General features: G+C 71.0%; 53 protein-coding genes (2 of these 53 running past the window's edge). 19 read left to right on the top strand and 34 right to left on the bottom strand.

The window, feature by feature from the left end; all coding sequences use genetic code 11:
* Nucleotides 1-691, bottom strand: partial view of a DUF429 domain-containing protein gene (locus ACIBI9_RS38325; RefSeq protein ID WP_397229678.1) — the 5' portion only. 65 nt of this gene lie to the left of the window's left edge; the window shows 691 of its 756 coding nt (coding positions 1-691); it begins with the start codon at nt 689-691; its stop codon lies off the left edge, out of view.
* 8 nt (nt 692-699) lie between these two features.
* Nucleotides 700-1344, bottom strand: coding sequence for a TetR family transcriptional regulator (locus ACIBI9_RS38320; RefSeq protein ID WP_397229676.1), 645 nt, complete (start codon nt 1342-1344; stop codon nt 700-702).
* Between the two features lie 116 nt (nt 1345-1460).
* On the opposite strand from ACIBI9_RS38320, the gene ACIBI9_RS38315 reads away from it, so the two are divergent.
* The 4 genes from ACIBI9_RS38315 to ACIBI9_RS38300 all read left to right on the top strand — a co-directional run bounded on the left by ACIBI9_RS38315 (nt 1461) and on the right by ACIBI9_RS38300 (nt 5680).
* Nucleotides 1461-1958 (top strand): (2Fe-2S)-binding protein, encoded by a 498-nt coding sequence (locus ACIBI9_RS38315; RefSeq protein WP_397229895.1) that lies wholly within the window; start codon nt 1461-1463, stop codon nt 1956-1958.
* The gene (locus ACIBI9_RS38310; protein WP_397229674.1) at nt 1955-2926 is read left to right on the top strand and encodes an FAD binding domain-containing protein; all 972 of its coding nucleotides are present in this window, start codon (nt 1955-1957) and stop codon (nt 2924-2926) included. Before ACIBI9_RS38315 ends, ACIBI9_RS38310 begins: the two co-directional genes overlap by 4 nt.
* On the top strand, nt 2923-5151 hold the full coding sequence (locus ACIBI9_RS38305; protein WP_397229672.1) for a xanthine dehydrogenase family protein molybdopterin-binding subunit: 2229 nt from the start codon (nt 2923-2925) through the stop codon (nt 5149-5151). Before ACIBI9_RS38310 ends, ACIBI9_RS38305 begins: the two co-directional genes overlap by 4 nt.
* Before the next feature lie 70 nt (nt 5152-5221).
* A complete protein-coding gene (locus ACIBI9_RS38300) occupies nt 5222-5680 on the top strand; it encodes a DUF1348 family protein (protein ID WP_397229670.1) in 459 nt (152 codons plus the stop codon).
* Here ACIBI9_RS38300 and ACIBI9_RS38295 read toward each other — a convergent pair.
* The 12 genes from ACIBI9_RS38295 to ACIBI9_RS38240 form a co-directional block, all read right to left on the bottom strand.
* Nucleotides 5673-6965, bottom strand: coding sequence for an ArsB/NhaD family transporter (locus tag ACIBI9_RS38295; RefSeq protein ID WP_397229668.1), 1293 nt, complete (start codon nt 6963-6965; stop codon nt 5673-5675). The two genes, ACIBI9_RS38300 and ACIBI9_RS38295, sit on opposite strands and share 8 nt — an antisense overlap.
* A gap of 158 nt (nt 6966-7123) precedes the next feature.
* Complete coding sequence (locus ACIBI9_RS38290) at nt 7124-8680, bottom strand: polysaccharide lyase family 1 protein (RefSeq protein WP_397229666.1); 1557 nt, start codon at nt 8678-8680, stop codon at nt 7124-7126.
* A gap of 195 nt (nt 8681-8875) precedes the next feature.
* Nucleotides 8876-9436, bottom strand: a complete 561-nt coding sequence (locus ACIBI9_RS38285; protein WP_397229664.1) for a dihydrofolate reductase family protein — start codon at nt 9434-9436, stop codon at nt 8876-8878.
* Between the two features lie 49 nt (nt 9437-9485).
* Nucleotides 9486-10670 (bottom strand): site-2 protease family protein, encoded by a 1185-nt coding sequence (locus tag ACIBI9_RS38280; protein WP_397229662.1) that lies wholly within the window; start codon nt 10668-10670, stop codon nt 9486-9488.
* A 70-nt stretch (nt 10671-10740) separates the two neighbouring features.
* A complete protein-coding gene (locus tag ACIBI9_RS38275) occupies nt 10741-11616 on the bottom strand; it encodes a LysR substrate-binding domain-containing protein (protein WP_397229660.1) in 876 nt (291 codons plus the stop codon).
* Nucleotides 11613-12308 (bottom strand): hypothetical protein, encoded by a 696-nt coding sequence (locus ACIBI9_RS38270; RefSeq protein WP_397229658.1) that lies wholly within the window; start codon nt 12306-12308, stop codon nt 11613-11615. The genes ACIBI9_RS38275 and ACIBI9_RS38270 overlap by 4 nt, the downstream gene beginning before the upstream one ends.
* Nucleotides 12309-12362: 54 nt before the next feature.
* A complete protein-coding gene (locus tag ACIBI9_RS38265) occupies nt 12363-14414 on the bottom strand; it encodes a sensor histidine kinase (protein ID WP_397229656.1) in 2052 nt (683 codons plus the stop codon).
* Between the two features lie 156 nt (nt 14415-14570).
* Nucleotides 14571-18476: an Ig-like domain-containing protein gene (locus ACIBI9_RS38260; RefSeq protein ID WP_397229654.1), complete on the bottom strand. Its 3906-nt coding sequence runs from the start codon at nt 18474-18476 to the stop codon at nt 14571-14573.
* A gap of 105 nt (nt 18477-18581) precedes the next feature.
* On the bottom strand, nt 18582-20417 hold the full coding sequence (locus tag ACIBI9_RS38255; protein WP_397229652.1) for a glycoside hydrolase family 127 protein: 1836 nt from the start codon (nt 20415-20417) through the stop codon (nt 18582-18584).
* Nucleotides 20410-21174 carry a carbohydrate ABC transporter permease gene (locus ACIBI9_RS38250; protein ID WP_397229650.1) on the bottom strand — a complete coding sequence of 255 codons (765 nt, stop codon included), beginning with the start codon at nt 21172-21174 and terminating at the stop codon, nt 20410-20412. The genes ACIBI9_RS38255 and ACIBI9_RS38250 overlap by 8 nt, the downstream gene beginning before the upstream one ends.
* A complete protein-coding gene (locus ACIBI9_RS38245; RefSeq protein ID WP_350738316.1) occupies nt 21171-22073 on the bottom strand; it encodes a sugar ABC transporter permease in 903 nt (300 codons plus the stop codon). The genes ACIBI9_RS38250 and ACIBI9_RS38245 overlap by 4 nt, the downstream gene beginning before the upstream one ends.
* Before the next feature lie 8 nt (nt 22074-22081).
* Complete coding sequence (locus ACIBI9_RS38240; protein WP_397229647.1) at nt 22082-23359, bottom strand: ABC transporter substrate-binding protein; 1278 nt, start codon at nt 23357-23359, stop codon at nt 22082-22084.
* A 110-nt stretch (nt 23360-23469) separates the two neighbouring features.
* On the opposite strand from ACIBI9_RS38240, the gene ACIBI9_RS38235 reads away from it, so the two are divergent.
* A complete protein-coding gene (locus ACIBI9_RS38235; RefSeq protein ID WP_397229645.1) occupies nt 23470-24483 on the top strand; it encodes a LacI family DNA-binding transcriptional regulator in 1014 nt (337 codons plus the stop codon).
* Between the two features lie 9 nt (nt 24484-24492).
* Here ACIBI9_RS38235 and ACIBI9_RS38230 read toward each other — a convergent pair whose 3' ends face one another.
* Nucleotides 24493-25431 (bottom strand): beta-ketoacyl-ACP synthase III, encoded by a 939-nt coding sequence (locus tag ACIBI9_RS38230; RefSeq protein ID WP_397229643.1) that lies wholly within the window; start codon nt 25429-25431, stop codon nt 24493-24495.
* A gap of 46 nt (nt 25432-25477) precedes the next feature.
* On the opposite strand from ACIBI9_RS38230, the gene ACIBI9_RS38225 reads away from it, so the two are divergent.
* The gene (locus tag ACIBI9_RS38225; RefSeq protein WP_397229641.1) at nt 25478-26077 is read left to right on the top strand and encodes a TetR/AcrR family transcriptional regulator; all 600 of its coding nucleotides are present in this window, start codon (nt 25478-25480) and stop codon (nt 26075-26077) included.
* Between the two features lie 168 nt (nt 26078-26245).
* Here the strand turns inward: ACIBI9_RS38225 and ACIBI9_RS38220 are convergent, their stop codons facing one another.
* The 5 genes from ACIBI9_RS38220 to ACIBI9_RS38200 all read right to left on the bottom strand — a co-directional run bounded on the left by ACIBI9_RS38220 (nt 26246) and on the right by ACIBI9_RS38200 (nt 29110).
* Nucleotides 26246-26461: a hypothetical protein gene (locus tag ACIBI9_RS38220; RefSeq protein ID WP_397229639.1), complete on the bottom strand. Its 216-nt coding sequence runs from the start codon at nt 26459-26461 to the stop codon at nt 26246-26248.
* A 37-nt stretch (nt 26462-26498) separates the two neighbouring features.
* A complete protein-coding gene (locus ACIBI9_RS38215; RefSeq protein WP_397229637.1) occupies nt 26499-26849 on the bottom strand; it encodes a nuclear transport factor 2 family protein in 351 nt (116 codons plus the stop codon).
* 280 nt (nt 26850-27129) lie between these two features.
* Nucleotides 27130-28143 carry a LacI family DNA-binding transcriptional regulator gene (locus ACIBI9_RS38210; RefSeq protein ID WP_397229635.1) on the bottom strand — a complete coding sequence of 338 codons (1014 nt, stop codon included), beginning with the start codon at nt 28141-28143 and terminating at the stop codon, nt 27130-27132.
* Between the two features lie 68 nt (nt 28144-28211).
* Nucleotides 28212-28481 carry a sulfurtransferase TusA family protein gene (locus tag ACIBI9_RS38205; RefSeq protein ID WP_397229633.1) on the bottom strand — a complete coding sequence of 90 codons (270 nt, stop codon included), beginning with the start codon at nt 28479-28481 and terminating at the stop codon, nt 28212-28214.
* 35 nt (nt 28482-28516) lie between these two features.
* Nucleotides 28517-29110, bottom strand: coding sequence for a TetR/AcrR family transcriptional regulator (locus ACIBI9_RS38200; RefSeq protein ID WP_397229631.1), 594 nt, complete (start codon nt 29108-29110; stop codon nt 28517-28519).
* A 64-nt stretch (nt 29111-29174) separates the two neighbouring features.
* On the opposite strand from ACIBI9_RS38200, the gene ACIBI9_RS38195 reads away from it, so the two are divergent.
* The 3 genes from ACIBI9_RS38195 to ACIBI9_RS38185 all read left to right on the top strand — a co-directional run bounded on the left by ACIBI9_RS38195 (nt 29175) and on the right by ACIBI9_RS38185 (nt 34588).
* Nucleotides 29175-30425, top strand: a complete 1251-nt coding sequence (locus tag ACIBI9_RS38195) for an FAD-dependent oxidoreductase (protein ID WP_397229629.1) — start codon at nt 29175-29177, stop codon at nt 30423-30425.
* Between the two features lie 44 nt (nt 30426-30469).
* Nucleotides 30470-31207 carry a hypothetical protein gene (locus tag ACIBI9_RS38190; protein WP_397229627.1) on the top strand — a complete coding sequence of 246 codons (738 nt, stop codon included), beginning with the start codon at nt 30470-30472 and terminating at the stop codon, nt 31205-31207.
* Nucleotides 31208-31621: 414 nt separating this feature from the next.
* The gene (locus ACIBI9_RS38185; protein ID WP_397229625.1) at nt 31622-34588 is read left to right on the top strand and encodes an AfsR/SARP family transcriptional regulator; all 2967 of its coding nucleotides are present in this window, start codon (nt 31622-31624) and stop codon (nt 34586-34588) included.
* On the opposite strand, the gene ACIBI9_RS38180 is transcribed toward ACIBI9_RS38185, so the two are convergent.
* The gene (locus tag ACIBI9_RS38180; RefSeq protein WP_397229623.1) at nt 34510-35682 is read right to left on the bottom strand and encodes an FAD-dependent monooxygenase; all 1173 of its coding nucleotides are present in this window, start codon (nt 35680-35682) and stop codon (nt 34510-34512) included. The genes ACIBI9_RS38185 and ACIBI9_RS38180 overlap by 79 nt on opposite strands.
* An 18-nt stretch (nt 35683-35700) precedes the next feature.
* On the bottom strand, nt 35701-36540 hold the full coding sequence (locus tag ACIBI9_RS38175) for a phosphotransferase enzyme family protein (RefSeq protein ID WP_397229893.1): 840 nt from the start codon (nt 36538-36540) through the stop codon (nt 35701-35703).
* 235 nt (nt 36541-36775) lie between these two features.
* Between ACIBI9_RS38175 and ACIBI9_RS38170 the strand changes: the two genes are divergently transcribed.
* Nucleotides 36776-37702 carry a fatty acid desaturase family protein gene (locus ACIBI9_RS38170; protein ID WP_397229891.1) on the top strand — a complete coding sequence of 309 codons (927 nt, stop codon included), beginning with the start codon at nt 36776-36778 and terminating at the stop codon, nt 37700-37702.
* Here the strand turns inward: ACIBI9_RS38170 and ACIBI9_RS38165 are convergent.
* Nucleotides 37671-37892, bottom strand: coding sequence for a hypothetical protein (locus ACIBI9_RS38165; protein ID WP_397229621.1), 222 nt, complete (start codon nt 37890-37892; stop codon nt 37671-37673). The two genes, ACIBI9_RS38170 and ACIBI9_RS38165, sit on opposite strands and share 32 nt — an antisense overlap.
* Nucleotides 37893-37943: 51 nt before the next feature.
* On the opposite strand from ACIBI9_RS38165, the gene ACIBI9_RS38160 reads away from it, so the two are divergent.
* Genes ACIBI9_RS38160 through ACIBI9_RS38145 form a run of 4 tightly spaced genes read left to right on the top strand, consistent with a single transcriptional unit; the run spans nt 37944 to nt 41818 of the window.
* Nucleotides 37944-39071, top strand: a complete 1128-nt coding sequence (locus tag ACIBI9_RS38160; RefSeq protein WP_397229619.1) for a sensor histidine kinase — start codon at nt 37944-37946, stop codon at nt 39069-39071.
* A complete protein-coding gene (locus tag ACIBI9_RS38155; RefSeq protein WP_397229617.1) occupies nt 39068-39736 on the top strand; it encodes a response regulator in 669 nt (222 codons plus the stop codon). Before ACIBI9_RS38160 ends, ACIBI9_RS38155 begins: the two co-directional genes overlap by 4 nt.
* Nucleotides 39737-39793: 57 nt before the next feature.
* Nucleotides 39794-41071: a cytochrome ubiquinol oxidase subunit I gene (locus tag ACIBI9_RS38150; protein ID WP_397229616.1), complete on the top strand. Its 1278-nt coding sequence runs from the start codon at nt 39794-39796 to the stop codon at nt 41069-41071.
* A gap of 9 nt (nt 41072-41080) precedes the next feature.
* Complete coding sequence (locus tag ACIBI9_RS38145) at nt 41081-41818, top strand: cytochrome d ubiquinol oxidase subunit II (protein WP_397229614.1); 738 nt, start codon at nt 41081-41083, stop codon at nt 41816-41818.
* A 6-nt stretch (nt 41819-41824) separates the two neighbouring features.
* Here the strand turns inward: ACIBI9_RS38145 and ACIBI9_RS38140 are convergent, their stop codons facing one another.
* From ACIBI9_RS38140 to ACIBI9_RS38130, 3 genes are read right to left on the bottom strand one after another with little or no spacing between them, the layout of a single operon-like run.
* Nucleotides 41825-42088, bottom strand: coding sequence for a hypothetical protein (locus ACIBI9_RS38140; RefSeq protein ID WP_397229612.1), 264 nt, complete (start codon nt 42086-42088; stop codon nt 41825-41827).
* Nucleotides 42085-42852: an alpha/beta fold hydrolase gene (locus tag ACIBI9_RS38135; protein ID WP_397229610.1), complete on the bottom strand. Its 768-nt coding sequence runs from the start codon at nt 42850-42852 to the stop codon at nt 42085-42087. The genes ACIBI9_RS38140 and ACIBI9_RS38135 overlap by 4 nt, the downstream gene beginning before the upstream one ends.
* Nucleotides 42853-42861: 9 nt before the next feature.
* Nucleotides 42862-43590: an SDR family NAD(P)-dependent oxidoreductase gene (locus ACIBI9_RS38130; RefSeq protein ID WP_397229608.1), complete on the bottom strand. Its 729-nt coding sequence runs from the start codon at nt 43588-43590 to the stop codon at nt 42862-42864.
* A 69-nt stretch (nt 43591-43659) separates the two neighbouring features.
* On the opposite strand from ACIBI9_RS38130, the gene ACIBI9_RS38125 reads away from it, so the two are divergent.
* Together ACIBI9_RS38125 and ACIBI9_RS38120 are read left to right on the top strand one after the other, a co-directional pair.
* Nucleotides 43660-44244, top strand: coding sequence for a TetR/AcrR family transcriptional regulator (locus ACIBI9_RS38125; RefSeq protein WP_397229606.1), 585 nt, complete (start codon nt 43660-43662; stop codon nt 44242-44244).
* Between the two features lie 95 nt (nt 44245-44339).
* Nucleotides 44340-44678 (top strand): hypothetical protein, encoded by a 339-nt coding sequence (locus ACIBI9_RS38120; protein ID WP_397229604.1) that lies wholly within the window; start codon nt 44340-44342, stop codon nt 44676-44678.
* Between the two features lie 117 nt (nt 44679-44795).
* Here the strand turns inward: ACIBI9_RS38120 and ACIBI9_RS38115 are convergent, their stop codons facing one another.
* From ACIBI9_RS38115 to ACIBI9_RS38085, 7 genes are all read right to left on the bottom strand, one after another.
* A complete protein-coding gene (locus ACIBI9_RS38115) occupies nt 44796-45872 on the bottom strand; it encodes an SPFH domain-containing protein (RefSeq protein ID WP_394500529.1) in 1077 nt (358 codons plus the stop codon).
* A 3-nt stretch (nt 45873-45875) separates the two neighbouring features.
* Complete coding sequence (locus ACIBI9_RS38110; protein ID WP_397229601.1) at nt 45876-46307, bottom strand: NfeD family protein; 432 nt, start codon at nt 46305-46307, stop codon at nt 45876-45878.
* Between the two features lie 71 nt (nt 46308-46378).
* Nucleotides 46379-47551: an Ig-like domain-containing protein gene (locus ACIBI9_RS38105; protein WP_397229599.1), complete on the bottom strand. Its 1173-nt coding sequence runs from the start codon at nt 47549-47551 to the stop codon at nt 46379-46381.
* A 74-nt stretch (nt 47552-47625) separates the two neighbouring features.
* Nucleotides 47626-48729, bottom strand: a complete 1104-nt coding sequence (gene fahA / locus ACIBI9_RS38100; protein WP_397229597.1) for a fumarylacetoacetase — start codon at nt 48727-48729, stop codon at nt 47626-47628.
* 14 nt (nt 48730-48743) lie between these two features.
* The gene (locus tag ACIBI9_RS38095) at nt 48744-49502 is read right to left on the bottom strand and encodes a hypothetical protein (protein WP_397229595.1); all 759 of its coding nucleotides are present in this window, start codon (nt 49500-49502) and stop codon (nt 48744-48746) included.
* Nucleotides 49499-50668 (bottom strand): homogentisate 1,2-dioxygenase, encoded by a 1170-nt coding sequence (locus ACIBI9_RS38090; protein WP_397229593.1) that lies wholly within the window; start codon nt 50666-50668, stop codon nt 49499-49501. Before ACIBI9_RS38090 ends, ACIBI9_RS38095 begins: the two co-directional genes overlap by 4 nt.
* A gap of 79 nt (nt 50669-50747) precedes the next feature.
* Nucleotides 50748-51377, bottom strand: coding sequence for a helix-turn-helix domain-containing protein (locus ACIBI9_RS38085; protein ID WP_394500523.1), 630 nt, complete (start codon nt 51375-51377; stop codon nt 50748-50750).
* A gap of 67 nt (nt 51378-51444) precedes the next feature.
* On the opposite strand from ACIBI9_RS38085, the gene ACIBI9_RS38080 reads away from it, so the two are divergent.
* Together ACIBI9_RS38080 and ACIBI9_RS38075 are read left to right on the top strand one after the other, a co-directional pair.
* Complete coding sequence (locus ACIBI9_RS38080) at nt 51445-52065, top strand: hypothetical protein (RefSeq protein WP_397229591.1); 621 nt, start codon at nt 51445-51447, stop codon at nt 52063-52065.
* A 121-nt stretch (nt 52066-52186) separates the two neighbouring features.
* The gene (locus ACIBI9_RS38075) at nt 52187-52654 is read left to right on the top strand and encodes a hypothetical protein (protein ID WP_397229589.1); all 468 of its coding nucleotides are present in this window, start codon (nt 52187-52189) and stop codon (nt 52652-52654) included.
* Here the strand turns inward: ACIBI9_RS38075 and ACIBI9_RS38070 are convergent.
* Nucleotides 52646-53914 (bottom strand): MFS transporter, encoded by a 1269-nt coding sequence (locus ACIBI9_RS38070; RefSeq protein WP_397229587.1) that lies wholly within the window; start codon nt 53912-53914, stop codon nt 52646-52648. The two genes, ACIBI9_RS38075 and ACIBI9_RS38070, sit on opposite strands and share 9 nt — an antisense overlap.
* A gap of 151 nt (nt 53915-54065) precedes the next feature.
* Here ACIBI9_RS38070 and ACIBI9_RS38065 point away from each other — a divergent pair, with 151 nt between their 5' ends.
* Nucleotides 54066-55235, top strand: partial view of an MMPL family transporter gene (locus ACIBI9_RS38065; protein ID WP_397229585.1) — the 5' portion only. It continues 1095 nt past the right edge of the window; the window shows 1170 of its 2265 coding nt (coding positions 1-1170); its start codon is at nt 54066-54068; its stop codon lies beyond the right edge, outside the window.

Below are 55235 nucleotides of genomic sequence, written 5' to 3'. Positions count from 1 at the left end.
TCGCCGCGCCCGCCTGCTCTCCCGTCGGTACGGTGACCAGGCCGAGGGCGGAGGCGCGGGCGGCGAGGGCCGACACGACGGCGTCGGTGGCGTGGTCCGAGGCCCGGCAGAGAGCCTCGTGTTCACCCAGGTCCAGCCAGGGCGCCGCCTCCTGGAGCCGGTCCACGAGGTGGCCCAGCTCGGCGAGGTTGGCGGCACGCTTGTATCCCCGATACGGCAGGCCCCACCGCTTCAGGCAGGCCGCCGGATAGACCTCCACGACGGCCCCGGCACCGCTCCGGTCGACCGGCCGGCCCCTTCGCGCGAGCTCGGCCAGGAGGGCGGCGCAGCGCATGGTGGCGTGGGCGATGCGGTCGGCCGACACGCTCAGCGGGGTCAGGCCGGTCTGCTGGTGTACGACCTGGTCGGTGACCCGTAGCGCAAGATCGCGGCGCCAGGCCCGGCCAGCCAGGCCCGGCGGCACCTGGACATAACCGGCGCGGTGGGCGGTGACGAAGTCGACGAAGCGGTCGGGCCACCCGAACGGGCAGTCGATCCCCGCCTTGTCCGCGGCCATGATCGCCTCGACGATCAGGGCGTCGTCCGCCCCGGCCACCACCCTGACGAGCCGTGCGCGATCGGCCGGCCAGTCGATCCAGGCCACCGCGGTTCGCACCGCCTCCGCGGCGAGATCGACGCCGACCGTCACCATCCGCGGCCTCAGTCCTCTCTGAGCGTGGGGAGGCCGGCGAGCAGCGCCTTGAGGGCGCGGATCAGGGTGGGGAGGAAGTCGGGGCACGTCGCGGCGATGTCGGGGTCCTGGGCGTAGAGCTCGGCGAGCATCGGCGAGGGGTTCGCGATGGGGTAGAGGATGCCGGCCAGGGCGGTGGCGGCCGAGACCAGTTCCACCCCTTCGTCGACCCTCAAGCCCGTGAGCCGGGCGACCTGCGCGCCCACGTCGGCGATGACGGCCAGGATGGCGCGTTTGAACGTGCGGGCCGCCTCGATGGAGACGTTGTGTTCCAGGGTGGTCGCGGTCTGGCTGAGGAGGTCGCACAGGAGGGGCCGGTCCGCGAGCGTCTCCGCGAGGGCCGCCGCGACATCGTCCGAGGCTTCGAGGCGGGTGGTGACGGCCTCAGCCCACTGGCGCCACTCCTCGGCGGCCAGGATGAGGTAGATCTCCTCCCGAGTCCCGAAATAGCGCATGATGTTTGACTTCGCCAGCCCGACGGCCTCCGCCACCGCGCCCAGGCTGACGTTGCGCACCCCGGAGGCCATGGCGAGATCGCGGGCGGCCACGAGGATCGCCTCGCGCCGCTGCTGCTTGTGCTCCGGCCGCCTGGCCCGTACGAATGCCCGCTTCATGTCGCGCTCCAGCATAGGTGACCAGACTTTAGAGGACGACGTTCTCTTGTTAAGGAAACACCGTTCTGTTAGCGTCGGCATCCTACGAAGGGGAGAAGCGTGTGACCGAGATACGGATGCGGGTGAACGGCGTCCCCAGGACCCTCGACATCGAGCCGTGGGTCAGCCTGCTCGACGCGCTGCGCGACCACCTCGGGCTGACCGGCCCGAAGAAGGGCTGTGACCAGGGCGCGTGCGGCGCGTGCACGGTTCTCGCGGACGGGGTGCGGATCAACGCCTGCCTGGCCCTGGCCGTGCAGTACGCGGACAAGGAGATCACCACGATCGAGGGGATCGCGAAGGGCGAAGAGGGCACGCACCCGATGCAGGAGGCGTTCGTACGCCATGACGGGTTCCAGTGCGGTTACTGCACCTCGGGCCAGATCTGCTCGGCCGTCGCCATGCTGACCGAGTACGCCGCCGGCATGCCCAGTGCCGTCAACCCCACGGCAGAGCGCATCGAGCTCACCGATGACGAGATCCGCGAGCGCATGAGCGGCAACCTGTGCCGGTGCGGCGCCTACAACGGCATCCTCGACGCCATCAAGGACGTCGCCACGCAGGAGGCGTCATGAAGCCGTTCGCGTACGTGAAACCGCTCGACATCGACGAGGCCCTGGAAGCCGTCGGCCCCGCCGTCAAGTTCCTGGGCGGGGGCACGAACCTGGTCGACCTCATGCGCGAGGGCATCGAACGTCCCGAGAAGCTGGTCGACCTCACCGGCCTGCCGCTCGACGAGGTGGACGAGCTGCCCGGCGGCGGCCTGCGCATCGGCGCGCTGGTACGCAACAGCGCGCTCGCCGCCGACCGCCGCGTCCGCGCCCGCTACCCGGTCCTGTCGCAGGCCGTGCTCGCCGGCGCCTCCCCCCAGCTGCGCAACATGGCCACCGTCGGCGGCAACCTGCTGCAGCGGACCCGCTGCAACTACTTCTACGACCAGGCCCACGCCTGCAACAAGCGCGAGCCGGGCAGCGGCTGCGACGCGCTCGGCGGGTTCACCCGCGGGCACGCGGTCCTGGGGGTCAGCGAGAGCTGCATCGCCACGCATCCGTCCGACATGTGCGTGGCGCTGGCCGCCCTGGACGCCACGGTCGAGGTGCGGAGCGTGCGCGGCACGCGGCGGATCCCCCTGGCCGACTTCCACCTGCTGCCGGGCGACACGCCGCAGGTCGAGACCGCGCTGGCCGGCGACGAGCTGATCACGGCGGTCGAGCTGCCGCCCGCGCCGGTCGCGGCCAACTCCCGTTACCGCAAGGTGCGGGACCGGGCGTCGTACGCGTTCGCCCTGGTCTCGGTGGCGGCGGCGCTGGAGGTGCGGGACGGGACCGTGGCGGCGGCCCGCCTGGCGCTGGGCGGCGTCGCGACCAAGCCATGGCGGGCCCACGAGGCGGAGCGGGCCCTGGTCGGCGGCCCGGCGACCGAGGAGGCGTTCGGCCGTGCGGCCGACGCCGAGCTGGCGCCCGCGACGGTCCGGCCGGGCAACGCGTTCAAGGTGAACCTGGCCAGGGCCACGATCGTGGCGACGCTGAGGGAGCTGGCATGAGCATCAAGTACGTCGGCCGCCCCGTCGACCGGCTCGACGGCCGGGCCAAGACCACCGGGCAGGCCCGTTTCGCGGCCGAGCACCCGTACCCGGACCTCGCCCACGCCGCGCTCGTGCACTCCACGATCGCCCGGGGCCGCATCACCGCCGTCGACGCGGACGCGGCGCGCGCGGCGAAGGGCGTGATCGAGGTTCTCACCCATGAGAACGCCCCCGCCATGAAGCCCCCGCCCTCCCGGAGCCTGCTGAACCCCAGCACGATGGTCATCGGGACATCGGTCAACTACCTGGCCACGGACGAGGTGCACTGGAACGGCCAGCCCGTGGCGGTCGTGGTGGCCGAGTCGCCCGAGGCGGCGCGGCACGCGGCGGGCCTGGTACGGATCACGTACGAGGAGCTGCCCGCCGTGGTGGACTTCGCGGCCGAGGAGCCGAACGCCACCCCGCAGAAGGGCAACGCGCTGATGCCGGCGGCGGCGAACAAGGGGGACGCGGAGGCGGCGCTGGCGGCCGCGGCGGTCTCGGTGGACCTGCGCTTCACCACGCCGCCGCACAACCACAACGCGATCGAGCCGCACGCGACGACCGCCGTATGGGACGGCGACCGCCTGACCGTGCACGAGAGCACGCAGAGCATCGCGTGGCTGCGCAGCCACCTCGCGCAGCGGTTCGGCGTTCCCGAGCGGAACATCCGCGTGCTGTCCCCTTACGTGGGCGGCGGGTTCGGCGGGAAGGGCTCGGTGTGGGCGGGCACGCTGCTCGCCGTGCTGGCCGCCCGGGCCACCAGGCGCCCGGTACGGCTGGCGCTCACCCGGGCGGGCGTCTACCACACGGTCGGCGGCCGGACCCCGAGCACTCAGCGGGTCGCGCTGGGCGCGGACTCGGGCGGGAGGCTGACCGCGCTGATCCACACCAGCATCGCCAGGACGGGCCGGGTCGGCGGCGGCGGCGAGCAGATCACCTCGGCCTCCCGGCACCTGTACGACTCCCCGAACATCCGCCTGCGCCAGAGCCTCGTCCAGCTCGACCTGATCTCCAACACGTTCATGCGGGCCCCGGGTGAGTCCATCGGCACCTTCGCCCTGGAATCGGCCGTGGACGAGCTGGCCTGCGAGCTGGACATGGATCCGATCGAGCTGCGGATGCTCAACGAGCCGGCGCGCAACCCGATGGACGGCAAACGGTTCGCGCACCGCATGTTGCGCGAGGCGTACGAGGTGGGGGCGGAGCGGTTCGGGTGGCGCGAGCGCGATCCGCGGCCCGGCTCGATGCGCGACGGGCGGTGGCTGGTCGGCATGGGGGTGGCGTCGGCGTACCACCCGGCGTTCCAGCTCCCGGCGAGCGTCACCGTGCGGCTGGGCGCGGACGGCGGGGTCGTGGTGCGGTGCGGCCTGCACGAGATCGGCGTGGGCGCGGCGACCGTGCAGGCGCAGATCGCCGCGGACGAGCTGGGGGTGCCGCTGGAGTCGGTACGCGTCGAGATCGGTGACTCCGACCTCCCCGACGGCCCGATGGCGGGCGGTTCCGGGCAGACGGCGAGCGCGGCGGCGAGCGTGCTGGAGGCCTGCCGCAAGCTGCGGCGTTCCGCCCTCGACCTGGCGCGGAAGTCACCGGACTCCCCGCTGCGCGGCGCGAGCGATCCGCAGGCCCGCGACGGCGGGCTCTACCAGGGGTCCAGGGGCGAGACGTACGCGGCGATCCTGACCCGGGCGGGCCGCGACCATCTGGAGGCCGCGGCCGGGGGCGGCATGCTGAGGTTCATGGCGAAGACCGTGCGCGACCGCAGCCGGTGGGTGAAGGCCGCGTCCGGGGCGCACTTCTGCGAGGTGCGGGTGGACCGCGACACGGGCGAGGTACGGGTCTCGCGCTGGGTGGGCGTGTTCGACGTCGGCACCGTGATCAACGCGAAGACGGTGGCCAGCCAGCTGCGCGGGGGCATCGTGATGGGCATAGGCCTGGCGCTGTCGGAGGAGACGCTGGTCGATCCGCGCACCGGGCGGATCGTCAACGCGAGCCTGGCCGACTACCACGTGCCCGTGCACGCCGACGTCCCCCGCATCGACGTGCACTGCCTGGACGAGCCTGACCCTACGATGCCGCTGGGGCTGGTCGGGGTGGGCGAGGTCGGCATCACGGGGGTGGGCGCGGCCGTGGCCAACGCCGTGCGCCACGCCACCGGCAAACGCGTCACGGACCTGCCGATCACCCTCGACAAGCTGCTATGAGCGCGACTTGCGCCCTCCGACGGCGGGAAAGGACCGGTGGAGCCGTTTGATCGGCACCGAGGAGACGACCATGTCACGCCCGCCCGTCCCCCCGTTCACCGAGGAGACCGCGCGCGTCAAAACGCAGGCCGCCGAGGATGCCTGGAACACCTGCGACCCCGACCGCGTCGCGCTCGCGTACACGGAGGACTCGGTGTGGCGCAACCGCGACGAGTTCGTGACCGGCCGCGACGAGATCAGGGACTTCCTGCGCCGCAAATGGGAACGGGAGCTGGACTACGCCCTGCGCAAGGAGCTGTGGGGCGTGCTGGGCAACCGCATCGCGGTCCGGTTCCAGTACGAATGCCGCGACGCCTCCGGGCAGTGGTGGCGCAGCTACGGCAACGAGCAGTGGGAGTTCGACGAGTCCGGGCTGATGCGGCGCAGGGAGGCGAGCATCAACGACGTGCGCATCGAGGAGAGCGAGCGCCGCATCTTCGGGCCGCGCGGCGACGACGAGCAGGGCGTTGACGTGCTGCCGCTCAGATGAGGTAGCGCAGCCACAAATAGGGCACCGACAGCGTGACGGTCACCAGCGTGACGACCAGCCCGTACTTGGTGAACTGCCAGAAGCTGATCGGGGTGCCGTTGCGGGCGGCGATGCCGATGACGACGACGTTGGCCGCCGCCCCCACTGCCGTGGCGTTGCCGCCCAGGTCGGCCCCTATGGCCAGCGCCCACCACAGCACCTGGGCGGGGCCGTTGCCCCCGTTGGCCTGGACGAGGTCGGCCACGATGGGGCTCATGGTGGCGACGTACGGGATGTTGTCCACGACGGCGGACAGCCCGGCCGAGACCCACAGCAGCAGCATCGTGGTCAGCCCGAGCCGGCCGCCGGTGGCCTCGGAGGCGGCCTTCGAGATCTGGCCGATCACCCCGGTCTCCACCAGCGCCCCCACCATGACGAACAGCCCCGCGAAGAACACCAGCGTCGGCCACTCGACCTCGCGGATGGCCTCCTCGGTCGTCACCCTGGTGGCCGCCACCAGCACCCCCGCGCCCAGCAGCGCCACGACCGAGGGCTCGTAGTGCAGCACGGGATGCAGCACGAACGCGGCCATCACCAGGGTCAGCACGGCGAGCGACTGCCACAGGAGCTTGCGGTCGGCGATGGCCTCCCGCTCGTTCAACGACATGATCTCCGCGACCCGCTCGGGGTCGTAGCTGAACGACGCCCTGAACAACCACCGGCACAGCCCGACGAACACCACCACCAGCACGACGATCAGCGGCGCCATGTGCGCGAGGAAGTCGTTGAAGGTAAGGCCGCCGCGGCTGCCGATGATGATGTTCGGCGGGTCGCCGACCAGCGTGGCCGCGCCGCCGATGTTGGACGCCATGGCCTCGGCGATCAGGTACGGCGCCACCGGCAGCGCCAGGCGCTCGCACACGAGGAACGTCACGGGGGCGATCAGCAGCACGGTGGTGACGTTGTCCAGCAGCGCGGAGGCGAAGGCGGTGATCACGATCAGCAGCGCCATGAGCCGGAACGGCTGCCCGCGAGCCCGCTTGGCCGACCAGATCGCCAAATATTCGAATATCCCGGTCTGTTTCAGGACACCGACGATGACCATCATGCCGAGCAGCAGGAAGATCACGTTCCAGTCGATCCCGGTGTGCTCGTCGAAGAACGCCGCGCTCCCGTCGGTGGCGTGGATCAGCAGCATGACCCCCGCCCCGCCGAGCGCTGCCGCGACCCGGTGCACCTTCTCGGTGGCGATCAGCGTGTAGGCGAAGAGGAAGGCGGCCACCGCCACCCAGGCGGTGGCGGTCATGGCGACTCGATGAGCATGAGAGGCGATCTCCGGGAACGACGACACGACCGCCGACCAGACTTCCCGGCACACCCATCAAGAACCTATCAAAACCCGTCAAAAGCCGCATCAGACCACCGCTCAGAGGCCCCTGAGCGGCGGCCTGATGCGGGACGTGCTCAGATCTTCCCGACGCCGGAGCCGGCGGTGACCGTCGCCTTCACGGTGTTCGGGTCTGCCAGTGTGTAGCCGTAGTACGAACTCGGCTCCTCTACGCTGCCGCTGCAGTCGGGCGTGCCGGATTCGTCGACGAACACGTTGTTCCGCGCGACGCACCTGCCCGCGGGGCCGGCGTAGTGATTGCTCACCGGCTCCTCGACCCGCTCGAAGTAGTTGCCCTCGACCAGGCAGCCGGCGTTCGCCTGGCAGGCCACGCCGACATCCGTGTTGTAGACGTAATAGTTGTTGAAGACGTGCACCGGCTCCCCGAAGCGCACGCGCGGGTTGCGCTGCGGCGTCCGGTCGAACCAGTTGTGGTGGTAGGTGACCTTCAGCCGGCCGACGTCCTGCGCGCCGTTGCCGTCGTCGTGGCCGAGCAGCATGGTCTTGGTGTGGTTGTGGACGTGGTTCCAGGAGACGGTGACGTACGAGGAGCCGCGCTTGATGTCGATCAGCCCGTCATAGCCGCCGGCCAGGTCGTTGTGGTCGAGCCAGACGTGGTGGCTGAACATCTGGACGTTGATCGAGTCGTCCGTGGCGTTCCTGAACACCAGGTTGCGGACGATGACGTTGTGCACGGCGCCGGCGGGCGGCGAGGTGACCGCGTCGTCCGCGGGGAGGCCGATGTTGAACCCGCCGCCGGTGATCCCCGAGTTCGCGCCGATGCCGACGATCGTCTTGTCGGAGGCGACGTTGTGCATGCCGGCCGGGACCGTGATCATCCCCTTGACGCAGATGTTCAGCGGGCCGCTCTGGCCGATCGCGGAGATCAGCTCGGCGGCCGTGTCCACCTCGACCGTGGGCCCGCCGGCGCCGCCCGTGGTGCCGTTCTGGCCCCAGGCGTTCACCGAGGCGAACCCGGCGGGCGTGCCGGCGGTGGAGCACGTGCCGGGCGGCGGGGGTGTGGGGGTGGTCGGCGGCTCGGTGGGCCCGCCGATGTCCGTCACCAGCACGTCGTCGAACGAGGCGCCGGCGTAGTAGCCGGCCAGCCCGGCGCCGCCGGAGCCGTAGGAGGAGTCGGTCGCCGAGACGACCTGCACGTTGTTCACGAAGCCGCGCAGGGTCGTGCCGAACGCTTCGAGCCGGAGCGTGAACCACGTGCCCGCGGTCACGGTGGCCGCGGCCGTGGCGAGCGTGGCCGGGCTGCCGCCGGCCCGTTTGCCCAGGACGACCGAGCCCGCGTTACTCAGCCCGAGGAAGTAGTAGCTGCTGGTGCTCTGTGCCCTGGCCAGGACCGCGACGTGCCGGTTCGCGCCGTTGAACGCGATCGGCTTGACGCGCGCCTGCACCGCCTGGTCGCTCCAGCCGGTGCCGGCCACCGCGCGGGCGTCCGCGCTGGTGCCGGACTGCCGGTACGCCTGGGAGCCGTCGGCCACCACCGACCAGCTCCCCCCGGACCTCGACCAGCCCGTGGCGTTCCCGTCCTCGAAGTCGTCCGCGAACAGCGTCGCGGCGGACGCGCTGGGCAGTCCCAGCGCCCCCATCAGCACCAGCGCCCCGGCTGCGAGCGCGGCCATGCCTGAGCGGATCTTGCGTGCTTTGCCATTGCGCACTGTGTTGCCTCCGGTTGTCAGAGTGACCGGACGCGTCCCGCCTGCGTGGGTATGAGCTCGCGCGCTTCACACCTTTATGCAACCGATTGTTAGGCGAGTCAATGCGAAGGCTGTGCAGTTTTGTTGCATTATTTTGCAAGCGCTTGTAAGAGCGTCGCGCTACTCGACCATGCCGTAGGAGGGCTTGCCGGCCCACTCGTACGTGACGTAGACGACGCCGGCGTCGGTGGCGGTCGATCCGGTGAGCTTCAGCCCGGCCGGAGCGGTCCTCTCGGCGAAGAGCCGCTTGCCCTCGCCGAGGACGACGGGGAAGACCAGGAGGCGGTACTCGTCGATCAGCTCGGCCCGCTGCAGCGTGCGGATGAGGTCGCTGCAGCCCTGGACGATGATCTCGCCGTCGGTGTTCTTCTTGAGCTCGGCCACCGTCTCGGCCGCCTCGCCCACCAGCACCTGCGTGTTGCGCCACTCGGCCGTCATCGGCGTCCTGGTGGTGACGTACTTGGCCATGCCGTTGATCTTGGCGCCGCCCTCCTCGTCGGGCACATTGGGCCAGTGCGACGAGAGGATGTCGTACGACCTGCGGCCCAGGAGCATGCCGTCCGCCCGCTCGAGCTGCTCGCCCATGATCCGGCCGAACCCCTCGTCCACGTACGGCGGCAGCCAGCCGCCGTGCGGGAAGTCGTTGGAGTCGTCCTCGCCGGGCCCGCCGGGGCCCTGCATGACGCCGTCCTAAGGATTCCTTACGGCTTCCCTAAGGTCCTGAAAGTGGCTACGCGGCGTCGCGGTGATGGCCGTGGTACGGCGGGGCGAGGTCGGCGCCGCGCGGCCCCGACAGCGTGCCGCGCAGGTCCGCCATCTGGATGGTCCGGCTGATGTCGGTGGGCGTCAGCAGGCCGATCAGCCGCCCGGCCGGGTCGAGCACGACCGCGCGCCCGTCGGCGCTCCCCTCCATCCTGGCCAGCAGGTCGGTCAGCGGCTCCTCGGGCCGGGCCTGCGGCACCTCCTGCGGCGGGCAGGCGATGTCGGCGAGCCGGGTCGTGCCCCGCCGATCCGGCTCGACCCGGCGGATCCGGTTGAGCGTCACCAGGCCGGCGAAGGTCCCGTCCGGGGCGACCAGCGGATACGTGGACACATGGTGCCGCATCACGACCCGGTCGATGAGCCCGGACACGGTCTCGTCCGGCGAGGCGGCCACGGGCTGCCGCGACATCGCGTCCGCGACCCGGACGCCGTGCAGGACGGTGCCGAGCCGGGTCTGCTGCTCCTCGGCGCTGGCGGCGTTGACCAGGAAGAGGCCGATCAGCGCCAGCCACAGCCCGTCGAAGCTGCGCCCGCTGACCACCTGCAGGAAGCCGACCGCGATGAGCGCATATCCGAACCAGCGCCCGGCCCGGGCGGCGGCGATCGCCGCCCGCGACCGGTCGTGCCACCGCGCCCACAGGATCGCCCGCAGCACCCGCCCGCCGTCCAGCGGGGCGGCCGGGACCAGGTTGAACACGGCGAGGAGCACGTTCACCCCGGCCAGGTACGTGAACATGCCGCCTGCCAGCGCCGCCCCGGAGACCAGCAAGGCGACCGCCCCGAACACCACTCCGGCCAGCAGGCTCGTCGCGGGCCCCACCACGGCGATCTTCAGATCGGCGCCCGGCGAGCGGGGCTCACCACGTAGCTCCGCGACCCCGCCCAGCAGCCAGAGCGTGATCCGCGACACTTCGATGCCCTCGTGCCGGGCCACCAGCGCGTGCGCCAGCTCGTGCGCGAGCAGCGAGGCCATGAACAACACCGCCGCCACCAGCCCGGCCAGCACGTAGGCAGCCGGCGGGTAGCCGGGGAAGACCGCGGGGAACCGTCCGAAGGACAGCCCGAACACCAGGATCGCGACGATCACCAGCACGCTGATGTTGAGCCCCACCCGCACGCCCCCGATGCGGCCCAAAGGGATGGATGAACGCATCTCGCCTCCCTGCGGCCTGATTTGTTCGCTCAAGCGCACCCTGCCCGCAAAAGCGCACGTCAAGCGCCGTTCAGGAGGCGCTGAGCACCCCCGCCAGCTCGGCGAACGCGGTGGCCGCGGGGAGCGGGTCGGCCGGGAGGGCCAGCAGGATGGTGCGCTCGGAGGCCGGTTCGAGAGGGACCGCGTGGACCCCCGGGTGGTGGGCGGGCAGCGACAGCTCGGGGACGACGGTCACGCCGAGCCCCTCGGCGACCATGGCGAGGATGCTGTTGGTGTCGCGGACGCGATAGTGGCAGCGCAGCCTCGCCCCCGCCTCCCGCGCCAGGGCCGTGATCAGCGGCTCGCACCCGCCCGTCGACATGATGAACGGGTGCCTGGCCAGCTCGGCGACCGGCACGGAAGCACGTGTGGCCAGGGCGTGACCGGTGGGCAGGACGGCCAGCATCCGGTCGGTGGCCAGCGGGTGGGTGACCAGCCCCGCCACGTCCGCGGCCACGGCTCCGGCCGAGATGGTGCCGACGTCGGCGGCGCCGGTCCGGAGCCAGTCGAGCACCTCCCCGTCCGACCCCTCGATCACGATGAGCCGCACGCGCGGATGCGCTTCCCCGAACGCCCGCAGGATCCGCGGCAGCAGGCGCGCGTTGGCGCTGGGGATGACGCCCACGCGCAGGCTGCCGGTGTCCGCCCCGCGCGCCGCGGCCACCTCCTGCTCCAGCGCTTCGAGCTGGGTGAGGATGAGCGTGGCGCGGCGGCGGACGGCCCGCCCGCCAGCGGTCAGGCTCACCCCGTGGCTCCCCCTGACGAGCAGGGACAGGCCGAGCTCGCTCTCCAGGCTGCGCAGGGCGTGGCTGACGGCGGACTGCGTGGTGTTCAGCTCCTCGGCCGCGCGGGTCATGTTGCCGGTACGCGCGACCGCCAGCAGGATCCTGAGCTGTGTGAACGTCATAGCGCCGCGCGCAGCAACCCCACGACCAGCGGGTGCGGGCGTCCGGGCAGCGATCTCGTCTGCGGCACGAAGAGCGTGGCCAGGTAGAACGGGTGGCCGGGCAGCTCCAGCACCCGGGCCTCGCCGCTCTCGTCCACGCCCGTCACGCGCAGGCCGCCCTCGTGCAGGGTGCTCTGGTGGGCCGGGTTGAGGCCGAAGTTGCAGTAGTACTCCTCCTTCACCTCGTTCTCCCCGTACAGGTTCGCCACCAGGGAGCCGGGCGTGAGCGTGACCGGCATGGTCCGGCCCGCGAGGGAGCAGACCAGCTCGGAGACGAACAGGTTGGACGCGTACGGGTCGTACTCGGCGTGCTGCGCGTCCTCGAACCCGAGCACGTGGCGGGCGTACTCGATCACCACGTGCTGGCTGCCACCGCACGTCCCCAGGGTGGGCACGCCGTGCTCGCGGCCGTGCCGGAGCGCGGCCAGCGCGCCGCGCAGGCTCCGGTACGGGCTTCCAGGGGCGCACCACAGCACGTCGGCGGCCCGCACGCCGGACAGGTCGGATTCGAGCGGCTCGGTGGCCAGCCAGCGGACCTCGATCCCGACGCCCAGGTGATCGGCGGCGTGGCCCAGCGCGTCGTCGGTGGCCACGTGCGGGACGAACGCCTTGTCGTAGTCGCCGACGACCGCGACCTTCAGCGAGGACTTCATGCGCCCACTATGCGGCGGCAGAGGCATGAACACCAATACTGAGCTGCGCGAATGTCATGAGTGAACGCTCATGTCAGCAGGAGGCGCGGTCAGGAGCGGCAACATGACCTCCACGCGTGTCCCGGCCCCGGGCTCGCCGCCGACCACGCAGATCCCGCCCAGCTCCGCCGCCCGCTCGCGCATCGAGCCGAGTCCCACGCCCGCGCGGTGCTCCTCGGGCAGCCCCTTGCCGTCGTCGGCGATCAGCACGCGCAGCACCGACCGTTCCCGCTGCAGGACGATCCGGCAGCTGGACGCCTGGGCGTGCCGCCGGACGTTGGTGAGCGCCTCCTGGATAATCCGGTAGACCGCCACCTCGACGGCCGCGGGCAGCTCCGACAGCTCGCCCTGCACCTCGACCTCGGCCGGCGGCGACGACTGCCCGGCCAGGTCGCTGATCGCGCGGACCAGGCCGAGGTCGTCGAGGGCGGGCGGGCGCAGGCCGTACACGAGCTCGCGGATGTCCCCCGTGACCGCGCCCATGCCCGTGTGGAGCTCGCGCAGCAGCTCGTCGGCGGCCTCCGGGGACTTCTTGAGGCTGAGCCTGGCCATGTTGATGGTCATCGCCATGGCCGAGAGCGTCTGGCCGAGCCCGTCGTGCAGGTCGCGGCGCAGGCGGCGGCGCTCCTCCTCCCTGGTCGTCAGGATGCGCTCCCTGGAACGTTGCAGGTCCGCCGCCATCCGCACCGCGTGCGCCACGTCCGCGGCGTACGGGGTGAGCGTGGCCAGCACCCGCTCGTTGTGCGCGGCGGGGAAGCGGCGCGGGCCCGGCGGGCCGACGAGCAGGCGGCCGACCCGCTCCCCGTGCCAGATCAGCGGCACCTCGCGGGAGTTCGGGCCCACCCGGCCGTTCTCCACGTAGCGGGGCTCGCCGTCGGCCACCTCCACGGCCACGCCCTCGACCGCGAGGCCGTCGCGCAGCACGCTCACCACCGAGGTCAGCGCCTTGGCCGGGTCGCCGCGCCGGACCGCCTGGGTCAGGCGCTCGGCCAGCACGCCCGGGTCGCCGACGGCGCCGTACAGGAGCCGGTCCACGGCCCGCTGCAGCGCCCGCCGCAGCGGCTGGAAGAAGGCGCCCGCGAACAGCGCGGCGGCGATCCCGGCCACCTGGCCGTACCCGGAGACGAGCAGGCCGGACAGCGCGCCCGCGCCGAAGTACACGGCGCTGACCACGGCCACCACGCCGGCGGCCACGAAGGCCCGGCTGATCACCGTGTCGATGCCGTAGAGCCGGTACCGCATCACCGAGAACGCCATCGCGACCGGGATGATCGCCGCCCAGCCGAACGCGATCCACGCGAACTCGCGCACGAACGCGGCCACGACCAGGAAGACGATGTAGCCGGCGAACGCCAGCAGCGGCCAGCCGATCTGCCGCCTGGTGACGGAGTCCGCGTGCCGCAACCGCACCGCCAGCGACAGCGCCGACAGCGCCATGGAGACGTAGATGCCCGTCCAGGCGATGGCCGAGACCGTCTCCGCGTACGGGGCCAGCGCGGGGATCCGCAGCGGGTTCGGGATGACCTGCGGGTACGGGTAGCTCCCCGGGGGCGGCGGCACGCGGAACACGGCGCGCAGGAAGTCGGCCGTGATGGAGGCCACCCCCAGCGCCAGGGCGAGGCGCCAGCGCGGCGAGGGCAGGCGGCCGTCGGGCGAGTACAGCGGCAGCACCATCGTGAGCGTCACGCCGCACACCGCCCAGCCGAGGTGGCCCGGCAGCCGCAGGTAGCCCGCGAGGAGGAGGTCACCGTCGGAGGCGGCGCGGAACATCATCGCCTGCGCGAAGTCGCTGACGGCGGCGGCGAGCCCGCCCGCGCACATCAGCCACGCCAGGTTGAGGCGGGGCCGGTGGAAGATGAGGAACGCGCCGACCGCGGGGAACGTCAGCGCGGCGGCCGTCTGCGGGGACACCGTCCGCTCGGGGACCCATTCGTCGGGCAGCCCGGCCCAGATCAGCAGCGCGACCACGGTGAGCGCCGGCGACACCACCGCCATGGTCACGGAAGCGGCTCTCGCCCCCCGTGCAGCCTTCTCGTCATCGGCGACCTCGGCGAATCCCCCAGCCATCCCGCGCTCCGCCTCTCCGATCCCCGGCACGCCTCCCGTAGAAGAGGATTATGACCCCTTAATCGGGATGAATCCGTCCGCCGTTTCCGGGACGTTATCCGCGGGGCCCTGCCCTGGCCCGCGATGGCCGCTGAGCCAGGGCAGGGAGCATCCGTGCTATCCGACGGTGACCGTGGCTTTGGCGGCGACGGTCGTGCCCGCCACCTGACCGTTCACCGTGAACGTGCCCGGCTGGGCGTACTTGTCAGGGCTGATCGCCTCCCAGGTGACCTCGACCGAGCTGTCCTTCGACCCGTCGTTGTACGTCGCCACGACGGTCCTGGGCAGCGAGGGAGCGACCCCGGCCCGGGTGGCGACGGCCTCCTCGGCGATCGAGGTGATCGTCACCGCCGAGGTCGTGCGGACGTACACGGTGGCCTGGGCGGGCTGGCGCACGCCCTCGGCCAGGCCGACGACCGTGAAGCTGGTGCCGCCGGTCTTGACCTGGTCGGCCGTCACCTGCTGCCAGGTGACGGCGGCCGAGCTGCGGGTGCCGTCCGCGTAGAGGGTCTCCACGGTGGCGGGCAGCTTCGGCAGCGTGCCGGCCAGGGTGGGGACGTGCACGGGGCGCACGGAGTCCGGCGGGACCTCGTACACCTTGACCTCCAGCAGGCCGACCGACGCCCCGCCGGCCTCGAGCTGGACGCGCAGCTTCGAGGTCGTCACGGTGTCGAACGCGACCGTGTTGTAGGCGTCCACCGCCTTCGGGTAGGAGGCGACGCCGGTGACGTCCTCGAACGAGTCGCCGTCCCAGTACTGGATCTTCCACGAGGCGGGGACGCGCACGCCGCCGCCGTCGTCGAAGAAGTACACGTCGCTCTTGTTGACCCGCACCGCCGACGGCCATTCGAGCTGCACCCACTGCGTGCCCTGCTGCGGCCAGGTGCCCCAGCGCGGGTTGGCGCCGTCGTTGGAGCGCGGCGGGTCGATGCCGTCGTTGATCGCGGTGACCTTCTCCCACGGCGAGGTGTAGGACGCGGTGGGCGTGGCCTTGGGCGCCACGTTCACCTGCGCGGCCTGGGGCGTCGCGGTGACGGTCACGGTCATGGAGGTGCTCTTCTCACCGTCCGTGGCCGTGAGCTTCAGCCGGTACGCCCCCTCCTCGGAGAACGAGACCACCGTGTCGGTGCCCGTCGGGTTGGTGAAGAACGCCTCACCGGGCCCGTCGACCTTGGCCCACTGGGTCGTGAGCCTGCCCGACGGCAACCCGTCGTCCTTGACCACCGCGTCGAGCCTGGCCTGGCCCGGGCGGGTGAACGTGGAGTCGGGCACGACCACCACGGACGGCGCCTTGTTGACGACCGAGCCGGAGCCGGCGCCCGTCAGGTACGCCTGCACCTCCTTCAGGCCCGTCGCGTAGCCGGGCTGGTGCGTGACCAGGACCCGCAGCTTCTGCGTCGTGACGGCCGGGAAGCGGACCACGTTGAGGTTCGCCCGTGGATAGACCGGCTTCCTGGCCAGGCTCGGCACGTCCTTCCAGGTGCCGCCGTCCTGGTACTGCACCGTGTAGAAGGCGGGCTCGCGGTAGCCGCCCGCCTTGCGGTCGTTGTAGAAGTACAGCTTGACCTGGTCGACCTTCTGGGCCGAGCCGAGGTCCGCCTCCAGCCAGTCCTGAGCGTTGCCGGAGCCCTTGCTGCCCCAGTACGGCTCGTTGATCGTGAAGCCGTCCACCGCGCCGGCCGGGTCGCCGTGCGAGGCGGTGACGGACTTGACCAGGTTCGGGCGGGTGGAGCGCAGGTCCACGCCGGCCTTCTGGAACAGGTCCTCGACGCGGTCGCCCTTCAGCGCGACCTGGGCGGGGGCCTTCATCGAGGCGGCCTTCTCGGCGTGGACCACCTGGCCGCCCTCGACCTTGCCCGTGGCCGGGTCCCAGACGGCGTGCGCCAGCCCCGACAGGGTGACCTTGCGCTTGCCGTCGATCAGGATCGAGTACCCCTCGGGCACCCCGGCGTAGTGCTTGGTGCCGTCGCCCGGCTTGTCCCAGACGATGGTCAGGTCACTGCCCCGGTAGTTGACGCCGTTGACGCTGAAGTGGTCCCAGCCGATGTCCACCGGCCAGAGCTCGACCTTGCCGTCCGAGCGCGGGCGCAGGCCCATGACGTCCTCGATGACGGTCCAGTTGCTGCTGCCCAGGATCGTGTGGTGGATCCAGGAGCGGTAGCCGATGGTCTTGGTCGAGGGGTTCCAGTCGGCCCAGAACTCGTTGGCGTCGGGGTAGCGGGTGTCGCCGCCGACGTACTGCGACCAGGCGTTCCAGTACAGGAGCTGCTTGTACTGGTCGGCGGTGATGTACGGCGAGGTGTACTCCCGCAGCGCCTTGGAGAACAGCGCGAAGTTCCGGGTGGAGTTGATCTGCGAGAAGTTGTTGGAGCCGGGGTTACCCGCTGCCGCGGCCTCCGCCTTGTCCTTCTGGTTGGCGGTGTACGCCGGGAAGATCGGATATTCCGCGGGGTCGGTCCACAGGCGCAGCGCCTCCCGGTACTTCGGGTCGTCCGTCGGCACGAGCCCGGTGGCGTACGGGATGTAGTTGTTGGACTCCTTCCACGGGATCAGGTTGCCCGTCTGGAGGTCGCGGTGCTTGAACAGCTTGTTCTGCTCGTCCCAGAGCAGCGTGAGGATGCCGTTCTTGACCTTGTCGGCCACGCCGCCCATCTCGGCCGCCTTGGCCGGGTCGCCGGTCAGCTCGTACGCCTGCGCCGCCGCCATCGCGTTGGCGTACACGTACGCGCCTTCGAGCCGCTCGTTCGCCCGCCCGTAGTAGTGGAACGACACCGCGTCGGCGTCGTTGCCGGTCATGTACTCGCGCTCGTACTCGATGATCCCGTTCTTGTTGGAGTCGTAGGCGTTGAGCTGCCCGTACACGTCCTTCTCGGCGTAGCGGGCCAGGTTGCGCAGGATCGACGGCTGGCCGCCGTGGATCTGGTAGCTCTCCAGGGCCGCGGCCGAGATGTACTGCGTGTAGCTGTTCGACCAGTTCTCGGGGTCGCCCGGGTTGTCCGAGTACTTCGAGTTGCGCGAGACCTCGCCCGCCGACACCCAGGGCCCGTACGAGTAGATCGGGTCCCGCAGGTACTTCAGGTCCTGCACGAACATCGGCACGGTCAGCACGATCGCGTTGTTGTAGCCCAGCGCCCCCTCGACCGACGTGGGGAACTGGAAGTCGTTCCCGGGGATGTCGGCGTCGAGGAAGTTGAAGCGCATGAGCCACCAGCGGTAGTACACGAACTTCTTGATGTTCTCGTCGGGCACGTCGATGTAGGGCAGGTTCTCGGCCCACCAGGCGTTGTAGTCCTGGAGCTGGCGGCGCAGCGCCTTCTCGGGCGAGCGCCCCTTGTAGCCGTCGTACTCGGCCCGCGACCCGGGCAGTTCGTCGGTGACGAAGCCCATCTGCACCTTGGTCCGCACGGTCTTGCCCGGCTCGACCGTCAGCGAGCCCTTGAGCGTGCCGTCGGAGACCTTCAGCCCGTCGCCGCTGAGCCGGGGGAAGATCGTGGTCAGCTTGTTCTTGGACCAGACGGTCCCGGTCAGCTCACGGTCGCCGTCGGGCGTCCTGGTGTAGGGCGAGGTCACGGTGATCGGCACGGAACGCGCTGCGGACCCGGTGTTGGTGATCTCCAGCGTCGTCACGGCCACGTTCTCGTGGGTGATGAACTTCTTCACCCCGACCGACAGGCCGTCGCCGGTGTACTGCCCGGTCCAGTGGCTGGGCATCTGCAGGCGCTCGGAGACGTCCTCGGTGAGCTGGGTCCCCAGCGAGACCTCGTACGCGCCGCGGTTGTCGATGCTCTCCCAATACGCCACGAACCCACCGAAGCCGATGACCGAGGGATCGTGCTCCTTCATGAACAGCGCCCGCCCGCGCGTCATCAACCACGGACCCGCCGGATCGTCACCGGGGCGGGCCAGCATGCGGTCGATCCAGTACGAGTCGCCGCCCTTCTCCTTCTTGTAGATCTCCTCCATCATCTTGCGGGGGTGGTACGCCACGGGTTCGGCGGGCACCGGGTCTGCGCCCGTGAACACCGGCATCCCCAGGTCGTCCTGGGCGGCGTACGAAGGTGACGCGGCAAGCGTAGCTGTGAGCGCTAACACAGCTAAGCACACCAACGGTTTACGCACTTGCCTCTCCTAGATCGGTAGCCAGACACGCATGGTCGCGGGGCCGCGGTTGCCCCACCGGTGGTAGGGCACGAGCCGGAGCCTGACGTCGGCGCCGCCCGACTGCCCGTCGGAGGCGGGCGCGTACGGCCAGCCGTTGCCGTCGCCGGCGCCCAGCGACGCCTCCACCTCCAGCGCCACCACGCCGTCCGCCTCGTGGTGCTCCACGGGCGGCCGGACCCGCGCGGTCAGGTCGCCCAGCGGCGGCTCGTCGGCCACCGACTCGGCGCAGTAGACGAGCGGTCCCCGCTCCACCGCCGCGCTCCCCCGCAGCGCGTCGATCCGCCGGTCGGGGAACGTCCACCTGGGCGCCATCGGCAGCTCCAGCCGGATCTCGTCACCGGCCCGCCACGGCCCCTCGACGTAGGCGTAACCGGGATCGACCGGGCGTACCGCCGGGCTCTCCGCCAGCGGCGCCTCCGGCGAGGAGGCCGGGACGTGGGCGAGCGTGGCGTCCGTGGCCCAGGCGGGGACGCGCAGCCCGATCCGGCCCTCGCCGCCCTCCAGCACGCGCACGCTCACCGAGCCGGTCCACGGGTAGCCGGTCTCCACGCGCACCGCCAGGCCGTTGTGCCGGATCTCCGACGGCGTGTGGTGGTGGATCTGGATGCCGTCGGCCGACGACGTGGCGAGGTAGCCGGGCAGCGAGGCCAGTGTGCGGGCGATGTTGTGCGGGCAGCAGGACACGTCGAACCAGGGCGAGCGCAGCCCGCCCTCGGCGGCGTGGTTGACCCCTTCCAGCGGCACCGCGGGGACCCGCACCTGGAGCGGGTTGGCGTAGAAGAACGACTTGCCGTCCAGCGCCACACCCGTGGCGAGCATGTTGTACATGGTCCGCTCGGCCAGGTCGGCATAGCGGACGTCGCCGGTTGCCAGCAGCAGCCGATGCGCCAGCATGATGGAGGCGATGCTCGCGCAGGTCTCGTTGTAGGCCCGGTCCGGCGGCAGCTCGTAGTCCTCGCCGAACGACTCGTCGATGTGCCGCGAGCCCATGCCGCCGGTGAGGTGCGTGCGGCGGGCGATCGTGCGCTCCCACTGCGCCTCGACCGCCTTCAGCAGTTCCTGGTCGCCGGTTTCGACGGCCACGTCGACCACGCCGGAGGCGAGGTAGAGCGCGCGCACCGCGTGCCCCCGGAACACCTGCGCCTGCCGGGCCGGCATGTCGTCCTGGTAGTAGGCGCGGCCGAAGGGGATGTCGGCGAGCGCGGGCAGGCCGCGCCGCTCCACGAAGCGCCGGGCCATCTCCAGGTACCGCTCGACCCCGGTCACGCGGTAGAGCTCGACGAGCGCCATCTCGATCACGGGGTGCCCGCAGGTCTCGGTGCCCTCCATGAAGCGGCGGCAGACGTGGTCGGCGGCCCGTACCGCCACCTGGGCCAGCCGGTCCTCTCCGTGCATGCGGAGCCGGGCGACCCCTGCCTGGATCAGGTGGCCGTAGCAGTAGAGCTCGTGGCCCCACTCGAAGTCGGTGTAGCGGCTGCCGGACCAGCGGGTGTTGATGTAGCCGTCGCCCTCCTGCGCCTGGGCCACGGTCTCGGCCAGCGCGGGGAGCCCCGGGTGGTCGGCCCAGGCCATGGCCTCCAGCAGCTTGTAGGTCTCGGAGTCGCTGAATTCCCGGCCCCTGCGGGGACGCACTCCCCGGAAGTTGGGAATCCAGCCTTCGCGTTCCTCCCATTCCACGCAGTGGGCGATGGTCACCTCACGGTTGAGCGCGGCCCGGTCGCCCCAGAAGCCGGGGAGCAGCCGTACCGCGTCGAGGCCGAGGGGGGACAGTGCGCCCGATGAGGGCAGGACAGGGTTAGCCACGCAGAGCTCCTGACATGAATCCGCGCACGTAGTGGCGCTGCAGCACGATGAAGAGGATGAGACAGGGGAAGGCCATGACCATGACGCCGGCCTGGAGCATGCCGTAGTCGATGGCGCCGAACGTCTGCTGCGTCATGCTGACCACGGCCACCGGCAGGGTGAACGACGCGCCGTCGTTGAGCAGGATGAGCGGGGCGAAGAAGTCGTTCCACGACGCCAGGAAGGCGAACAGGCCCACCGTGATCAGCGCGGGCCGCACGGCGTGCAGCAGGATCCTGGCGAACGCCCTGAACGTGCCGCACCCGTCCACCAGCGCGGCCTCCTCCAGCTCTCGCGGCAGCGCCTCGAACGCGTTGCGCATCATGAACAGCGCGAACGGCAGCTGGAACATGACGAACACCAGCGAGAGCCCGACCAGGGAGTTCTGCAGGCCGAGGTAGCCGAGCAGCACGTAGAGCGGGATCAGGATCGTCGCGTACGGCACCATGAGGATCGCCAGCGTGGCCAGGAACAGCAGGTTCTTGCCCGGGAAGTCGAAGCGGGCGAAGCCGTAGCCGCCGAGCGCGGAGACGATCAGCGTGCCGGCCACCGTCATCACCGACACCAGCACGCTGTTGGTCGCGTACGTGCCGAGCCCCTCGCCGAAGCGGGCCATCTCCAGGTAGTTGGACGGCTCCTCAAAGGAGGCGTAGCCGCTCCACACCAGGGGGAACAGGAACAGCACCGCCAGGGCGGACAGCGTGAGGTAACGGCTCATCGCAGCCTCCGCATCATCAGCGTGTTGAGCCCGACGAGGGCGACCAGCAGGACGACCGAGAGCGCCGCCGCGCCGCCGAGGTCGAAGCGGAAGAAGGCGTCGCGGTAGACGACCATGACCATCGAGACCGTGCTGTTGTCGGGGCCGCCGTTGGTGAAGACGAAGAACTGGTCGAAGGCCAGCAGCGAGCCGGTGACGCTGAGGATCAGCATCAGCGCCAGCGTCGGGCGCAGCAGCGGGAGGGTGATCTTGGTGAAGATCTGCCAGCGGTTCGCGCCGTCGCTCCTCGCGGCCTCGTACACCTCGGTCGGGATGGCCTGCAGGCCGGTCAGCAGGATGAGCATGTTGAACCCGGCGAAGCGCCACAGCACCAGCGTGATCGTGGAGAACAGCGCCATGTTCGGCGTGCCGATCCACTTGACCGGCTCGCTGGTGATGTGCAGCGCCTGGAGCAAGGGGTCGATGGGGCCGAAGTCGTTGTTCAGCATCCCGTAGAACAGCAGACCGGCGGCGGCGAAGCCCACGGCGCCGGGCAGGAAGAACGCGGTCCTGAAGAAGCCGATGCCCGGCTTGCGGTCCTGCACCAGCATGGCGAGACCGAGCGCCACGGCCGACAGCAGGACGGTCGTGATGGCCGTGTACTTGAGCGTGAAGAGGATCGCGTCGATGAAGAGCGGGTTGTCGCCGATCTTGAGGTAGTTGTCGGGGGCGTTGAACGTGGCCTGGCCGAGCAGGGGCCAGCGGTTCAGCGACATCCAGACGACCAGCACGAGGGGCGCGATGAAGAGCACGCCCACGATGACGGCCGTCGGAGCCGTGTACAGCCAGCCCTGTACCTTCCTGCTCCGCCACCGGGCGGAAGGCGCGGAGTGCGCCGCCCGCCGCCCGGTTCGGTTCATCGTCAGAGTCATTGTTGAAGAGACTTCGTGATCTCGGCGTTGAGCTGTGGGAGCTTCGAGGCGTCACCGAACACGGCTTCGCGCGCGAAGCGCAGCCAGGGACCCTGCGGGTCGTTGAAGGTCTGGCCGAAGCGCAGCGCGTACGGCGTCTGGCCCTTGGCCACCAGCGAGTTGATCATCACCACGCGCGGGTCCTCCGCGGAGTACTTGTTGCTGGCCAGGTCGGTACGCGCGAGCACGTCCTTGTTCTTGGCCATGACCTCGACCTGGGCCTCGTCGGAGACCGTCCAGGACAGGAAGTCCCAGGCCGCGTCCGGGTTCTTGGACGTGGCGGAGATGCCGACGGAGTCGCCGCCCACGAACGTGGACTCGCCGCCGTCGGGGCCGGAGATCGGGGCGACGCCGATCTTCATGTCCTTGGGCATGAGACCGAGCGTGGTGGACGGCATCGGCATGACGCCGATCTCGCCCTTGGGGAAGAAACCGGTCCAGGTCGGGCCCTGCTCCTCCTTGGCGGTCGGCCCCGTGACCTTCTTGTCGTACAGGTCGCGCCAGATCTTGAACACGTCGGTCATCGCGGCCTGGTCGTTGAGCGACTGGGTGCCCTCGGCGTTCATGACCTGGCCGCCGGCGGCCCAGACGGAGGGCCAGAACGTGAAGACGTAGCAGCCGCCGCAGTTGCCGCCGAAGAAGGTGCCGTGGACCTTGCCGTCCTTGCCGAGCTTCTCCTGGATCGCGGTCGCCTGCTGGGCGAACTCCTTCAGCGACTTCGGCCCCTGCTCCGGGTCGAGCCCGGCCTTCGAGTAGAGGTCCTTGTTCCAGAACCAGACCGACAGGTCGAGCGTGTGCGGGAGCGTGTACATCTTCCCGTCGAGCGTGCCGAGCTTCATGTGCGAGGGGGCCAGGCCCGCCTTGAACGGCAGCTTCCCGACCCGGTCCGTGATGTCCATGAACAGACCCTGAGAGGTGTAGTTCGGGACGAAGATGACGTCGGCCGCGAACACGTCGGGGAGCTGCTTGGCACCGGCCGCCGCTGCGATGCGCGGCTGGTAGTTGTCGGTCGGGATGACGGTGAGCTTGACCTGGATGTTCTTGTGACTGCTGTTGTAGGCCTTGACCAGCCGCTCGCTCTGCGTCTGGGTGGCCGCACGGGTCCACATGGTGATCGTCACGGGACTCTCCGCCGACGGCGTGCTGCCCCCACCACCACCGCCGCCGCTGCCGCAGGCCGCCGCTGTGAGCGCTAACACACCGAGGAGGGAGATCCCGGCCAGCCTTCGTCTCATGTTGTGCTCCTGGACTTAAAGGTTTTCGGAAACGTAGAAGAAACAAGAGTCCATGTCAATGGGTGCTAGGGTTCTATGCAGTTCACAGGTGACGAAAAGGGTTTCGAAACATGGCGAGTAAGCGGGCGACCATCTCCGATGTGGCCTCGCTGGCGGGGGTCTCGATCGCCACGGCGTCCAAAGCACTCAACGGGCGCCAGGACGTGCGGGCCGCGACGCGCGAGCGGGTGCTCGCCGCCGCGGCGGAGCTCTCCTTCCAGCCGAACGCCCTGGCCAGGGGGCTGATCTCAGGACAGACGCGCACGGTCGGCCTGCTGACCTCCGACAGCGTCGGCCGGTTCGGCATCCCGGTGCTCCTCGGGGCGGAGGACGCGTTCGGGGCCGGCGAGATGGCCGTGCTGCTCTGCGACGCGCGCGGCGATGCGATCAGGGAGCAGCACCACGTGCGGGCGCTGCTGTCGCGCCGGGTGGACGGGCTGATCGTGGTGGGCGAGAGCACGAGCCCGCGGCCGTCGGTGAGCAAGGACCTGCCGGTGCCGGTCGTGTACGCCTATGGCCCCTCGGAGGACCCGTCGGACGTGTCCTTCGTGCCGGACGACGTCGGCGCGGCCGCCATGGCCGTCAACCACCTGCTGGCGATGGGCCGGCGCAGGATCGCCCACATCACGGGGCCCACGCACTACAAGGCGTCACGCGACCGCGAGGAGGGCCTGCGCCAGGCGCTCGCGGAGGCGGGGCTGCCGCAGGCCGGGCAGACGCTGTCGGGTCCGTGGTCGCAGCGATGGGGGCGGCACGCGGCCGAGATGCTGCTGATGGCCGAGCCGGAGGTCGACGCGGTGTTCTGCGGCAGCGACCAGATCGCGGCCGGTTTCGTCGAGACGGCCAGGGAACGCGGGCGGCGGGTGCCGGAGGACATCGCGGTGGTCGGCTACGACAACTGGGAGGTGCTGTCCACGGAGACCCGGCCCGCCCTGACCACCGTGGACATGAACCTGGAGCAGCTGGGGCGCACCGCGGCCCAGCACCTGTTCGCCGCCATCGACGGGAAGGCGACGCCCGGGGTGCACAGGATGCCCTGCCAGCTCGTGATCCGCGACTCCACCTCCCCGCCGGGGCTCTCCTGAGGCGGCCCGTCAGGGACAGCGGACGATCATGCCCGCGTACGACAGGTTCCCCCCGAACCCGAACAGCAGCATCGGCGCCCCGCGCCGAACCTCACCCCGCTCCAGCAGCTTGGACAGCGCCAGCGGCACGCTCGCGGCCGAGGTGTTCCCCGACTCCACCACGTCGCGGGCCACGATCGCGTTGACCGCGCCGAGCTTGGCCGCGACGGGCTCGATGATGCGCAGGTTCGCCTGGTGGAGGACCACCGCCGCCAGGTCCTCCGGCCGTACGCCGCCGCGCTCGCACGCCCTCCTGGCGATGTCGGGGAGCTGGGTGGTGGCCCAGCGGTAGACGGTCTGGCCGTCCTGGGAGAAGCGGGTCGGGGTGCCCTCGATGCGTACGGCGGTGCCCAGCTCCGGCGCGGAGCCCCACACCACGGGGCCGATCTCGGCCTCCGGTGCCGCGCTGATCACGGCCGCTCCCGCCCCGTCGCCGGTCAGCACGCACGTGGTCCGGTCGGTCCAGTCGGTGACGGCCGTCATCTTGTCCGCCCCCACGACCAGGGCGTTCGTGGCGGCGCCGGCGCGGATGGCGTGGTCGGCCACGGCCAGGGCGTGGGTGAAGCCGGAGCACGACACGCCGACGTCCATCAGCCCCGCGCTGGGCACGCCGAGCCGGGCGGCGACGCGGGAGGCGATGTTCGGGGCGCGCTCGGTCTGGGTGCAGGTGGCGATCAGGAGCAGGTCGATGTCGGCGGCGTCCAGGCCGCTCGCGGCCAGGGCCTTCGCGGCGGCGTGCCGGGCGAGGTCGGTCACGGTCTCGTCGGGCTCGGCGACGTGCCGGGTACGGATGCCGACCCGCTTGGTTATCCACTCGTCGCTGGTGTCCACCATGGCCGCCAGCTCATCATTTGTCAGGATTTTTGCTGGTTGATAGTGACCTGTGGCGACAAGTCGTGATCCCGTCATGAGGCCGGACTATAGCAAGCGAACGTTCGGACGCTAAACTACCCGCATGAGTCCCCGCAGATCCGTCGCCGAGGCCCTCGGCACGCGTGCGGCCATCCTGGAGCATTCGGTCGCCATCGCCTCCGCGGAGGGGCTGGAAGGGCTGACCATCGGCCGCCTCGCCGGCGAGCTGGGCATGAGCAAGTCAGGCGTGCTCGGGCACTTCGGCTCCAAGGAGACGCTGCAGCTCGCCGTCCTCGACCGGGCCGGGGAGATCTTCCGCGCCGAGGTCTGGGAGCCCGCCCGTCCCGCCGCACCGGGGCTGACCCGCCTGCGGGTGCTGTGCGAGGCGTGGATCTCGTACCTGGAGCGCGGGGTCTTCCCCGGCGGGTGCTTCTTCGTGGCCGCGGCCCACGAGTTCGACGGCCGGCCGGGGCCGGTGCGGGACGCGGTGGAGACCAGGTTCGACGCCTGGCGCGGACGGCTGCGCAAGGAGGCCGGGCGCGCGGTCGACGCGGGCGAGCTGCCCGCGGGGACGGATCCGGATCAGCTCGCGTTCGAGCTGCTCGGCGCGGTCATGGCCCTGAACCACGCCCTCCAGCTCCACCACGACCCAGCGGCCCCCTCCCGAGCCCGCCACGCCGTCCAGACCCGCCTCACCCCCTGACCCAGCAGCCACCCAGCCCGGACCCCACCACTCAGCCCTCACTGCCGAGCGCGCTCTCTCGGCTGTCGCTCCCACCACCACGGCCCGGGACGCGGGCGCGCAGGCGTACCCAGGGCATGCGAAAACTCGGGCGCGGCGGATGCGGCGCCCGAGCTCGGGTTCCAGACGTCAGTTGTCGGTCGACAGCTGCTCGAAGAGGGCCAGGGCCGCCTCCCGGACCTCTTCCGGGGAGACCCCGTCCAGCGTCTTCCGGGCATCTGAGATGTCGCGAGTGGTGGCGAGCGTGATGGCCACGGACGAGGCTGCGGCGTGGTCGATCGATCCCGTCGGGGCGGCGTCCGCCAGTTCCTGGGCGCTCGCGGCGAGGTCGAGGTTGTCTCTCAACGGATCTCCTCGGATGAAGACGGCTCGGCCCATTGCATCATTTGGCATCATGCCGCATCCACCATTCGGTGAATTCACGACACCGGCCGTCGGGCACAAACCTGATCACCCATAGATTACTGTACGTTTTGTCGGGATATGTCGTGACCCCCTGGATGACGCTGACGTCGTCGGTCACGCTCACCGGGTGCCACTCGAACGCAGCCTCACCAGGCTTGTCCTGCCGCCCGAGCCACTGCGAGACGATGCCGTCCCGCCCCTGCCACGGATAGCTGTACGGCTCGGTGTAGTAGACGGCGTCCTCGGTGAACAGCGCGGCAATGTCGTCGGGATCGTTGGAGTTCCAGGCACGTACGTACCCCTCGATCCATGGGCCCGGCTCGACCATTGCTACCCCCTCAGCGGGTCATACCGCCCGCCTACCCGCTTGACCAGCCGTTAAGCCCCGTGCATGCGTGCCGGACCTGGTCACGGTTCGTCTGATTTCTCATCTCGTTTAGGTATAGGGGTACTCAGGCGCTCTCCTGCGTACTCCGTCAGTGTGGAGCCGGGGGGAGTGATGACGGCTCCGGGACGTGCCGCGAAGGAGGGGACGGCACGTGCCGCGGGTCGGGACGCGCGGTCTGCCAGCCGCCCGCCCCCGCCCGCGGCACGCGCCGAGGCCGCCGCTACACCGAGTGAGCGGGGCCGGTGCTGCCGCGCGGCGTGAGCACGGCCGCCTGGTCCTCGTACGGGGGCACGCTCTCGCCCGCGATCAGCGCGAGCAGCCGCTGGGCGGCGTGCGCCCCGTACGCGGGGATGTCGCGGGTGAGCGCGGTCAGCGGCGGCCGGACGACCTGTGACAGCGGCGAGTCGTCCCAGGCCACGATGGACAGGTCGCGCGGCACCTCGACCCGCATCTCCTGCGCGACGGACATGCCCGCCACGGCCATGATGTCGTTGTCGTAGATGATCGCCGTGGGCCGGTTGGGCGAGCTGAGCAGCCGCCGGGTGGCCCTGGCGCCCTCCTCGCCGGTGTAGTCGGTGTGCACGGTCACGTGCTCGGCCACGCCCTCGCACGCCTGCTCGAACGCCTGGTCGCGGACGGTCGTGTGGACCAGCTCCGGCAGCCCCGCCACCCGCGCGACGCGGCGGTGGCCCAGCGCCACCAGGTAGCCGACGGTCTCGCGCACGGCCTCGCCGTCGTCGGACCAGACCGCCGACAGCGAGCCGGACTCGGTGGGATGTCCGATGACGACGACCGGCATGCCCAGCCGCTCCAGCTCGACCACTCTGGAGTCCGAATAGTGCAGGTCCACCAGGAACACGCCGTCGATGCGGCTCTCGCCCCACCAGCGCCGGTAGACCTCGCTCTCCTGCTCATGGCTCGTGACGACCTGGAGCAGCAGCGCGTAAGAGCGGTCGGCGAGCACGCCCTCGATGCCGCTGATCAGCTCCATGAAGAACGGCTCGACGCCCAGGATGCGGGCGGGGCGGCAGAGCGCGAGGCCCACGCAGTTGGCCCTGGCGCCGTTGAGCGCCCGTGCCGCGCTGTTGGGCCGCCAGCCGATCTCCTCGGCGATGGCGACGATCCTGGCCCGCGTCGCGTCCGATACACCCGGTTGCCCGTTGAGCGCGTAGGAGACCGCCACTTTGGACACTCCCGCCCGGCTGGCGATGTCGGCGATCGTGGGTCGCTTCACGGGCTCCCTCTCTGAACCGGATAACCCTCATACTCTAGGCCACCCCATTCGGTAAGGGAATTAACCGCTTAAGCCACGTGCCAGGGTTTGGCGTCCTCGGTCTCCTTGGCGACCCCGGCCACGCGCAGCGCGTACGTCGGCCGCTCCGCCCCCGGCACCGGCCCCAGGTACGTGTGCCCGGTCAGATGACACCAGGCCGGCAGGTCGACGGGCGCGGCGGGATCGGTGGCGATGAGGTGGATCACCGCTCCGGGACCGGCCTGGCGCACGTGACCGCGCAGTTCGATGAGCAGCTGCACGCAGAGCTTGCCGCTGCCGTCCACCACGAGATCAGGCATAACTACAAGGAAACCACCGCCTGGCCCCCGGTCCGTCACGAACCGCGCAGGTGGCCCAGCAGCTTCTCGACCTCCCGCGCGTAGTGCTCGGCGAACTCCGCGGACGCCGGATCGTATCCCCAGACCGCCTGGACGAGCTGCGGGAACGCGATGCCCGCCGCCGCCATCGAGAACAGCGCCACCAGCATCGCCGCCGGGTCGAGGTCCGCGGGGAACTCCCCGTCCCGCTGGCGCTCGCGCAGGAGCTCAAGATCCCGGCGTACGTCCTCGACGAAGGAAGGGTCGGGCGGCCCGTCGTCGGTGAGACTCTGCCAGAGCATCAGCCGGCCGTAGTCGCGGCGGGCGGCGTTGGCCCGCACGTATTCGGCGGCGAGCGCGCCGATCGAGGCCGACCGGTCGGCGAACCCGCTCTCCTCAGCCTGCCAGCGCGCGGTCAGGGCCTGGTAGAGGCCCTCCTTTCCGCCGAAATAGTACGAAATCAGCTGCTTGTTGACCCCGGCCCTGGTGGCGATCTCGCTGACCCGTGCCCCCGCGAACCCCTTAGCCGCGAACTCCTCCAGCGCCGCCTGCAGGATGCGGGCCTTCGTGCGCTCGGGGTCGCGCTGCTTCTCCTCGGGTGCTCGTCTCATGATTCCCACCCTATCATCCATCTGGATGGTTGACAGAATCATCCGAATGGATGATAGTCGAGCCATGACACAGAACATCGCGATCATCGGTGGCGGCATCGGCGGGCTCTGCCTGGCCCAGGGGCTGCGCAAGGCAGGGCTCGACGTGACCGTCTACGAGCGGGACAGGACCCCGGCCGACCGGCTGCAGGGCTACCGCGTGCACATCGACCCGAACGGCGCCCGCGCCCTGCACGACTGCCTGCCCGCCCATCTGTGGCAGGCGTTCCTCGACACGACCGGGCGGGGCGGCCAGGACTTCGGCTTCCTCACGGAGCGGCTGAAGCGGCTCGCGCTGATCGAGACGCAGGAGGTGGCCGACCCGGCCGACGACCACCACTCGGTCAGCCGCATCACGCTCAGGCAGGTGCTGCTGTCGGGGCTCGACGACGTCGTACGGTTCGGGAAGACGTACGAGAGGTACGAGCGGCTCCCCGACGGACGGGTCGAGCTGTTCTTCGCGGACGGCACGAGCGCGACCGCGGACATCGTGGTCGCCGCCGACGGCGGGAACTCGCGGGTGCGCAGGCAGTACCTGCCGCACGCCGAGCGGGTGGACACGGGGATCACGACGGTGGCCGGCAAGTTCCCGCTCACCGCCGAGACCAGGAAGCTCGTGGCGCGGCGGCTGCTCGACGGGCCGAACAGCGTCATCCCGCCCAGCGGCATGGGGTTCTTCACCGCGCCGCACGACCTGGGCGACGGGGTGGCGTACGGCGAGTTCGGGGTGACGGAGCAGGAGGGGGCGCTGATGGACAACTCCAGCAGCTACGTACTGTGGGCGTTCGGCGCGGCCGGCACCCGCTTCCCCACCAACATTTCCGAAATGTCGGGCGAGCAGCTCAAGGCCACCGTGGCGCGAATGGTCGAGTCGTGGCACCCGGACCTGCGCACCGTGGTCGACCGGTCCGACCCCGACACGATCACGCTGCTGCCGATCCGCACCTCGATCCCGATCGACCCCTGGCCCGCCACGAACATCACCCTGCTCGGCGACGCCATCCACAGCATGACGCCGATGCGCGGCATCGGCGCGAACACCGCGCTCCGCGACGCGCGCCTGCTCTGCGCCGCCCTCACCTCCGGCGGCGACCCTGTCGACGCCATCGCGGGCTATGAGGCCCAGATGCGCGAGTACGGCTTCGGCGCCGTCCGCGACTCGCTGCGCGCGGCCGAGCAGTTCATCGGCGGCAGCCGGGTGAGCCGGATGGGGTTCAAGACCTTCCTCCGGCTGGTCCAGCGCTTCCCCCCGCTGAAGGCCAAGGTGTTCTCCTGATCCGGCCTGTTGCGCGGGAGGAGCCGGGCGAAGAGTGTGGAGGCATGCCAGGCGTCGACACGATGGACGGCCTCCTGCTGGCGGTCGCGGAGTTCGATCCGGACGCGTACGAGCTGCCCGTCGAGTCGGCGGCGCTCGACCGGGCCAGGCGGTCGATCGACGCGTGCGGCCTGCTCCTCCTCGGCGAGGTGCACGGGGTCAGGGAGAACCCGCTCGTCATCCTCTGGCTCATGCGGCTGCTCGGACTGACCAGCCTGGCCCTGGAGTGGCCCGAGGACCTGAAGCCGCAGCTCCACCGCTACCTCACCGACGGGACCGGGCTGGACCATCCGCTGTGGTGGCTCGGCGACGGCCGCATCACCGCCGGCCACCTCGCGCTGCTGCGAGCCGTCCCGGGTCTGCGGATCACGTTGTTCGACGGGTGGATGCACGCGGGCGACTGGTCGCAGCGGGACGCCCTGATGGCGCAACGGGTGCTGGCGGCCCACGCCGAACCCGCGCTGGTCGTGGCCGGCAACGCCCACACCCTGACCTCCCCGACCGACCTGGGCCTGCCGATGGGAGCATGCCTGGCCAGCGCGCGACCGTCGTTGGAGAGCATCCGGATCGACTACGGGACGGGCAGCTTCTACAACTTCGAGCCCCGGCACATCCGCAAGCACCCGGCCAAGGCGGGGCTGGGGGTCGGGGAGGACGGGCTGGTGGTGGGCCTCCCCGAGTTCACCGAAGCCACCGTCCCCCACCTCCCCGCCGACCTCCTCCACTCCCACCTCAACCCCTAACCCCCGCCCGACGTGCAGATGGCACGCACAGGAAACGGGACACAGGGTGCGAGCGCGGGGTACGGGCTGCGGACGCGGGATGCGGGGACGAGCGCGGGATGCGAGCGCGGGGCGGGGGCCCCAGGCGCGGGGTGACGAGAGGCGAGGCGCGAGGCGGGGCGCAGCCGCGAGGCGGGTGTGCGGTGGGCGCGGGGTGTGAGCGCCGGGGCGGGCGTAGGCGCCGGGCGCGGGTGGCGATAGCCGGGCCACCCCACCCCTCCCGTTCAAGGACCCCAGCCGAAGTACGGACGGCAACGGGCGTGTGAGCCGGGAGTGGAGGGTGGGCCGCCTCCTTCCTTCAAGGCCCCCGCCGAAGTACGGAGGAAGATGGGGCTGCGGTGGAAGGGTGCGTACTGTGGAGGCGGGGGAGGGTGGATGCGGGTCGGGATTCTGGGGCCGCTTCAGGTGGCGGGGTGCGCGGTCGGTGGTGCCCGGGTGCGGGCGCTGTTGGTGCGGCTGGCGCTCGACCCCGGACGCGTCGTGACCACGGACAGGCTGATCGACGACCTGTGGCCGGGTGAGGCGCCGGCGCATCCGATGGCGGCCCTGCAGTCGCTGGTGTCCAGGGCGCGCAGGGAGGCGCCGGGCGTGATCTCGTCCCATCCCGCTGGATATGTGCTGGATGTGCCGCCGGGTGAGGTGGACGCGTGGGCGTTCGAGCGGCTCGTACGGGCCGGTGACGTGCACCGGGCACTGGCGTTGTGGCGGGGTCCGGCGCTGGCGGACGCGGCCGATCTGCCCTTCGCCTCCGCCCCCGCGGCCCGCCTGGAGGAGCTGCGCCTGACCGCCCTGGCCACAAGGATCGCCACCGACCTGAGCACGACGATCGCCACCGATCTTGCCCCCGGCCCGAGCACAGCGACCGCCGAGACCCCGGCCCCCGCCCCGAGCGTGACGAGCACCGACGATCCAGCCCGCGGCTCGACCGGGACCACCGCCGACGACCCCACAGCCCGAGGGGCTGGGTTGGTGGCGGAGTTGGAGGGGTTGGTTGCCGCGCATCCCTTACGGGAGCCGTTCCACGCTCTCCTCATGCGCGCCCTCATCACCCAGAACAGGCGAGCCGAAGCGCTCGCGCTCTTCGAGCGGATCAAGGCGGCCCTGGCCGAGGAGCTGGGCGTCGACCCGGGGCCCGAGCTGCGGGAAGCCCAGCTGGAGGCGCTGCGGGACGCCGAGCCGAAGAGCAACCTGCCCGCCCGCCTCACGAGCTTCGTCGGCCGCTCGGAGGACATGTCCCGGCTAAAGGGACAGCTCGGCAGGGCCAGGCTGGTCACCCTCGTCGGGCCGGGCGGCGCGGGGAAGACGCGGCTGGCCGTGGAGGTGGCCGCGAGCCTGAACGTCCCGGACGGCGTGTGGCTGGTCGAGCTCGCCGCCGCCACCGGCGTACGGGCCGCTCTGGAGGGCACGCTCAAGACGACCGACCCGGTCAGGGCCCTGCGCGGCACCGCGCCCCTGATCGTGCTGGACAACTGCGAGCACGTGATCGAGGAGGCCGCCACGACGGCCCGCACGCTGCTGTCCGAGGTGGCGGGCCTGCGGATCCTCGCCACCAGCAGGGAGCCGCTCGACATCCCCGGCGAGACCCTGCACCACGTGCTGCCGCTGCCCGAGGAGAAGGCGGCCGAGCTGTTCGCGGAGCGGGCCGCCGCCGCCCGGCCCGACCTGCGGGTGGAACCAGAAAGAGCAGCGCGGATCTGCCGCGAGCTGGACGGCATCCCGCTGGCCATCGAGCTGGCCGCCGCGCGCCTGCGTACGATGCCGCTGTCCGTCCTGGTGCAGCAGCTCGGCGACCGGCTGGCCTTCCGCGGCGGCCGTACGTCGGAGCCGCGCCACCGCACCATGCGCGCGGTCATCGACTGGAGCTGGAACCTGCTCTCCGACCGCGAGCGCGAGCTGCTCCGGGGCCTGACGGTGTTCTCGGGCGGCGCCACGTACGAGGCGATCTCCCAGGTCTGCGGCGGCGACCTCGACCTGCTCTCCTCGCTGGTGGACAAGTCGCTCATCGCGGTCTCCGGCGAGCGCTACACGATGCTGGAGACCATCAGGCAGTACGCCGCCGCCGACCTCCCCGAGCTGCGCCAGGCCCACGCCCGCTACTACACCGAGCTGGCCGAGACCGCCGACCCGCACCTGCGGACCGGCGAGCAGCTCAAGTGGCTGGCCGTGCTGGACGCCGAGCAGGGCAACCTGGACGCGGCGCTGCGCCACTCCGACGACCCGCTCCGGGTGATCCTGCCGCGGCTCTGGCCGTGGATCATCCGGGGCCGGCATCGCGAGATCAGCGAGCAGGCCGCGTCGATGTTGCGAAGGGTGGGAGACACGCCGCCGCCGGGGCGGGAGCTGGCGCACGGGATCTGCCGGGTGCTGGCGGGGTTCGTGCCGACCGAGGCGGTGCTCGAGTCCGACCACCCCGCCGCCCTGAACTCGTGGGCGCTGGCCGGGGTCGGGACGCCCGCCGACGTGGTGAGCCTCACCGAGCGGCAGTCGGGGCGGCTGCGCGACCATCCCGACCTGTGGACGAGGTCGGCGGCGCTGCTGGCCATGGGCATCGTGCGGTTCGAGTACGGCGCGGTGACCGGGGCCGAGGACCTGCTGGAGCCGGCGGTCGACGGGTTCAGGGCCGTCGGGGACCGGTGGGGGCAGTGGGCCGGGCTCTTCTGGTTGTCGCTGGTCGCGGAGAACCGCGGGGACTTCGCCGCGGCGGTCGCCCTGGCCGAGGAGCCGGAGCGGCTGGCCGCCGAGCTGTCCGGGCTCGGCACGCCGCTCGGGCCGATGACGTTCCTGATCCGGGTCGGCCAGCTCAAAGGGCGGGCGGGCGATCATGCCGGAGCGGCCCGCGCGCTCGAACGGGCGTGGGAAGTGGCCGTACGGTCCGAGGACCAGGCGATCGTCGCCAGGGTCATGCACGCCAGGGCCGAGCTGGCCCGGCGCACCGGCCGGCCGGAGGAGGCCGCCCGGCTGCTGGAGGCGGCGCTGGCGCTCGACGTCGAGGTGTCAACCCAGCTCAGGGCGTACATGAACGTCGAGCTCGCCCGGGTCCGCGAGCCCCGCGAGCCGCTGCGCCGGGCCCTGGAGCTGATGGCCACGTGCTCCGACAGGACCGCGCGGGCGACCGTGCTGGAAGGGGTGGCCGAGCACCTGGAACCGGAGGCGGCGGCCGAGCTGCTCGGCGCCGCGCGGACGCTGCGCGGGATCGGGGAGTCCGCCGATCCCCACGTCAACGAGCTGGCCGCCAAGTGCCGGGCCGCGCTGGGCGAGCACGGCTACCGCTCGGCGTCGGCCAGGGGCTCGGCGATGCCGAACCCGGAGAGGTACGCGCTGAGGCCGCTCTCGTCCCCGTGATAGCCGATGTAGCCGTCTGGGCGGACGAGGATGACGCCCTTCTGGCCGTCGAGCGGCGGGAGCACTGGGAACGGATAGTCCGTCTGCGTGTCGGCCAGCAGCAGGAAGCCGGTGCCGCGCTGCTCGGCGAAGAGCGCGCCGAGGCGCTCGCCGCCGCGCTCGCCCACGGACAGCGCGCTGCCGAGGTAGGCCAGGCCGAGCTGGTTGGTGTCGTCGCCGCGCTTGTTGTCCTGCTCCCGGTACAGGCGGGTGCTGAGGCCCAGCACGTGCTCGGCCACCGCCATCCGCTCTTCCTCGTACGTGTCCAGCAGCGCCTCGGTGCCGACGGCCAGCTTCCAGCCCAGGTTGTAGGCGTCCTGCACGCCGGTGTTGAGCCCCTGCCCGCCCGCCGGCGTGTGCACGTGTGCCGCGTCGCCGACCAGGAACACCCGGCCGACCCGGAACCGGTCGGCCATGCGGATGTTGACGCGGTACTCGGACCGCCACAGGATCTCCTCGATCCGCACGTGCGGCGCGTGCTCGGCGACGAGCACGATCAGGTCGTCGTCACCGGTGTACGGGGCGACGAGCTGGAAGACGTCGGTGTTCGGCAGCGGGCAGATCGTGAAGTGGACCTTCTGCTCGGCCGGCGAGCCCCAGACGTGCCAGTGCTCGCGGTCCAGGTCGCCGGTCCTGATGTCGGCCAGCAGCATGCGCTCGCTCTCGAACGTGTCGCCGACGAAGCCGACGCCCAGCTGCTTGCGTACGACGCTGCGGCCGCCGTCCGCGCCCACCAGGTACGCGCAGTGGATCTGCTCGCCGCTGCCCAAGGTGACGGTCACGCCGTCGCCGTCCTGCTCGAAGCCGGTCACCTCGGCGCCGAACTCGACCTCGTGCCCCAGCTCGGCCAGCCGGTCGCGCAGGATCTGCTCGGTCCGCCACTGCGGCTGCATGATCAGGTTGGGGTACGGCACGTCGGCGGACGGCTCCCGGATCTCGTCCATCCGGCCCTCCCAGACCACCTGGTCGCCCTGGTAGCTGCGCAGGCTCGGGTACTCGCGGCCGGTGGCGAGGATCTCGTCGATGACGCCGAGGTCGTCGAAGACCGCTGCCATGCCCTCTCACGGGGGCTTTCACGGACGCAGCTTGTGGAACAGCGCCACCCGGTCCCGGTGGTATTCGAGGTCGTCCTCGTCGTGCCGCACCCCCGCGCGCACCGCCTTCCGGAAGTAGGCGTACTCCCTGCGGAGCTTGTGCCTGACGAGCTGGGCCAGCGCCTCCTCGTCCAGCTCTCCGGCGGTGCCCCCGGCCTCGTGGTACGCGGCCACGAACTCCCGGCTCGGCCCCAGCTCGTCGTCCCCCCATTCGAGCGAGGCGGCGGCCAGCTCCACCTCCGGGGCGCCGACGAAGGTCTCGTCCCAGTCGAGCACCGCCACGATCCCGCCGTCCCCGGCGAGGGTGTTGCCGGTGTAGTAGTCGCCGTGGAGGGGGTGGCGCAGCGGGTGGCGAGAGTGGAACTCCGCCAGCCAGCGGTCGAGGGCAGGGTCGCCCAGTTCGAGGGCGTCCCGGGGCGGGTCACCGTACAGGCCGGACTCCTGGAAGGCGGGCACCGGACGCGGCGGCGGGCGGAACGTGGCCAGCGACTCGTGCAGCCTGGCCAGCAGGCGGGCGCCCGCCGCGCGCTGGGCCGGGACGTCGGAGTCCGGCCAGTGGCCCTCGACGTACGGCCAGCAGGAGATCGGGCGGCCCGCCACCATGACGACCGTCGCCCCGTCGGGGGCCGGCACGGGTGCGACGGCCTCCGGGAGCGTGCCGGCGGCGTGGCGGGCGATCGCGTGGCACCACTCGGACTCGGCGATGGTGCGCCCCACCGGGCCGACGCGGATAACATGGCCGTCGAGCCGGTACGCAGCGGATTCCTCGCCACCGTGCAATCGTTCGCCGTTCCCTGTTACGTCCCACGTCAGGGCCACGGCCGCACGGATTTCGGGGGTAAGCGGGGTATCGGCGTAGATCACTCCGTAAAGCCTATGCTTCCGGATCCGTCCCTGATGCGCAAAGGTTAGGGTCACCTACCTCGCACTTGTAAGGAGACCCGTGGCCAGTCCCGGCAGGCTCGACACCAGAGGCAGCGATTTCGCCCGACTAGCCCGTCAGATCACGGACGCCGGTCTCCTTGACCGGCGTCCCTTTTATTACGCGATCAGGATGGTCATCATGGCCGCCGTCTACCTCGGCGGCTGGGGGCTGTTCGTCTGGCTCGGCGACTCGTGGCTGCAGCTCCTCGTGGCCGTCGCGCTGGCGGTCGTCTTCGCGCAGCTCGGGTTCCTCGCCCACGATCTCGGCCATCGGCAGGTCTTCAGGAAGCGGCGGCCGAGCGACGTCGCGGGCCTGCTCGTGGGCAACCTCGCCGTCGGGCTCGGCTGGGGCTGGTGGACCACCAAGCACAACCGCCACCACGCCAACCCCAACCACGAGGACCACGACCCCGACGTCTCCCCCGCCGTGATCGTCTGGTCGGAGGAACAGGTAGCCAGAAGCATCGGCCTACCGCGATTCGTCGCGAAATATCAGGCTTACTGGTTCTTCCCGCTGCTGACGCTCGAAGCCTGGCACCTTCACATCGCCAGCGTGAAGGCCCTGCTCAAGCCGGAGGCCAAGCGGCGCGGGACGGAGCTGACGCTGCTTGTCACGCACTTCGTGCTCTACTTCGGCCTCGTCTTCACCATCCTGCCGGTCGGCAAGGCGCTGCTGTTCCTGATCGTGCACCAGGGGGTGTTCGGGATCTACCTGGGGTCCACGTTCGCCCCCAACCACAAGGGCATGCCCATCCTGACCGCGGAGGACAAGCTGGACTTCCTCCGCAAGCAGGTGCTGACCTCGCGGAACGTGCGGGGCGGTCTGTTCACCGACGTGGCGCTGGGCCAGCTCAACTACCAGATCGAGCATCATCTCTTCCCCAACATGCCGGCTCCCAACCTGCGCAGGGCGCAGCCGATCGTCGAGCGGTACTGCGCGGAGATCGGCGTCGACTACCTCCAGACCGGACTGATCGAGTCGTACGGGCAGGCACTACGCCACCTGCACGAGGTCGGCGCCGCGCTCAGGAGCCCCCTTCCGACTCCAGGCGCTTGAGCAGCGAGTCGCGGCGGCCCTCGAGCTGAGCGATCAGCTCCTCCTGCTCGTCCGCCTGGCTGATCACGGCCGAGATCTCCACCTGGTCGGTCGCGCCCATGTCGCGGATCTGGTTGCGGAGGTCCTGGTTCTCGGCTTTCAACCGGGCCAGGTCCTCTTCGACCCGCCGCAGGTCGTCCTTTGTGCTCATTTACGTGCTCTACCCAGATGCGCCCCGGCGATTACCCCCCAGAATGGGAGCATGCGTAAGCCGTCGACCAGCATGATCGTGTCACTCGTCGTGATCGCGGGCCTGCTGGTCGGCATGGCCATCACCTACGCGACCAGGGGCCAGACGCAGACCAACGTCCTCGACGTGGTGCTGCCGGTCATCGCCTGCTGCGGCCTGCTGCTGCGGGAGCGCTATCCCGTCGGGGCACTGCTCCTGGTGATGGTCTGCGTCGCCGCCTACTACCGGTACGCGGGGCTCGACGGCCCCCTCGTCATCCTCCCGTTCGTCAACCTCTACACCGCGGCCGAGAAGGGCCACCTCACCGCGGCCATCGCCATCGGGGCTGCGGCGCTGCTGGGCATGGGGCTCGGCGAGACCAGCGGCGTCCGGCACGTCGAGAACAGCCTGTTCCTCATGATCGCCGGCTGGGAGGTGGCGGCGGTCGCGTTCGGCAGCGTCACCCGCAGCCGCCGCCTCTACCTGCAGGAGGTCGAGCAGCGCGCGCTCGAAGCCGAGCACAGCAAGGAGGAGGAGGCCAGGCGGCGGGCGAGCGAGGAGCGGCTGCGGATCGCGCGAGAGCTGCACGACGTGCTCGGGCACAACATCTCCATGATCAACGTGCAGGCCGCGGCGGCGCTGCACGGGCTCAAGAAGCGGCCGGAGGACGCCGAGACGGCGCTGCGGACGATCAAGGACACCAGCAAGGAGACGCTGCGCGAGCTGCGGACCACGCTGGGCGTGCTGCGCCAGGTGGACGAGGACGCGCCGACCGCGCCCGCCGACAGCCTGGCCCGGGTGGACGCGCTGGTAGCGGCGTCGGGGCTGGAGGTGCGTACGGATCTGTCGGGGCCGCTCGACGCCGTGCCGATCGAGGTGGATCTGGCCGCCGCCCGCATCGTGAGGGAGGCGCTGACCAACGTCTCCCGCCATTCCGGCGCAAAGCAGGCCATCCTCACCATCAACAACACGTCCGGAAATATCATGATCCGCGTGGAGGATGACGGGCCGGGCGCCACGTACGACGGGGGCAGCGGTTTCGGCCTGCAGGGCATGCGCGAGCGCGCCACCGCGCTCGGCGGCACCCTGGAGGCGGGCCCGCGTCCCGAGGGCGGCTTCCGCGTCGTCGCCCGGCTGCCGCTCGGGAATGGGGCTCGATGATCCGCGTACTGCTCGCCGACGACCAGACCCTGGTACGGGCCGGGTTCCGGTCCATACTCAGCGACGAGGACGACTTCGAGGTCGTCGCCGAGGCCGCCAACGGCGCGGCGGCCGTGGCCGGGGCCCGCGAGCACCACCCCGACGTGGTGCTCATGGACATCCGCATGCCGGAGCTCGACGGCCTGGAGGCCACCCGCCAGATCTCCGCCGACCCCCGGCTCCAGAACGTCAAGGTGATCATCCTGACCACGTTCGACCTGGACGACTACGTGTACGGCGCGCTGCGCGCCGGCGCGAGCGGCTTCCTGGTCAAGGACACCGAGCCCGCCGAGCTGATCCACGCCGTCAGGGTCGTGGCCAGGGGCGACGCGTTGATCGCGCCGTCGATCACGCGGCGGCTGATCGCCGAGTTCGCCGGCCGGGTCAAGCGCCCCGAGCCCGGCCCCGAGCTCAACGCGCTCACCGAACGCGAGCGCGAGGTCATGACGCTGGTCGCCGGCGGCCTGTCGAACGACGAGATCGCGGCCCGGCTCGTGCTCAGCCCCGCCACGGCGAAGACGCACGTCAGCCGCATCATGACCAAGCTGTCGGTACGTGACAGGGCCCAGCTCGTGGTCATCGCGTACGAGGCCGGCATGATCGTCCCGGGCTGGGTTACTCCCTGAGTCGTAGCCCGGGAGACCTCGTGCGACCCGGGATGTACGCCGGGTTGCCGCCCGGGCATGACGCGGCGGGCGGAGCCGTACCAGGACGCTCTGGGCATGGACACCGTGGACCTGGCCCGCCTGCAGTTCGCGCTCACGGCGGGCGCGCACTTCCTGTTCGTGGCCCTGACGCTCGGCCTGGCGACGCTGGTCGCCGTCATCCAGACCAGGGCCACCTTCAGCCGCGACCCCGTGCACCTGCGGATGACGCGGTTCTGGGGCCAGCTCTACATCATCAACTACGCGATGGGCATCGTCACGGGGCTGGTCATGGAGTTCCAGCTCGGGCTGTCGTGGAGCGGGCTCACGGAGTACGCGGGCAACGTCTTCGGGTCGGCGCTGGCCATCGAGACGCTGGTGGCGTTCTTCGTCGAGTCCACGTTCCTGGGCCTGTGGATCTTCGGCTGGGACAGGCTGAACCGGTGGGCCCACCTGGCGCTGATCTGGGTCGTGACGCTGACCGCGTACGCGTCGGCGTTCTGGATCATGGTCGCGAACGGCTTCCTGCAGCACCCGGTCGGCCACGTGCTGGACGGCGGCGTGCTGCGGCTGGCGGACCTCGGGGCCATGGTGGGCAATCCGGCCGCGCTGATCGCGTTCGGGCACGTGATGGGCGGGGCGATGATCACCGGTGGGTTCTTCATGGCCGGGGTGAGCGCGTACCACCTGCGTAAGCGCACCGCCGAGCAGGACTTCTTCCGCAAGTCGCTGCGCATCGGGATCGGCGTGGCGCTGCCCGCGCTGATCTTCACCGTGGTCTTCGGCGGGCTCGGGTTCCAGACCCTGCAGCCGACCAAGGCGGCGGCGTGGGTGGGCAAACCGGAGCGGCTGGCCGAGGCCCAGGCGCAGATGGTGGCGGCGCACGGCCCCGGCGACTACCTGCCGCCCGTCGGTCCCGTGCACGCGGCGGGCATCACGATGATGACGCTCTGGGTGGTGATGACCGTGGTCGCGGCGCTGAGCTGCGTGCTCATGCTCATCCGGCCCGTCGTACGCGGCTTCAGGCCGTGGCACTGGCTGCTGACCCTGATGATCCCGATCCCGTTCGTGACCATGCTGGCCGGCTGGCTCTTCCGGGAGCTGGGGCGCCAGCCGTGGGCCGTGTTCGGGCTGCTGAGGACGGCCGACGCGATGTCACCGGTGACCGCGGCCCAGATGCGCTTCTCCCTCACCGCCTTCGCCGCGGTGTTCGCGGTGCTGATCGCGATCAACTACTGGCTGCTGGCCAGGCATGCCCGCCGCGGGCCAGGCACGGAGTCGCTCGGCGCCCCCGCCACCCCCGCACTGAGCTTCTGAGGAGCCGTCATGGAGATCTTCGTCTTGGCCTTCTTCGCGCTCGGCTACCTCGTGCTGGCCGGGGCCGACATCGGGATCGGCATGGTCCTGCCGTACCTGGGCAGGACGGCGGCCGAGCGCCGCGAGGTGATCGCCGCGATCGCGCCGTTCTTCCTGGGGAACGAGGTGTGGCTGGTCGCCACGGCGGGGGTGCTGGCCGGGTTGTTCCCCGAGCTGGAGGGCGAGCTGCTGAGCGGCAACTACACGGTCGTCGTGGCGCTGGTCCTGTCGTGGATCGTGCGTGACATGGGGCTGTGGCTGCGGGGGCGGATGCCGGGGCCGCGGTGGCAGACGTTCTGGGACGGCGCGATCGTGGCCGGGAGCTGGGGGCTGGCGCTGAGCTGGGGGGCGCTGCTGAGCCACGTGCTGGTCGGCATGCCGCCCGCCCTGATGGTGGCCGTGCTGGTGGTGGCCGCGCTGTTCGCCACGCACGGGCTGGCGTTCGCGGCCCTGCGGCTGCGCGGGACGCTGCGGGAGCGGGCGGCCGTGCTGTCGGGCGGGGCGGGCGAGGGCCGCACCTACCTGCTGACGGCCGCCGCGCTGACGGCGGTGGGAATGCTGGCCGGGCTCCGGCTGCCGCTGGAGCCCGGCACCTCCGGCCCCGTGCTGGTGCCGGTGATCCTGACCCTGATCCCGCTGCTGGTGGCCTCTCAGGGCTGGGTGTGGTGGACGTTCAGGCACCGGGTGACGGGGCCGTCCTACCTGTGACGGCCGTCAGAAGACGGGCACCCCGTCCCTGGTCAGCTTCCAGTTCTGGACGTCGAAGCCGCTCGGGTCGATGGTGCCCTTCGCGGTGGCGTACTCGATCAGCGCCTGCCGGATCTCCACCTGCGCGTTGTAGAGCACGGGGGCGCCGGTGACGTGCGGGAAGCCGCCGCCGCCCGACTGCCGGTAGTTGTTGATCGCGACAGCGCGGCGGCCCCGGTGAGGGCGAGATTCTTGGTCTGCATGAAGCTGGAGCGTAACCAGGACGATCAATCGATGGTGCCGCGGGTGATGAACTCTCGGACGAGGGTCGTCACTTCGGCCGGTCGCTCGTACAGGACGACGTGGCCGCTGTCCAGCTCGGCGTACTCGCTGCCGGGCAGGGCGGCGTGCAGCGCGCGGGCGTGCTCGACCGGGATCAGGTAGTCCCGGGTGTTGCCGACGACCAGCGTGGGCGCGGTGATCTTCGGCAGCAGGTCCCTGATGTCGAGGCGCAGGTCCAGCTCGATCTGGCGGCGGACCCCGTGCGGCGGCTCCCCGGCGGTGAGGGCCTGCGCGCCGATCGCGCTCACGTACTCCGGGCCGAACGCCACCAGCGGCCCGAACGCGGCGAAGCTCTCCGGGTCCGTCTCCGCCAGCCTGGCCCACGTGCGCAGGCCCAGGTTCAGCCGGGAGTCCTCCGCGTGCGTCCAGCCGGCGATCAGCACCAGCCGTCTGACCAGCTCCGGGTGCTCGGCGGCGACCGCCACGGCCACGGCCGCGCCCAGCGAGAAGCCGACGAGGTCGGACGGGCCCTCGAACGTGGCCGCGACCTGGCCGGCGAGCAGGTCGAGCGTGAGGTCGCCGCCCGGGTCGGCGGTCTGGCCGCTGCCCGCGTAGTCGGGGGTGATGACGGTGCGGAAGCCGGCGAACTCCGGCACGAGGTGGGCGTAGTTGCTGACGGCGTCGCCGCCGGTGCCGTGCACCATGACGAGGCCGGGCCCGCTGCCCGCCCTCTGGTAGTGGACGGGGCCCGAGCTGTGGGTGACTGTGGGCATTCGAGGCTCCTAGAGGTTTCCGCCACCGGTGGCGTCGATGGTGCTGCCGGTGATGAAGCTCGCCTCCGGCGAGGCGACGAAGGCCACCGCGTTCGCGATCTCGTCCACGTGGCCGATCCGGTTGAGGGCGTGCCTGCTCGCCGCGTACGCCTGCGCCTGCGGGTCGCCGCGCAGCCAGGCCGCGTTGGTGTCGGTGTCGATGATGCCCGGGGCGACGTTGTTGACCGTGATGCCGCGCGGGCCCAGCTCCTTGGCCAGGGCCAGCGTGAACACCTGCACCGCGCCCTTCGTCATCGCGTACGCGATCCCCTCCGGGAAGGCGATGCGGGCCACGCCCGAGGTGATGTTGACGATCCGCCCGCCGTCGGGGATCAGCGGCAGCAGCTGCTGGGTGAGGAAGAACAGCCCCTTGACGTTGACGTCGAACAGCCGGTCGTACGCCTCGGGGGTCTCCTCCCTGATGGGCCGGGACATGCCGATGCCGGCGTTGTTGACCAGCACGTCGAGGACGTCCGTCTCGTCCTTGAGCCGCTCCGCGAGCGCGTGGCCCTCCTCGCCCAGATCGGCGTGTACGGCGAACGCGCTGCCGCCGTCCTTCTCGATCAGGCCGACCACCTCCTTCGCCGCCGTCTCGTCCCTGGCGTAGTTGACGGCCACGCGGAAGCCGTCCCCGGCCAGGCGCAGCGCGATGGCGCGGCCGATCCCCCTGCTGGCCCCCGTCACGAGCGCGGTCTTCATCCCGCGACCCACCTTTCTTTAGCGATCGATACAGTAACCATAACATAGCGATCGCTATAGAATGGGGGCATGGCCAGACAGCGGGCATTCGACAGGGAGGCGGCGCTGGAGACGGCGCTGCTCGCGTTCTGGCGGCACGGCTACGAGGCGACCTCGATCGCCGAGCTGACCGCCGCCATGGGGATCCGCCCACCCAGCCTGTACGCGGCCTTCGGCGACAAGCGGCGGCTGTTCGAGGAGGCGGTGCGGCGCTACCAGGAGACGTACGGCGCCTTCATGTCCCGGGCCCTCGCCGAGGAACCGACCGGCCGCCAGGCCATCGAACGCGTGCTGCGCGAGGCCGCCGACGAGTACTCGAACCGCTCCCACCCGACGGGGTGCCTGATCATCACGGCGGCGGTGAACTGCGGCCCGGAGTCTGCCGAGGTCGAGGAGCTGCTACGCGACTTCCGGGAGGGCAGCAAGGCGGCACTCAAGGCACGCATCGACGACGACATGGCGGCCGGCCGCCTCCCGGCCGACACGGACACGGCGGGGCTGGCGACCTTCTACGCGGCCGTCATCCAGGGCATGTCCACCCAGTCCCGCGACGGCGCCACCCGGGCCGACCTCCTCCACATCGCCACCCTCGCCATGTCCGCCTGGCCCAGGTAAGTTACCTGAAGCATCCAAATGACTACATAAAGTAGGAGTTCCAAGGCTGGAAACGCCGTTGTAGCCCTGCAACACCGTTGCAAGGTTGAGGGGTCATGATTACTTGGGATTTCCACGTCGCCCTGAATCGGGCACCTACCGGTGAAGAGCTGGAAGCTCTGTTCGAGGCCGGTCTGGATGACTGCACGGTATCCGGAGACAAGGACGGCAGCATTTATGTGCTGTGCGACCGCGAGGCCGACAGCATGCTGGACGCGATCGCCTCCGTGATCGCCGACATCAAGACGGTCCCCGGGCTCTGGCCCATCGCCGTCGGGGAGGACGACGGCGTGACGCTGGGAGACGCCGCCCGTCGGCACGGCGGGCGCACGCAGGCCAGCCTGCGCCAGCTTGCCGCGGGGCAGCGGGGCCCCGTGTTCGCAGCCATCGCCTGACCCGCGTCGCACCCTGTCGACCTCAGACCTCGCCCCTCACCCCGAGCGCAAAGCCTCACTCCTCGACCTTCAACCGACAGGCGCCCGCCGGCTCGCGGCGGGCACCTGCCCGGGGTGTCAGCGTTCGGCTTCGGTGTGCTTGCGGTCCAGGTCGGGGAACGGGGACGGCTCCTCGACACCCTGGGTGAGCTGGCGCGGGCCGTTGGGGCTCTCGGCCTCCTGGGCGTCCGCCACCGCCTCGGCCGCCGCCTCCGAGGCCTTGGCCACCTCCTCGTCGAACTCCGACGTCTCCGGCGCCTCCTCCCGCGTAGCCGCCGACCGGGGCAGGGCCTCCGTGAACGCCCGTGAGACCCCCTGCAGCGCCGAGGTGACCTCGCTCGGGATCACCCAGAACGTGTTGCCGTCGCCCTGCGCGAGCTGCGGCAGCACCTGGAGGTACTGGTAGGCCAGCAGCTTGGGGTCGGGGTCGTTGCGGTGAACGGCCTGGAAGACCTGGTCGATGGCGCGCGACTGGCCTTCGGCCTCCAGGATGGCGGCGGTGCGCTGGCCCTCGGCACGCAGGATGCGGCTCTGCTTGTCGCCCTCCGCCGTGAGGATCTGCGACTGCCGCTGGCCCTCGGCGTTGAGGATCGCGGCGCGCTTGTCTCGTTCGGCCCGCATCTGCTTCTCCATCGCGTCCTTGATGGTCTTGGGCGGGTCGATGGCCTTGATCTCGACGCGGTTGACGCGGATGCCCCACTTGCCGGTGGCCTCGTCGAGCACGCCGCGCAGCTGGCTGTTGATGGTGTCGCGCGAGGTGAGGGTCTTCTCCAGGTCCATGGAGCCGACGACGTTACGCAGCGTGGTGACGGTGAGCTGCTCGACGGCCTGGATGTAGTTGGCGATCTCGTACGCGGCCGCCCGCGGGTCGGTGACCTGGAAGTAGAGGACGGTGTCGATCTCGACGACCAGGTTGTCCTCGGTGATGACGGGCTGCGGCCGGAAGGAGACGACCTGTTCGCGCAGGTCGATCATGGGGTAGACGCGGTCGACGTAAGGGATGACGAAGTTGAGACCCGGCTTGAGCGTGCGGTGGTAGCGACCGAGGCGCTCGACGTTGCGGGCCCGCGCCTGCGGGACGATCCGCACGGCCTTGAGCACGGTGAACACCGCGAAGAGTATGACGAGCAGTCCGACCAGCAACAGCGGATCCATGAGTCACTCCCGGGGATATACGAGGGCTGTCGCCCCTTCGATCTCGATGATGTCGACGGTCGCCCCCGTGGGGATCACCAGCGTCTCGTCGTAGGCGCGCGCCGACCACTCCTCGCCCCCGATGCGCACGCGACCGTCGCGGCCCGTCACCTCCGAGACCACGTAGGCGGGCTTGCCGACGAGTGCTTCCACGCCGAACCGTTGCAGCGGGGGCTGCGTGATGTGGCGCATCGCGATCGGCCTGAGCACCATCAGGCCGGCCGCGGACGATACGGCGAAGCACAGCAACTGCAGGGGGACGGGCAATCCGATGGCGGCGGTGACGGCGGTGAGGAGCGCCGCCGCACCCAGCAACCCCAGCGAGGCCGTGAGGGTGAATATTTCGGCCACGCCGAGAACTACCGCGAGGATTACCCAGATGATCCATTCATCCATGTCCGGCCCTCCTGATGAGACAACGGGCCTGAGTTCGCGACTGGTTCCCCCTCTCTACCGTAATCCTGGAATCAGCCCTGCGGCACCCGTCCACCCGCCGGACTGGCTTCGACCAGGGCGCTTCCCTCGCGCCACTTCTCCCACGGGAGCTGCCAGAAGCCCCATCCGTTGTCCCAGCCGAGCTCCCGGTCGGTGCCGACGATCGTGACCGGGTCGCCGCGCAGGGAGGTGTCGTAGAACCAGGCCGCCTGGTCGGGCCGGGCGTTGATGCAGCCGTGGCTGACGTTGGCCCGGCCCTGCGCCCACACGTTGTCCTTGGCGTGCACGTATTCGCCGCTGTTGGAGATGCGCACGGCGTGGTCGATCAGCATGTCGTAGAAGCCGGGGTCGCCCTTGACGCGCCCCGGGGAGATCATGCGGACCGGGTTGCCCTTGTCCATGGTCAGGTGGATGCCGCTGGTCGTGGTGTATTCGGGGGTGGTGGCCATGCCCGCGCTGATGGCCATCCGCTGCGCGATCTCGCCGTCGCGGCGGACGGTCATCTGGTGGGTGCGGGTGTCGATCGTGCTGGTCTGCCTGCGCCCGACGGTGAAGGCGAAGGTGGAGTCGGTGGTGCCGTAGAGGCCGCCGCCCGCGCGTACGCCGGCCAGGTGCGCGGTGACCGTGACCTGCTGGTGGGGCGGCCAGAACCGGCGGGTGCGGTAGATCACCTGGGTGTCGCTGATCCACCGCCACGCGCCCTCGACCGGGGTCTCCGCCCGGACCTCCAGCGCCCGCTCGACGGCGGCCCTGTCCTCCACCGGAGTGTCGAAGTCGATGATGACCGGCATGCCGGCGCCGACCGTCTCGCCCGGCAGCGGCGCCGTCGCGGCCACCTGGAACGACCTTGCCGCGGACCGGGTGTGGAAGCGGCCGACGGCGACCGTGGCCGGGCCGCGGGCGCCGGTGGCCGTGACGTTCACCGAGTATTCGGCCGCGGGCTTGAGCGTCCAGGCGGAGCGCCACGTCGTGTGGGAGCCGTCGAGCCGGCCGGGCACCTGCTCCCCGCCCTCCGAGACCAGCACCTGGCTGAGCGTGCCACCGCGGGCCCTGACCACCAGGCCGCGGTCGGTGCGGGCCCGCTTGGAGTCGAGCGCGGGCAGGACCCGCACGACCGGAGGCGAGGACGGGGTGCTGGCCGGCGTCGAGGAGCAGCCGCAGACCAGGAGGAGGAAGGCGACACAAGTCATCACAGCCCGCCGCATGTCACTCCTGCTGTCCGAGGGAAGGGGGCGACATCAGGGTAGCGGCGAGTCAGCGACCAAGCACGCCGAGTCACCTATGCGATAGTTCCGGAAACCTCCCCCAATGTCAGGGCGCCGGCGGTGGCCCGGATCGTCACCGTGTCCCCGTCCTCCAGGAACGTGCGCGTCTCACCGCTCGCGAGCTTGAGCGGGTCGGTCCCGTTCCAGGTCAGCTCGATGAGCGAGCCGCGCTCGCCGCGTGTGGGCCCCGAGATTGTGCCGCTGGCGAACAGGTCTCCGGTCCGCAGGGAGGCCCCGTTCACCGTCATGTGCGCGAGCATCTGGTCGGGCGTCCAGTACATGCTCGCGTACGGGGGCCGCGACACGACCTCCCCGTTGAGCAGGACTTCCAGGGCGATGTCCAGCCCCCAGTCACCCTGCCTGCGCAGGTAGTCGGCCGGCGCCGGGTCCTGGGCGCGGCCGGGGAGGCGGGGCAGCGCCTCCAGCGGCGTGATCCACGGCGAGATCGACGTGGCGAACGACTTGGCCAGGAACGGCCCGAGCGGCACGTACTCCCATGACTGGATGTCACGCGCGCTCCAGTCGTTGACCAGCGTCACCCCGAACACGTGGTCCTCGAAGGCCCCGGCGGGCGAGCCGAGCTCGGTGGGCACCCCCACCACGAACCCCAGCTCCGCCTCGATGTCCAGCTTCGCGCACGGCCCGAACACGCCGCGCCCGAGCTGCCCCTGCGGGCGCCTGACCGGCGTGCCCGACACCACGACAGTCCCGGCCCTGCCGTGGTAGCCGACGGGCAGGTGCCGCCAGTTGGGCTGGAGCGGCTCGGTGCCGGGCCGGAAGATCTGGCCGATGTTGCTCGCGTGGTCGATCGAGCAGTAGAAGTCGACGTAGTCGGCCACCTCGAACGGCATGTGCAGCCGCACCTGCTCCAGCGGGACCAGGTGCCGCTCGGTCACGGCGAGGTCGCCGGTGAGCTTGTTCCGGATCAGCGTCCTGGTGTCGCGCCAGGCCGTGCGCCCGCGGGCCATGAACGGGTTGAGCGAGGGCGCGTCGAAGACCTCGTCGTGCAGGGCGGGTGCCAGGTCGAGCACCTTGTCGCCGTACCGGACGCCCACGCGGGGCGCCTGGCCCGGACGCGAGAACACGCCGTAGGGCAGGTTGTCCACTCCCCAGCTCACGAAACTTCCCTCCGTCACGCGATCAGCCCCAGTGTGCGCAGGTCCTCGACGGGGATGCTGGTGCTGCACGAGCCGTAGCTCACCAGCAGCCGCCGTGCCCGTTTCGCGGTCTCGTCCGGTACGGACTGCGCGAGCCGTACGAGATGCCCGACGTCGGTGGCCCGCAGGACGGGCACCGGGTCGCGCCCGTCCACGGCCTCGCAGACCGCGAGCACCAGGTTCAGGAAGCCGTGCCGGTCGACGCCCAGCGTGGGGTCGAAGTGGCGTACGGCGTGGTGCAGCCCGGCCGTGGCCTTGAACGGGATGTCGTGCTCGACGCAGAACCCGATGAACGCCGCGAGATGCTCCGCCGGCGGGAACGCGTCGGCCGTCAGCCCGCCGCAGCGCACCTTCAGCCCCACCCCGTCGGGCACCTCGACGCTCACCTTCCCCGCCGCCACCTCCACGAAGAGCCGCACGCCCGCCGGCAGCCGGAGCCGGCCGGCCAGCGCCTCGATCGTCAGGCCCGGCGGCAGCTGGGTCTCGACGAAGTCCACGGGCAGGTCGTCGAAGGGAGGCACCTCCTCCTGGTCGAGGATCAGCCCGATCCGCCGCGGCCGGTACTCCATGTCGCGCAGCCGGTGCAGCCGGCTGGCCGGGCACAGGAACCGGTGCGTGAGCACGGAGCTGCCGTGCTCCAGGTCGCGCCGGTTGCGTGCCAGCGCCTCGTCCATGTGCAGGGACGTCGGCGGGAACAGGCCCGCGTCGTCCACGAGTTCGGTGTATACGCTCATCGTGACCAGGTCCACGCGTAGCCGGTGTCCTCGCAGGACAGGGCGCCCTGCCCGAGGTCGAGCGGGCGGAACGTGTCCACCATGACGGCCTTCTCGCTCGTCGTCGTGATGCCGCGGGAGACCGCGTCGATCACCGCCTCGACCGCACCGGGCTGCGGCCCGTGCGTGAACCCGGCGGGATGCAGCGAGATCGAGCCGACGTCGATGCCCGAGCCCTTGCGCGCGGAGTAGTCGCCGCCCACGTAGAACATGAACTCGTCGGAGTCCACATTGTGGTGGTTGTACGGGATCGGCACGGACTCCGGGTGGAAGTCGAGCGGCCGCGGGCAGAACGAGCACACCACGAACCCCGGCCCCTCGAACGTCTGATGGACGGGCGGCGGCGCGTGCGTCTTCTTCACGATCGGCTCGAAGTCGTCGATGTTGAACGCGAACGGGTAGAGGTAGCCGTCCCAGCCCACCACGTCGAACGGGTGGTTGCGGTAGACCAGCCTGGTCAGCCCGCCCCGCGTGCGCACCAGCACCGGCACCTCCTCGCCCTCGACCGTGAACGGCTCGGCGGGGCTGCGCAGGTCGCGCTCGCAGTAGGGGGCGTGCTCCAGGAACTGCCCGTACTGCGACAGGTAGCGCTTGGGCGGCCTGATGTGCCCGGCCGCCTCGATGGCCAGCACGCTGACCGGGCCGTCGGGCACCCAGCGGTGGATCGTTCCGGTCGGGATGACGATGTAGTCGCCCTCGCCGGCCTCGATCACGCCGTACGTGGACTCGAAGCGGACCCGGCCGCCCTGCACGTAGACGCACTCGTCACCCATCGAGTTGCGGTAGAGCTCGCTCGGCCGGTCGCTGGTGGCGTACGACAATCGGACGTCGCCGTTGCCCGCCAGCAGCATGCGTCCCGTGACCAGGTCGCCCGCGCTGGACAGCTCCTGCGTGCGGAAATGGCGCGGCGAGAGCGGCAGGTTGGGCTCCAGCCGCGTCTCCACCGTCGGCGTGACCGCCTCCGCCTTGACGATCGCGGTCGGCAGGTAGCGGTGGTAGAGCAACGAGGAGTCGGACGAGAAGCCTTCCTCGCCCATCAGCTCCTCGGCGTAGAGACCGCCGTCCGGCCGTCTGAACTGCACGTGCCGCTTGCGCGGCACCTCCCCAACGACGCGGTAGTACGGCATCCGCTGCCTCCATAGTGTCCGTTTACCGGACGGATATGTCCTCTATATGTAACAACCGTCCGCCATCGGCCTGGAGATGTCAACCCAGCGCGGCGGCCAGCTCGGCGGCGGCGGCGACCACCCGAGGGCCCGTGGACTCCTCGAGCGGTCCGAACGTCACCACCCCCACCGACGCCTCCAACCAGGGCAGCCCGGTGACGGGCGCGGCGACGCCCCGCGCACCTTCCTGCAACTGCCCCTCCGTCGCGAAGTAGTCGTCACGCCCCTCGCGCAGCGCCAGGATCGCCTGCCCCGCCGCGCCTTTCGTCAGCGGATGGCGCGAGCCCTCGCGGTAGGCCACGTGCATGTCGGTCCAGGACGGCTCCACCACCGCCACGGCCAGCCCGTCGTCACCCTCGGCCACGGTCAGGTGCGCGGTCGCGCCCACGTCCTCGGCCAGCCGCCGCAGCGTCGGCACCGCCGCGGCCCGCAGCAGCGGCTGCACGGCCTGCGCCAGCACCAGCACCCCGAACCCGAGATGCACCCGCCCCTCGGCGTCCCGCCGCACGAAACCCTCGTTCATCAGCGTCGTCAGCAGCCGGTACACCACGGGACGGCTCAGCGACAGCTCGGCGCTCAGCTCGGTCGGCGTCCTGCCGCCCTTCCCGTCGGCGAGCAGTCTCAGCAGGCGAAGCCCGCGTTCCAGGGTCTGAGCGGATTCAGCGGCCATGCGAACGATTATCCAGTGACTGTTCGCGCTGGTGAGGGTACTTACCGAGAGAGACTGGGGGGTGGAGATGCGGCGGTGGTGGGTGTTCCTGCTCGCCGGCTTTGCCGTGTGCGCGTTGTCCGCCGCCGTGCCCTCGCTCACCATGACGCCGATGTCCCGGCAGCTCCCCCTCGACCCCGTGGAGGAGCGCCTGGTCGAGGACACCTTCTACGTCACCGAGGGCATCGAGGTGCACCAGCAGCTCCTGCCCACCGCGAAGGGCGTCGTGTTCCGCCCCGGCTACCTCACGGTCGGGATCAGGGTCGACCAGGACGGCCGGCTGTACGGCACGCCGCAGCGCTCCGGCACCTACCTCGCCGCCGTCCGGATGTGCGCGGGACAGACGTGCGAGGACCAGCGGCTCACCTTCGTCGTGGTCGGCAACGTGCCGTGGGAGCCGCGCGAGCTGACCTTCCCCGGCCGGGCCGGCACCCCGCTGAGCGGGGAGATCGGCATCAACGGCGGCCCGGCCGGCGCGATCCCGACGTTCACCGTGACCGACCGCGCCAAGCTGCCCCGCGACGTGATCATCGGGCCCGACGGCCATGTGAGCGGCGTGCCCGCGGCCGCGGGCATCTCCGAGGTGCCGGTGCGGATCTGCGTGGCAGGGAACTGCGCGGGCGTCGTGGTACGGCTCATCATCGTCTGAGCCTCCCGGCGCACGCGTGGTAGGGCTCGCCTCACCGGAACTCGGCGGCCAGCGGGCATGCCCCCACCCCGCCCAAAAGCGGACACTTCAGGCGTAGTCACTTCACCTTTGGAGGCACGCCATGACCACCGTCCTGGACGACACCCGCAGAACCGACCCGCCGCCCGTCGTCCACACCGCCGCCATGCTCTGGCTGGTGGCCGTCGCCTTCGGGGCGCTGGAGACCGTGCTGGTGGTCTCCGAGCAGCTGTTCACGGACGCCTCCACGGTCGCAGGCCTGCTGCCGCAGGTCGGGATCCGGCTGGCGGTGTTCGCGGGGGCCGTCTTCCTGGCGCTGCGGCTCAAGGCCGGGGCGAACTGGGCCCGCCTGACCCTCGCCGTGACGCTCGGCGTCTTCGGCACCCTCTCGCTCGTGATCGGCCCCGTCCAGTGGCTGCTGGCCGGCGGCTCGATCGGCGAGGCCGTCGCCGGGGCGGACGCGATGGCGCTGATCTTCGCGGGCAGCAGGATCCTGCACGTGGTGGCCGTGCTGGGGGCGATGACGCTGATGTTCCAGCCCAGGGCCAACGCCTACTTCAGGTCAGCTTGAGATCGGCTCCCGCTCCGGGGCGCGCAGGTTGCGCACCCCGGGGGCCAGCAGCGCGGCGAGGGTGGACAGCACGATGATGACGGCACAGGCGAGCAGTGTCTCCTCCGTGCCGAACAGGTCCGCCGCCTGCCCCGCCAGCAGCAGCCCGATCGGCCCGAACATCATCGACCCGAGCATGTCGTACGAGCTCACCCGCGACAGCGACTCGGCCGGGACCTCGCGCTGCATCGTGGTCTGCCACAGGACGCCGAACACGTCGAAGCACACGCCCAGCACGAACGCCCCGGCGACGATCGCCCAGAGCGGCGCGTCCAGCCCGAGCAGCACGTACGGCAGCGCGGGCGGCAGGCAGAGCAGCACGGCCACCAGGATCGGCCGGCGCGGCCGCAGCCGCATCGCGAGCAGCACGCCGACGATCGTGCCGACCGCCTCGCCCGCCAGGAACGCCGACCAGGCCGCGGGCCCGCCCAGGGTCTCCTTCGCGATCAGGGGGCCGAGCACCCCGTGACCGGCCTGGATGGCCATGACCATCAGCGAGAACTGCGCGACCACCACCCATATCCACTGCCGCGAGCTGAACTCCCGCCAGCCGTCCCGCAGGTCGGCCAGCACCGAGTGCCGCTCCCGCCGGTTCGCGACCGGCTCCATCCGCAGCAGCGCCAGCAGCGCGCCCGCCACCGCGAACATCGCGCCGCTCACCACCAGCGCCCAGCCCCCGCCGAACAGCACCACCGTGCCGCCGCCCAGCACCGCGCCCGCCACCCGCGAGGCGTTCTGGCCGAGGCCCAGCAGGGCGTTGCCGGCCTGCAGCCGGTCGGGCGGCACGACCTCGGGGATGATCCCGGTCAGCGCCGGGAACATGATCGCGATGCCCACCCCGGTCACCGCCGCCGCCGCGGACAGCGCGGGCAGCGGGGTCCAGCCGGCGAGCAGCATCGCGCCCAGAGCGAAGTACCCCACCGCCATCAGGGACTCACCGGCCATCATCACCCACTTGCGCGGCAGCCGGTCCGCGAGCACCCCGCCGAACAGGATGAACACGATCATGGGCACCGACTCGGCGGTGAGCACGACGGACAGGGTGGCGGCGGTGGCGCCGGGCAGGCCGAGCACGCCGAACGCCAGGGCCACCGGAGCGAACGCGCTGCCCAGGACCGAGAGGGTCCGCGCGGACAGCAACAGCGCGAAACGGCGATCCCGGAGCAGCCCGAGATCGCGTAGATAACTGTGCACCGACACGGCCCCCCTGAAAACAGTCAAACCCCGCTATTCTGCCGGGGCTCCCTCGCCGATGTCGCCTGAATATTGGTCCGCTAACAAGACCCGAAGCGGAATATGTGCGCGTTTGGCAAGAATCCAGCCTCGATCTCCCGTAATTTGCTAGGACCCTGCTGTCGGCGAGGGGACTCCATTGGGGCGGCTGGTCTATCGCGGTAGATGGACGCTGCTGGCGCTGAGCCTGGTGGCGGCCCTGCTCGTCGCGCCGCTGGCGCTGTCCGGGCGGGCGGTGGGCGGCGGCTTCGAGGACCCGCGCGCCGACTCGGCGACCGCCGCGCGCTGGAGCGCGGAGTGGTACGCGGGCCAGAGCCCCGACGTGGTCGTCCTCTACCGGCACCCGGCGGTCAAGGTGCGCGACCAGCGCTACAAGAAGGCGGTGCACGACTCGTTGCGCGGGCTGCCGGCCGAGCACGTGCGCGGGATCGTCACGTACTGGACGACCGGGTCGAAGGCGATGGTGTCCAGGGACGGGCATTCGACGTACGCGATCGTCACGCTGAAGGGCGCCAAGCGGGCGAGCTACGCGGCCGTCGCGGCGCGGCTCAGGACCGCCCAGAACCTGTACGTCACGGTCGGCGGGCCGGTGCCGGTGCAGGCCGAGCTCGACGCCGAGGCCGCCGGCGACCTGGCCCGCGCGGCGGCCGTCGCGGCACCGGTGCTGCTGGTGCTGCTCGTGGTGGTGTTCGGGAGCCTGGTGGCGGCGCTGTTGCCGCTGGTGGTCGGGCTGCTCGCGGTGCTCGGCGCGCTGGCGCTGCTGCCCGAGGTGTCCGTCTACTCGTTCTACGCCGTCGGGTTCCTCGGGCTCGGACTGGCGGCCGCGTACTCACTGCTCCTGCTCAGGGCGTTCAGGGAGGAGATCGGGGGCGGGGCGTCGAACGAGCAGGCCGTGGCGGGCACGCTGGCCACGGCCGGGCGGACTGTGGCCGTGGCCGGGGTGAGCGTGGCCGTGCCGCTGCTGGGGCTGACGCTGTTCCCGCAGCCGTTCCTGGGCTCGCTCGGGCTGGCGGCGGCGGCCGTGGCGGTGGTCGCCTCGGCGGTCGCGCTGCTCGTGGCGCCCGCCCTGCTGGGAGTGCTCGGGCGGCGCGTGGACGCGCTCCGGGTCAGGCCCCTGGTCGTACGGCGGGACGGCGGGCCGTGGGACGGCGTGGCACGCCGGCCGGTCGTGTACCTGGTGGCGGTGACGGCCGTGCTGGTCGCGCTGGCGGGACCGCTCCTGAGCGTCGAGTTCGGGAACACGGACCACCGGGCGCTGCCCGCCGCCTCCGAGGGCCGCCGGGTGGCAGAGACGATCGACCGCGACTTC

The sequence above is a fragment of the Nonomuraea sp. NPDC050451 genome (assembly GCF_044458585.1).
Note: the sequence above shows the minus strand (reverse complement) of the source record. Positions and strands in the feature narration are given on the sequence as shown.

Excerpts from the sequence above, each read along its gene's own strand:
- ACIBI9_RS38115 (WP_394500529.1), bottom strand. The coding sequence starts at position 45,872 with ATGGATCCGCTGTTGCTGGTCGGACTGCTCGTCATACTCTTCGCGGTG.
- ACIBI9_RS38250 (WP_397229650.1), bottom strand. The coding sequence starts at position 21,174 with ATGAGCCGTTACCTCACGCTGTCCGCCCTGGCGGTGCTGTTCCTGTTC.
- ACIBI9_RS38105 (WP_397229599.1), bottom strand. The coding sequence starts at position 47,551 with ATGCGGCGGGCTGTGATGACTTGTGTCGCCTTCCTCCTCCTGGTCTGC.
- ACIBI9_RS38135 (WP_397229610.1), bottom strand. The coding sequence starts at position 42,852 with ATGCCCACAGTCACCCACAGCTCGGGCCCCGTCCACTACCAGAGGGCG.
- ACIBI9_RS38180 (WP_397229623.1), bottom strand. The coding sequence starts at position 35,682 with ATGGCAGCGGTCTTCGACGACCTCGGCGTCATCGACGAGATCCTCGCC.
- ACIBI9_RS38265 (WP_397229656.1), bottom strand. The coding sequence starts at position 14,414 with ATGGCTGGGGGATTCGCCGAGGTCGCCGATGACGAGAAGGCTGCACGG.
- ACIBI9_RS38090 (WP_397229593.1), bottom strand. The coding sequence starts at position 50,668 with ATGCCGTACTACCGCGTCGTTGGGGAGGTGCCGCGCAAGCGGCACGTG.
- ACIBI9_RS38190 (WP_397229627.1), top strand. The coding sequence starts at position 30,470 with ATGCCAGGCGTCGACACGATGGACGGCCTCCTGCTGGCGGTCGCGGAG.
- ACIBI9_RS38215 (WP_397229637.1), bottom strand. The coding sequence starts at position 26,849 with ATGGTCGAGCCGGGCCCATGGATCGAGGGGTACGTACGTGCCTGGAAC.
- ACIBI9_RS38300 (WP_397229670.1), top strand. The coding sequence starts at position 5,222 with ATGTCACGCCCGCCCGTCCCCCCGTTCACCGAGGAGACCGCGCGCGTC.
- ACIBI9_RS38320 (WP_397229676.1), bottom strand. The coding sequence starts at position 1,344 with ATGAAGCGGGCATTCGTACGGGCCAGGCGGCCGGAGCACAAGCAGCAG.
- ACIBI9_RS38185 (WP_397229625.1), top strand. The coding sequence starts at position 31,622 with ATGCGGGTCGGGATTCTGGGGCCGCTTCAGGTGGCGGGGTGCGCGGTC.
- ACIBI9_RS38230 (WP_397229643.1), bottom strand. The coding sequence starts at position 25,431 with ATGACGGGATCACGACTTGTCGCCACAGGTCACTATCAACCAGCAAAA.
- ACIBI9_RS38155 (WP_397229617.1), top strand. The coding sequence starts at position 39,068 with ATGATCCGCGTACTGCTCGCCGACGACCAGACCCTGGTACGGGCCGGG.
- ACIBI9_RS38285 (WP_397229664.1), bottom strand. The coding sequence starts at position 9,436 with ATGCAGGGCCCCGGCGGGCCCGGCGAGGACGACTCCAACGACTTCCCG.
- ACIBI9_RS38315 (WP_397229895.1), top strand. The coding sequence starts at position 1,461 with ATGCGGGTGAACGGCGTCCCCAGGACCCTCGACATCGAGCCGTGGGTC.
- ACIBI9_RS38225 (WP_397229641.1), top strand. The coding sequence starts at position 25,478 with ATGAGTCCCCGCAGATCCGTCGCCGAGGCCCTCGGCACGCGTGCGGCC.
- ACIBI9_RS38195 (WP_397229629.1), top strand. The coding sequence starts at position 29,175 with ATGACACAGAACATCGCGATCATCGGTGGCGGCATCGGCGGGCTCTGC.
- ACIBI9_RS38310 (WP_397229674.1), top strand. The coding sequence starts at position 1,955 with ATGAAGCCGTTCGCGTACGTGAAACCGCTCGACATCGACGAGGCCCTG.
- ACIBI9_RS38085 (WP_394500523.1), bottom strand. The coding sequence starts at position 51,377 with ATGGCCGCTGAATCCGCTCAGACCCTGGAACGCGGGCTTCGCCTGCTG.
- ACIBI9_RS38205 (WP_397229633.1), bottom strand. The coding sequence starts at position 28,481 with ATGCCTGATCTCGTGGTGGACGGCAGCGGCAAGCTCTGCGTGCAGCTG.
- ACIBI9_RS38235 (WP_397229645.1), top strand. The coding sequence starts at position 23,470 with ATGGCGAGTAAGCGGGCGACCATCTCCGATGTGGCCTCGCTGGCGGGG.
- ACIBI9_RS38075 (WP_397229589.1), top strand. The coding sequence starts at position 52,187 with ATGACCACCGTCCTGGACGACACCCGCAGAACCGACCCGCCGCCCGTC.
- ACIBI9_RS38095 (WP_397229595.1), bottom strand. The coding sequence starts at position 49,502 with ATGAGCGTATACACCGAACTCGTGGACGACGCGGGCCTGTTCCCGCCG.
- ACIBI9_RS38270 (WP_397229658.1), bottom strand. The coding sequence starts at position 12,308 with ATGAAGTCCTCGCTGAAGGTCGCGGTCGTCGGCGACTACGACAAGGCG.
- ACIBI9_RS38165 (WP_397229621.1), bottom strand. The coding sequence starts at position 37,892 with ATGAGCACAAAGGACGACCTGCGGCGGGTCGAAGAGGACCTGGCCCGG.
- ACIBI9_RS38120 (WP_397229604.1), top strand. The coding sequence starts at position 44,340 with ATGATTACTTGGGATTTCCACGTCGCCCTGAATCGGGCACCTACCGGT.
- ACIBI9_RS38145 (WP_397229614.1), top strand. The coding sequence starts at position 41,081 with ATGGAGATCTTCGTCTTGGCCTTCTTCGCGCTCGGCTACCTCGTGCTG.
- ACIBI9_RS38150 (WP_397229616.1), top strand. The coding sequence starts at position 39,794 with ATGACGCGGCGGGCGGAGCCGTACCAGGACGCTCTGGGCATGGACACC.
- ACIBI9_RS38125 (WP_397229606.1), top strand. The coding sequence starts at position 43,660 with ATGGCCAGACAGCGGGCATTCGACAGGGAGGCGGCGCTGGAGACGGCG.
- ACIBI9_RS38110 (WP_397229601.1), bottom strand. The coding sequence starts at position 46,307 with ATGGATGAATGGATCATCTGGGTAATCCTCGCGGTAGTTCTCGGCGTG.
- ACIBI9_RS38280 (WP_397229662.1), bottom strand. The coding sequence starts at position 10,670 with ATGCGTTCATCCATCCCTTTGGGCCGCATCGGGGGCGTGCGGGTGGGG.
- ACIBI9_RS38290 (WP_397229666.1), bottom strand. The coding sequence starts at position 8,680 with ATGGCCGCGCTCGCAGCCGGGGCGCTGGTGCTGATGGGGGCGCTGGGA.
- ACIBI9_RS38240 (WP_397229647.1), bottom strand. The coding sequence starts at position 23,359 with ATGAGACGAAGGCTGGCCGGGATCTCCCTCCTCGGTGTGTTAGCGCTC.
- ACIBI9_RS38275 (WP_397229660.1), bottom strand. The coding sequence starts at position 11,616 with ATGACGTTCACACAGCTCAGGATCCTGCTGGCGGTCGCGCGTACCGGC.
- ACIBI9_RS38170 (WP_397229891.1), top strand. The coding sequence starts at position 36,776 with ATGGTCATCATGGCCGCCGTCTACCTCGGCGGCTGGGGGCTGTTCGTC.
- ACIBI9_RS38305 (WP_397229672.1), top strand. The coding sequence starts at position 2,923 with ATGAGCATCAAGTACGTCGGCCGCCCCGTCGACCGGCTCGACGGCCGG.
- ACIBI9_RS38200 (WP_397229631.1), bottom strand. The coding sequence starts at position 29,110 with ATGAGACGAGCACCCGAGGAGAAGCAGCGCGACCCCGAGCGCACGAAG.
- ACIBI9_RS38245 (WP_350738316.1), bottom strand. The coding sequence starts at position 22,073 with ATGAACCGAACCGGGCGGCGGGCGGCGCACTCCGCGCCTTCCGCCCGG.
- ACIBI9_RS38295 (WP_397229668.1), bottom strand. The coding sequence starts at position 6,965 with ATGACCGCCACCGCCTGGGTGGCGGTGGCCGCCTTCCTCTTCGCCTAC.
- ACIBI9_RS38160 (WP_397229619.1), top strand. The coding sequence starts at position 37,944 with ATGCGTAAGCCGTCGACCAGCATGATCGTGTCACTCGTCGTGATCGCG.
- ACIBI9_RS38080 (WP_397229591.1), top strand. The coding sequence starts at position 51,445 with ATGCGGCGGTGGTGGGTGTTCCTGCTCGCCGGCTTTGCCGTGTGCGCG.
- ACIBI9_RS38130 (WP_397229608.1), bottom strand. The coding sequence starts at position 43,590 with ATGAAGACCGCGCTCGTGACGGGGGCCAGCAGGGGGATCGGCCGCGCC.